The organism is Hominisplanchenecus murintestinalis (assembly GCF_943193015.1).
Lineage (GTDB): Bacteria > Bacillota > Clostridia > Lachnospirales > Lachnospiraceae > Hominisplanchenecus_A > Hominisplanchenecus_A murintestinalis.
Genome location: NZ_CALPCM010000020.1, coordinates 1 through 50,955 on the forward strand (window position 1 = coordinate 1; position 50,955 = coordinate 50,955).

A 50,955-nucleotide genomic window follows, 5' to 3' on the forward strand; every position below is an offset into this window, starting at 1 on the left:
GCATGAGATAAAAAGGCTATGTAAAACTAGTTTCATAAAGAAAATCAGAAAAGTGCCAACGAACACTTGACACAAACAACCTCACTGAATAATTTGCAATCCCTCCGCATTTGTAGTAAATTAGAAGAGAACACGTACACATTTTAATGATTAAGCGAGGGGATAAAATGAATTTCAAAAAATGGATTTCTCTGTGCTGTATGGCATTCAGCCTGACCTTGGCTGTACCCATAGCAGCCTCGGCCACAGGAACTCCTGAGGCAGAGACAGAACCGGCTGCGCCGGTGCAGACAAACGGATGGTCCGAAGACCATACCTACTACCTGCAGGACGGCAAAAAGATTACCGGCGTACATCAGCTTTCTGACGGCTACTACTATTTTTTTGACGGAAGCGGCACCTTATTAACGGGGAGACAAGGTTATGTGCGATACAATAAAGCTGCATATTTCGTTAAACCGGACGGCACTCTGCTGAGGAACTCTTGGGGAAAAGCAGACGGAAATTACTATTATGCCGGGGATTCGGCAAAGCTTCACACGAATACTGCAGCCCGCATCGGCGGTAAAATTTATTGTTTCAATACGAAAAGTGTAAAACTGACGAACGGCCTTAAGAAAATAAAAGGGAATACGTATCTTCTGGCCGCTTCCGGCGCTGCAAAGACCGGAATCCAGTTGTACAATGGAAAGCGGTATTTTTTCAACACCTCCAACGGAAGGATGATGAAAAACCGTAAGATAAAATATAATGGAAAGCTCTTTTTTGCCACTACAAAAGGTCCTCTTGTCACCGGATGGAAACAGGTAGGCGACAAAACCTATTATGCTGATTCCAAGGGACGGCTCAAAACCGGATGGCAGACCTACCAGGGCAAACGGTATTATTTTAATCAGCGAACAGGCGCCCTACGCAGCGGATGGGTCAATATTGACGGCCGCTATTACTATTACACGCCTTCCGGCTCTGTAAAGACCGGGTGGTTTAAAGTCGGGAAAAATACATACTACGGAACCCCTTCAGGCCCGCTCAAAGGCGCGCGCCTGATTGAATTCCAGCGTATCGGCGGAAAGCGCTACCTGTTTAATACCAGAGGCGTACTCCTGACCGGGTGGCAGAACCGCAACGGCCACAGATATTACATGGATTCCAAAGGAGTAGTGACTACCGGATGGAGAAAGATAAAAAGTCAATGGTATTTCTTCGAAAGCTCCGGCGCCATGAAAACCGGATGGCTGGTTCACAACGGAAACTTTTATTACATGAATCCAAAAACGGGAGCCATGACAACCGGAAGAAAGACAATCGGCGGACAGACTTACACATTTGCTTCCAGCGGTATTTATACCCAGCGGACTCTCTCCGGAAGCTGGGTTGTAAAAGTAAACCGGGCAGCAAATGTTATAACCGTTTACAAGGGCAATATCCCTGTAAAAGCATTCCTTTGCTCTACCGGCATGGACAATGCAACGCCCCTTGGAACCTTTTCTATCCGTGATAAACTTTGGAGACATGAACTGAACGGTCCTACGTGGGGATATTTCTGTTCCCATATTACAGACGACATCCTGTTCCACTCGATACCTGCACCTACAACGGAACGAACAGCCGTACCGTCTTACAAGTTCAACATGCTTGGACAGCAAGCCTCACAAGGATGTATCCGTCTGGCTATGGGAGATGCAAAGTGGTTGTACGATACCGTTCCTGTAGGAAGTACCGTAGTCGTATACGATGACGCTTCTTATCCCGGGCCATTAGGAAGACCTGCTAATTTTAAAATGAACGAAGACCCTGTTTATTATTACGATCCTACGGATCCTATCGCTTACCCAAGCTACTCTACTTCTAAGTAAACTTATACAAATAGAGGCTGTGAAGGATCCCTTTAATAAAAAAGAACGCTTTCAGGAATAAAACCCGGAAACGTTCTTTTTTTTCGTATAAATCTGCTTATCCTTATTTTGAATGCTTTGTTAGCCATTTATGGATTCATCCTGAGCTCCGCTGCGCACACCAGCGAACCCCGTATCTCTGCCGCTCATCCGGATTCATATCTGACCACTCCAGGAATGTCAAGTCGCTCTGCTCCATCTTCTGCCCGCACACCGTACATGGCACTTCTTTTCTGCGCGAAACAATCCGCACGGCCTGGCACCCCGGACACACGTATACTAAAATCATTTTCAAACACCTCTTATCTACTCGCCCAGACCGTTTTCAATCGCCGCGATAATCGTTTTAAGCGCCTCCTCTTCATCTTCACCCTCACAGGTAAATTCCACTTCATCCCCGCATTTCACGCATGCGCTCAGCACGCTCAGCACGCTCTTTGCATTCGCATATGTATCATGGAACTGAAAGTGGATAGAGCATTTAAAATTAATCGCTTCTTTACATAAGAGCCCCGCAGGCCTCAGATGAAGCCCCGTCAGATTTTTAACAACAACCTTTTGTTTTACCATCTTCTAATTCCCCCCTGTCCTTTCTGTCTATCTCCGACTATTCTCCCTGCTTTTCCGCCTGTTCTGAGGCAGACTCTGTCTTTACTAAATCAACGGCAATTTTTGCCTGAGCAGATAACACACATCCCTCCGGCAGAATGACTTCCAAAGGCACCTGATAATTTCCCGGTGTCTGGTATTTACTTGATGACAAATCCAAAATAACCTGAACATCTTCTGGCTTAATGACTTCCTGATCTGACTGCGGCTGGATTTCCAGGGAAATATAATCTGCCGGCGTTAGTTTATAACTCATATTCTCCGACCGTCCCCTCACTGCAATATCCGATACCGGAACCCGGATTGTCGTCGTGCCTATCTTCTCCATCTGTACGGTAACTACAATAATATCTGAAAGATCCTTCTCCTGAATCAAGGTGCTTCCAAAATTCTCCTCCAGGTATTCTTTTAAATTAATCTCTTTGCTGAATGTTTCTGAAGCCCCTTCTACAGAAACCTGATTGGAAATCGTCAAACGGTATCCCAGCTGATCCAAAACGTCTTTGCTTGCAGCCAGCCCAATTGTTTCCGGAGCTGTAGTGACTTTCACCACCTGGTATCCCTCTGCAGGCGTTCCACTCGTCTCTATACTGGGTACAATTCCCCGTCTCACCTTCCAAATTACCGCGCGCACTTTCATCTGCTCTTCTTCAAACACTTTTCCATCCTGGGTTTTTATCGTCAAACGTTCCATCTGGCTCGGAGTAAACTGTGTTTCATTTTTATCATAAATCGTAATAGGCGCCGTAACCGTCTTGCTCTTCGTAAGCCCCCGCACTTCAACGGCAACCTCCACTTTTCCAATCTTTTTCATATCTGATTCCGGACCTGCAATTGCGACAGAATTTCCGTCAACCGGCTCCAGTCCTCCTACCTGATATCCATTCGCCGGCGCCCCTTCTGCTTTTGTAGATACCACAAACATCGCATCCTTCACATCCTCCAGCTCCACTTTAAGGGAGTGCAGATCACACCACATGTCTTTCATGGTAAGCGTCGGCACTGTCGTGCAGCTGATGTCCAGCGGAATAGTGTTCAGCTCTCCTACAATATTTTCAAAATCTGCCGTAACCGTAAAACTGTCTGAGGAAAGCCTTTCCAGGATAGAACGCCTCGCTTTTACATATACGGTGACCGAATCCGTTTCCTGCCCTGTCCGATTGTCCTCCCGCGCCCGGTAGACTTTTTTCACTTTTTCCATAAAAACATCTGCATTCTTAATTGTAATCGGCACATTACGGAATGTCTCTGTCTTAATCGGATCATCTCCGTTTATTACCATGAGCCAAATCAGAAATGACACCAGAACCGCCATAATCTTAAGCCAGAAATTACTCACTATCTTTTTCTTCATTCTTCGTCTTGCCTTTCCAAAGCCTGAACTTTTTCATGTCAACTGTCTTATTCTGGAAGCTTACCAGCCTTGCTTTGAGTTCCTCGCCGCTCACTCCTCTGGAAAGCTCGCCGCGGTAAGCATAAGAAATCTGTCCCGTTTCCTCCGATATAATAATCGTCAGGGAATCCGTGACTTCGCTGACTCCTATCCCCGCCCTATGCCTGGTTCCCAGTTCTTTGCTAAGTACCATGTTATCAGATAACGGAAGATAACAGGTTGCAGATACAATCCGGTTTTCCCTGACCAGAACCGCCCCGTCATGAAGCGGCGTATTATGTTCAAAAATATTAATCAAAAGCTGGCTGGTGACATGCGCGTCAACGGAAATCCCTGTCCTTTCATACTCTGTCAGGCTCACATTTTGTTCCAATACGATTAACGCCCCCGTCTTTGCCTTTCCCATCTCCACAGATGCCTTTACCAGTTCGTTCACTGTCTTGTCGCTCATACGCTCACTGACATTCCTGGACGAATCAAACGGAACAATATTCGGCAGCACCCGCTTCTCTCCCAGCTGCTCCATCGCACGCCGCAGTTCCGGCTGAAAGATAATAACCGCCGCCATCAAGGCCAAATCTGTTCCCTTTGCTACCAAAAACTTAATCGTATCCATTTGAAGTGCATACGCAACCGCCACAAAGAATCCCAATACCAAAATCCCTTTCAGCAGCGTCCACGCTCTTGTCTCACGAATCCAGAGCATAACCCTGTAAACTAAAATAGACAAAAGGATAATTTCTACCACATCCGTAATCCGGATAGAAAGCGTCGGAAGCGTCATCCATGGAAGATATTCTGAAAAGAACTGTTTAATTGTCTCCACGTTCCTCACGCCCTTTCTTAACTTTCGGGACTGCCTTTACATAATAATAATAGTCCCCGTCTTCAAACTGTACATTTACCACTTTAGAATAATCTACCCGGAACACAAAAAATTTCACAATGAAAGCAATCAGCACTGCAAAAGCTGTTCCGATAAGCAGACCTAAAGCCTCGCCCATCCTGTCAAATACAAGACACCCTGTCAGTTCCACAAGCAGAAAAGTCAGCGTTCCTATAACGATTGCCATTGTCCAGGAATATTTCACTGCCATCCTTCGAATCAAATATACGACCAGCAGTACTGCTACCATGGAAATCAGAGCCAATACAAGCCTGTCATCCTTTATAATACTCTCAAGCAAAGTTTTTATATTTTTAATCAATTCCTGCGACTCCTCTGCCAGGGAAGTCTTACCTGATGCAGCGGCTTCCGTCGCTCCTGCGACAGACCCCAGCATGTAGTAAGAAATTATCCCAAAGCACATGGCTGCTGCGGCCGCAGGCGTTGAAATCAAGCCGAATACTAAAGGAACCGTACACGGTATCCCAAGTTCAAGAGCCAGCATCGTCAGTACAAATGCATACCCTTCCCGCGGAGTCACACTAAAATATACCAGCAGGAAAATTACCAGGATTCCCCCTCCTACGATGAATGCAGGAAGGGACAAGCCATAAAGATGTATCAAAATCAGCGATGCCCCCACCAGGACAATCCCGTTAATTGGAAGAAAAGAACAAAAAAGCGCCAGAATCAACACCACGAATATACTGTTAAGCTTCTCAAAATACCCCAGCCGCCCATTGATAAACCAAAAGGACAGAAGCGCCGTCAGAAATTTCCATCCGGATACTATATATGCGTCATATTTCCCATAAAAATCTTTTACGCTCTCCCTAAAGTCCAACAATGTTTCCATGGTACGTGCCTCCCTGTTTTCCGTTCCTTTTCTTCATCCCCCGTCCCGCACGGCCTGAGGTTTCATGGTCGTACTCCAAAACCAGGCGTTCCAGCATATTCCGATAGGTCTGCTGTTTTTTCTCCGCCTTATAATATTCTACCGCCGAAATCACGTAAGTCAATGTTAAAAACAAAATAAGAACAATCCCGTAAGCAATAAGCAATCCTGCCGCCAGTCCCTGAATATCCATGGTATTCAGTTTTTTCATAATCGCTTCTTCATTGTATACTGCCCAAAGCGCCGCGCCCAGCAGGTATGCTGCGGTAATCCGGAACAAGTTTTTCAAAAGGCGGATGCCTATAAAATCCCCCCGGTAGTACTCTCCCGCATTCTGCAGCAGCTTACGGTTTCTCTGTTCAAAATCTGCCAGTTTTGTCATCATCCTGATTCGCTTTTCACTCATTTAACCGTCATCCTTTCCGATGCAGAGGCTTACGAAATAAACCTCTTTGGCACCTTGTTCCAGAAGCCTTCCCGCAATCTCGTCTACCGTGCTCCCTGTCGTGTAAATATCGTCTACCAAAACTATTTTCTTTAATTTTACATCATATTGGCTTATTTTAAAAGCCCCTTTCAGATTATTTTGTCTTTCCCTGTACAGCAGCTCTTTCTGAGGCTTTGTCTTACGAACCCGCTGAACGATATCCGGCCGCACTGGAATTCCCAGCGCCCTGCCAATCTCCCTTGCCAGCAGCTCCGCCTGGTTAAATCCCCGCCGCCTCAGCTTTGAACGGTGAAGCGGAACCGGAATAAGAGCCTGCGCTCCCCATTCCAGAATCTTTTTTCCCAAAATTTCTGCCATATAGGCTCCGTAAAAATCAATATATTCTCTTTTGTTATGAAACTTCATCCGGCATACCGATTCTTTGATTTCACCTGTATATAAAAGCGCTGCCCTGCCCCGGGTATACAAATGCCGCCGCGTCCGACAGTCCTCACAATATTCCTGCGCCGGGTCAGCTATGGGTTTTCCACATTTTTTGCAAATTGGCTCCCGGATGGGCAAAAGTTTTTTTCTACATCCCGGACAGATCAACGCGCCATGCGCTTTCACGATTTCGTGGCACACCGGACAGTGCCGCGGATACAGAATTTCTAACATTTTTTGTAATTGCCGATTCATAATTCCGATTGCTCTCTCCCGATACGATTCTGCAATCCCTCTGTTTCTGCTAAGACAATTCTTTAATGCGGTTTTGAAGCGATGTATAGCGTTTCTGTTCAAATGTATTATCTATCATCTGATAAAATGTCCCTTCATCTCCCACTAGTGTCACACAGGATTTTGCCCTGGTTACTGCCGTATAAAGCAGATTCCGGTTCATCAGCATCCTTGGTCCGGGAAGCAGCGGAATCACCACTGCCGGATATTCGCTCCCCTGGGATTTATGGATGGTAACGGCATAAGCCAATTCCAGCTCGTCGAGCTGCTTAAACGGATAGTCGACAAACCTTCCCTCATCAAACTCCACCGTCATCATTTCCGCATATGTATTAATCTCACGGACAATTCCCATATCTCCGTTAAAAATTCCTGTCCCTTTTTCTACTGCAATCCCATACTTTCCACGTATTTCCCACTCTATCTGATAATTATTTTTAATCTGCATAACCTTATCCCCCTCGCGGAAAAGGCCGCCGCCATACTCTTTCTCCCTCTTGTCCTGAGATGGGGCATTCAGATATTCCTGAAGGATTGTATTCAGCCGTTCCACACCTAAAAGCCCTTTTCGCATAGGCGTGAGCACCTGGATTTCATTCTGGGAAGCATGGACATATTTGGGCATTTTCTGCTGCACCAGAGTAATTACAATGCTGATGATCACATTGGCATCCTGTCGTTTCAGAAAAAAGAAATCCCGGCTTTTGTTATCAGCTACTACATGCTCACCCTTATTAATTTTATGGGCATTAACAATAATGTCGCTCTCCGTCGCCTGACGGAAAATCTTCGTCAAACGCACCACCGGAAACTGACCGGAATCAATGATATCTTTCAATACGCTTCCCGGTCCCACGGAAGGAAGCTGGTTCACATCTCCTACCATAATCAGTCTGGTGCCCACCGGAACTGCCATCAGAAGCGCGTGGGCAAGATAAATATCTACCATGGACATTTCATCAATAATAATCACGTCAGCTTCCAGAGGATTTTCAGCATTTCTTCCAAACTGTCCCCGGCTTTCATCGTCCGTTCCCCCGCTGACTTCAAGCAGCCGATGGATGGTCTGCGCCTCATAACCGGTGGCTTCTGTCATCCTCTTAGCCGCCCGGCCCGTGGGGGCGGCAAGGCGCAATTCCAGCCCTTCGGATTCAAAATAATCTATCAGTGCATTAATCGTCGTTGTCTTTCCTGTTCCCGGGCCTCCTGTAATCACAAGCAAGCCGTGCCCTGCCGCCGCTGCCACGGCCTGCCTTTGCATTTCGTCCAGCTCTGTCTCTCTTTCTTTCTCAATTTTAGCCACTTTTGCAAGCACTGCTGTTTCTGAAATTTCACAGGAAATATTTAAATCATGCAGCATCTTTGCCGCATTCAGCTCCAAATAATATGCCGCCGTACTATAAATGCAGATACTTTCCCCATCCTCTTTAACAATCAGCTTCCTGTCCACTGCCAAATCCATGACATGCTTCTCCACGCTCTCCCGGCTCACCCCCAGAAGAACCACCGTGCGCTCCTGAAGCATTTCCTGCGGAAGATAAATATGGCCTTCCCCAGACGCCTGTTGCAGCACATAGAGAATCCCGCTACGAATCCGGAAATCCGAATCCGTATGAATACCTACCCTCCCCGCAATCTCATCGGCAATGCGGAACCCAATCCCTCCGATATCCTCTGCCATCTGGTAAGGATTTTCTTTAACGATCCGGTACAGCTCCGGCCCATATGTATTATAGATTTTTACGCCCATGCTGTTTGAAATGCCATACTGCTGCAGGAAAATCATAGCTTTGCGCATATCCCGCTTCTCTTCTGCCTGTTCTGCTATCTCTCTGGCTTTCCGTTCACTGATTCCCTTGATTTCTGCAAGCCTCTCCGGTTCCTCCTCAATAATGCGGAACGTATCTGCCTTAAATTTCTTTACAATCCGCGCCGCTAACGAAGCGCCAATTCCTTTGATTGCCCCTGAGCCTAAATACCTCTCAATAGACACCACATCCTCCGGCTCTTTGATTTCATAAGAAACAATCTGAAACTGCCTGCCATATGTGCTGTGCTCCTTATACTGCCCTTCCGCTTCTATAGCCTCTCCATTCCCTATATAATGCAGGCTGCCTACGCAAGTAATTTCCTCTTCCCCGCAGATCAGCGCCAGCACCGTATAACCATTTTCGCTGTTCCGGTAAATGATATGATCCACATACCCCTGTATCCTCTCCATTTATCCTCCTACTGCATCCCCGGATTCCAAAAGAAAAAGGCTGTTTTCCCACAGCCCTCTCCTTTTCTTCCATTCCCTGCACGGCGCTTTTCAATCTTCCAGCTTTTTATTTCCTGCCGTCAGTTCCACGAACTTTCCGGTTCCCACTGCTACGGCAGTCATTGGTTCTTCTGCCGTTATAGTATTGATTCCCGTCTTAGATTCAATCAGCTCTTCCAGGCCGTTCAGAAGCGCGCCGCCGCCTGTTAATACGATTCCCCTGTCCACTACGTCCGCTGCCAGTTCCGGCGGCGTACGCTCCAGCACACTGTGTACTGCCTCTACAATTTGGGTCGTTGCCTCTTTCAAAGCGTCACGAATTTCCTCAGATGTGACTTTCACGGTTTTGGGCAGTCCCGTGACTAAGTCACGTCCTCTGACCTCCATAACCTTCTGCTCCGGGCGCTCAATGGCTGTCCCAATGCTAATCTTGATATCCTCTGCTGTTCTTTCCCCAATCAGAAGATTATGCTTCTTCCTTAAATAACGGATGATGGCATCGTCAAAATCATCTCCCGCTACCTTAATGGATGTGCTCACTACGATACCGTCCAGAGAAACTACCGCTACATCGCAGGTTCCCCCGCCAATATCTACAATCATGTTTCCGCACGGTCTTGAAATATCAATCCCGGCGCCGATAGCTGCCGCCAGCGGCTCTTCAATGATAGATACCTCTCTGGCGCCTGCCTGATAAGTGGCGTCTTCTACAGCTTTCTTTTCCACTTCTGTTATGCTGCTTGGAACACATACGCTAATTCTCGGTTTTCGGAAAGAAAGACGACCGATGGCTTTTTGGATAAAATATTTTAGCATCTGCTCCGTTACTGTGTAATCAGAAATGACGCCTTTACGCAGCGGCCGGATAGCTACAACGTTTCCCGGGGTACGCCCAAGCATCAGCCGGGCCTCTTCCCCAATCGCTTTAATTTTATTCGTGTCTCTGTCAAATGCCACGACGGAAGGCTCTTTTAAGACTACTCCTTTCCCCTTGACATATACTAAAATACTGGCAGTTCCCAGGTCAATTCCAATGTCCGTTGAAGTCATATGAATACTCCTTTCTCTCTGACGCTATTATTATATACAGCCCGTCTTTAATTGAAAAGGGCTTTTTCAACTTTTCTTTCAGCCGAAAAATTGTTTTCGATTTTCCTAACACTTTTTTTCTTATTTTAACAATTATTTTATGTTTCAAACATAGTTTCTACACATTTTTGTTTTATATTATAACCATATTAGCAATGAGCTAATATATTTTCATAACTCACACTTCGCAGCTCCCACAAGTTGCGAAGTACTCCCTCAAAATATTTTAATTTTTCTCTTTCCTTTAGAATAAGAAGCCGGAAGGCTTCTTATTCTTTTTCTTACAATATTATAAAAATAAACCAAAACTCCTTATTTTATCCTGACAGTTCTTACCGCGCTATACGCAGACCTGACTTTCTTTCCTTTTACCTTTTTATAGGCCCGCACTTTATAATATAGTGTTTTTTTCGGCAGCCGGGTATTTTTCCAGATAAGCTTTTTCGTATCGGCAATCTTGCGGTATCCCTTTTTCTTTTTCACAGAACGGTAAATTTCATATCCGTCCGCGCCTTTCACCTTTTTGTATTTTATGATAACGTATTTTCTTTTCTTCTGTATCTTAATCTTAGGCTTTGCAAGCGAAACCTTTACCGGCGTAACAGGATTTCTTCCTGTTTCCCCCGGAGCCTTTGTACCCGGCTCAATTTTATTTGTCTCGGATTCTTTTGTCTCCGGCTCTTCTCTCTCAGGCTCCTTTGTTTCCGTTTCCTTTGTTTCCGGCTCTTGGGTTTCTGAATCTTTCGTCTCCGTTTCCGGCTCTTTCGTTTCAGTCTCCTGTGTCTCCGTTTCCGGCTCTTTCGTTTCAGTCTCCTGTGTCTCAGTCTCCTGCGGCTCTGTCGTTTCTGAATCCTGTGTTTCCGGTTCGGTTTCCGTTCCTTCTGTATTTGTTTCGCTTTCGTCTGTTTCTGTAGAACCCTGTTCTTTTTCCCACTGTGCATACAGCAAAACCCGGCCATTCTGCTCAGTCGTCAGGTTCTGCACGCTTTCTTCATCGGAAAATATCCTTCCTATGCCGTCCGTGTTTGTACTCCATCCCCGGAAAATGTATCCTGTCCTTGTATAAACGTTTGCAGAAAGTCCGGCAGGCTCCCCGTATACAAACTGCTGCTCTGGCATAGGATTCCCGCTGCCTCCATTCGCCAGAAAACCTACTGTATACGTATTGCTTTCAAAACATGCATAATACTGCTCGCCATACACCCCGTTAATCGGCTGGGGAATAAAATGCTCCTGCGTACTTACCTCATTGTCTTCAATATCCACCCATCTCACAAAATGATATCCCGGGTTTGCCAATGCGGTCGCCCCTGCCGGGCTTTCTGTTTCCGGGTCAAAAGTATCCCATATTATGCTCACGTCTCCCTTTCTTTCATCATCCGAGAAATATCCAATCGTAATCCCTGTTGGAGTCTCTGCATCTTTTACCGTTTTCCAGCTGCCATCTTCCTGACGGAGCAGCCGGAAACCGCTCTGCGTCGGATAAGGAACAAAAGAAAATGTTCCGCGTACCTGAGCTGGCGCTTCAATATAGGTATGGTTCTCTAAAGCAATTCCAGAATACCCGTTTCCTCCCCCGCTCGTTTCAAATACTGTTCTCCCTGACACGTTTCCTTCAATTTTTAACACGCCGTTCTTATCCAACACCAGTTTTCCGCCGCCGATAAAGTCATGGGCTTTTATATTTCCTGCCGTTGATAAATCCAACGTACCCCCTTCTTCAACCGCCATGTTTACCTTTCCTGCATACGCGGCAGTCAATGCCTGTGGCTTCAGGGTTCCTTCTTTTACTGTCAACGCCGTTATGTTTAAAAGCATCAGATTGTCTTCCATATACTTTGTACTGAAGGTAACTCCGACGCTTCCCTCTGCTCCGGTGCCATCTACTTTGTTAACAAATACCCTATCAAGGCTGAAAGCCACATTTCCTGTCACCGGATAGGCGGCTGCATCTGCTTCGGGGGACGGCGGTTCTGTAAAGTCAAACCAGTTATCCCGGTCAAATACTGCTTCATGCGCGCCGCAGCCGTATAAATCCCCCAGCTTCGTGCTGCTTATATCCTGAACGGTGATGGACACATTACTGTCAAATCTTCCATTGATGCTCCCCGCATATACATTTCCGAACTCGCTTTGCTTACCCTGAATAAGCACTTCTCCAAAATCCCCCGGCTCAGGTCCCAGCCGCACTCCTGCCGTATTATACAAACTGCCCGCCGCCACATCAAGAAGCCTGTGTCCCGCTTCCCTGGATACATCAATCAGGGAAAGCCGATACCCATTAGCAAAAATCTGGGCATGGTAAGGATCAGCAGCCGCAAGTTTAATATTGCGAAATGTAACATCTGCTCCCAGCACAATGCCTGCCGCCCTGCTGTACAGTTTGGCTCGCTCAGCTCCCGGTTCCGGCTCAATCACCACTTCCTTATCAATCACCAGAGGCATATCATTGCCCTGGGAATTTACAACTGCATTATTGGATGCCAGTATATAAATCTTTCCTCCGTCTGCCACATTCGCCAGTGCATCCTCAAAGCGGTTATATGGGTTGTCTTTCGTCCCATCCCCTGAAGTATCCATCAACGATTTACTCATAGATGTATAAACAATTTCTTTTTCCTGTGTCCCGGCAGCGCTGACTGTTATATATGCCGCTGAAAATAATACCGTCAGCACTGCGCCCATCCATCCTGCTCTTTTCCACTTTTTCATATTTTCCCTCACCATTTTGGAAGTCCGGCAAATCCGGCCTGTAATTCTTCATCTGTTGGAATATAGTCTCCCATCTCACCGTTATGGAACTTTTCATAGGCAACCATATCAAAGTATCCTGTTCCTGTAAGCCCAAAAAGAATCGTCTTTTCTTCCCCTGTTTCTTTGCATTTGAGCGCTTCATCAATCGCTGCACGGATGGCATGACTGCTCTCCGGCGCCGGCAGGATGCCTTCCACTCTGGCAAACTGTTCCGCTGCCTCAAATACAGACGTCTGCTCCACTGAGCGCGCCTCCATATACCCGTCATGATATAACTGTGAAAGGACAGAATTCATTCCGTGATACCGCAGTCCCCCCGCATGATTTGAAGACGGAATAAATCCGCTTCCGAGCGTATACATCTTAGACAGCGGGCACACCATTCCTGTGTCGCAGAAATCATAAGCAAACACACCTCTTGTCATACTCGGGCACGATGCAGGCTCTACGGCAATAAACCGGTAATCCGCCTCACCCCGCAGCTTTTCTCCCATAAAAGGCGAAATCAGGCCGCCCAGATTGGACCCTCCTCCTGCACACCCGATAATAATGTCAGGCTTAACCCCATACTTATCCAACGCAAGTTTCGCCTCCACGCCGATAATTGACTGGTGAAGAAGAACCTGGTTCAGCACACTCCCCAGCACATAGCGGTAGCCTTCCATATGAGTAGCTGCTTCCACAGCCTCTGAAATAGCACATCCAAGACTCCCGGTAGTTCCCGGATGAGCGGCCAGGATTTGGCGCCCTACTTCTGTCATTTCAGAAGGAGACGGCGTAACCGACGCCCCATATGTGCGCATCACTTCCCTGCGGAAAGGCTTCTGCTCATAAGAACACTTTACCATATACACCTTGCAGTCCAAATCCAGATATGCACATGCCATAGACAGTGCGGTTCCCCACTGTCCCGCCCCCGTCTCTGTTGTCACGCCTTTCAGCCCCTGCTCCTTTGCATAATATGCCTGTGCAATTGCCGAATTCAGTTTATGGCTTCCGCTGGTGTTATTTCCCTCAAATTTGTAGTATATCTTCGCCGGCGTCTGCAGCTTCTCCTCCAGGCAATATGCGCGCACCAGGGGCGCCGGACGGTACATTTTATAAAAACCCAGGATTTTTTCCGGAATATCGATATAACGGCTGTCATCATCCAGCTCCTGCTTTACCAGCTCTTTGCAAAATACTGTTTCCAGTTCTTCTGCTTTCATTGGCTCATGGGTTTCCGGATTCAAAAGAGGCGCCGGTTTATTCTTCATATCCGCCCGCACATTATACCACTGCTTCGGCATCTCATTTTCTTCTAAATAAATTTTATAAGGGATTTTCTTCTCACTCATCCTTCTGTTCTCCTTTATGCTTTTCAGGCAAAATGAAATTTCTTCCCGCCTGCTTACACACTATTTTATGGGGGGAGAACCTAATTGTCAACGGTTTTTCGCCCGCCCGGGCTGCCTGCACTCAGCCGGTGGCATTCCCTCTCGTAAAGATATACCTGATCTGAAAGCACATCCTCTGGAAGCACCTGTGTCCTGTTTATCTCAAACACCATATCTTCCAGCTCCTCCCGGGCTGCCTGCACATTTAAAGGCACAATAATGCATTCATGGACACTGCTGGGGAGAATATAGAAATCATCCTCTAATTCTTCAGCAATTCCGGCAAGCACACTATCATAAAGAATATATACCGCCCCAAACGAATGCGCCGCATTCGACAGAACATACATTGGAAGCTCCTCTTTATCCTCCGCTATCTGCCCCATCTCCCCAAAACTCTCCTCTAAAATTTCCCTCATCTCCCTGAACTCATGCGGGTAAATCCTGGGGGTATTCCGTCTGGCTATTTCATAAAGCCGTTCCCGCGTGATCCCCCACATGTCTAAGTGGCTGTTAAATATGAGAATCGTCCCGCTCCCGATCTCCTCATCCTCAAGCGCATAATAAAATACAAGCGCCAAATCCAGACAGCAAATGTGGGGAATTCTCTGCAGCAGTTCTTCATTTCTATTATAATTCACCAATTTGCATGCCACCCGAGGCGCTACCTTTTCAAAATCTTTATAAAAATCAGAATCCGCCGAAGCGCTTACCCTGCTTTTTTCATATACTTTCAGAATGTCTTCCGTAACCTCTTCCAGCGTCACGCCCTTTTGATATACCACATAGTAATCCTTTAAATAAATCACGGGGGAAATCTTTTTCCCTTCTTCCATAATAGTAATACCCTCCAGGGCCACTCCGTTGTTTTTTACAATAAGGCGCCGCTCTGCGCGCACCTCATCCCCCAGTTTTTCTGCCAGCCTTGCCTGTACTTGACAAATAAATTCTTCGTACTTCAAATAAGTCCCTTCCTTTCGTAAATATTAACAACATGCATCTCATTTGGAATTTTGGTGCGAACGCACTTGAAAAACCAGAACATTCCTTAATGACTTTTTATGCATCTCATTATATATCAATCCCATTTCCATGTCAAGTGACATTTTTGAAAAGAAATACACGCACGGAGCTTGAATTATAAATGGACTTTGCCTTCTCAATATGATACAATAATGAGCATGTGAAACACCTGCCAAAAGCCGCATATCTCTGCGCTTTTGGCAGGAAAATGACAGATGAAAGGATTCACGCATTATGAGTACTGTAGAAAACTCTATAAAACGTTCTCGTTTTTCCGGCATTTTGGCGCATCCCACCTCTTTTCCGTCTCCGTACGGCATCGGCGATATGGGCCAGGGTGCTTATGATTTTATTGATTTCCTGGAGAAATCGGGCCAGAGTTTGTGGCAGGTACTTCCTTTAGGACCTACCGGCTTTGGTGATTCGCCCTATCAGGGATTTTCGGCATTTGCCGGACAGCCGCTCATTATCAGCCCGGAAAATATGAAGGAACTGAACCTTCTCACCGATGAAGATTTCTGCGGCATGCCTGTCTGGGACGCCCAGAAAACAGACTACGGAGCTGTTTTGGAATTTAAAACAAAACTGTTCCACAAGGCTTATGAAAGATTTGTTCACACTCCAGATAAACTGCTCCTGGAAGAATTTGAGGATTTTTGCCTTCTCCAGAAATTCTGGCTGGACGATTACGCGCTGTTTATGGCCGGTAAAGACGCCCACGAAGGCCGCTGCTGGCTGGACTGGGAGGATGATCTGAAAAATCCGGATGAAAAATCACGAAAAAAATGGGAAACACAGCTGGCTGATGATATAAAATATTATAAATTTCTCCAGTTCCTGTTCTTCCGTCAATGGAATGCCCTGAAAGAATATGCAAACAGGCACGGCATAGAAATTGTCGGCGATATCCCCATCTTTGTATCGCTGGACAGCGTAGACGTATGGGCACACAAAGATTTATTCCAGCTGGACACCAAAGGGCATCCCTCCTGTGTGGCAGGCGTACCCCCTGACTATTTCAGCGCTACCGGACAGCTCTGGGGAAATCCCCTGTATGACTGGAAAGCACACAAAAAGCAGGATTATGCCTGGTGGATCGCACGCGTAAAGCATCAGATTGGACTGACGGACTATTTGCGCATCGACCATTTCCGGGGCTTTGAAGCTTACTGGGCCGTACCTGCCGGCGAAGAAACTGCAGTAAACGGTAAATGGGTCAAAGGCCCGAACGAAGCGCTGTTTCTGGCCATTCAGAAGGAACTGGGTGACGAGCTTCCTATTTTTGCAGAGGATTTAGGCGTCATTACTCCTGAAGTTGAATGGCTGCGCGACATGTTCCATTTCCCCGGAATGCGTATTCTACAGTTTGGGTTCGAGTGCCTGGAAGATGGCAGCTATCTGCCCCACAACTTTACAACTACCAACTGTATCTGCTACACCGGAACCCATGACAACGACACCACCACCGGATGGTACCGCACCATTTCTGAGGAATGCCGTGACAAAATCCGAAGATACGGAAACACAGACGGAGGGCGGATCAGCCTTGACTTCATCCGTTTTTGTCTGGGGAGCATAGCAAAATACGCGATTTTTCCTATCCAGGATTTACTTGAGATGGGAAGCGAAACCCGTATGAATACGCCCGGTATGCCCTCTGACAATTGGGGGTTCCGTTACGAAGCAAAAGAACTTACTCCGGAACGCGCTTCCTGGCTTTTGCAGACCACAAAGCTTTTCGGGCGTTGATATGCCTGTTCTTTACAGACCGTTCGGTATACACATCTCGTAAACTATGCTCCGCTCTGCGGAGCATAAACCTTTAGAAAAGAGTGCTTTTATGATTCGATTATTTTTAATTTTAATCTTGGTTGTATGCTTTTTGATTCTATCTATTCCTGTCCTGTTTGCAGAATGGGTGATCGGAAAGATATCTCCCCACGCCCGGGATATTTCTTCGCTCCGTATTATCCAATTTGTATTCAAACTGGTTATGCGGATTACCGGAAGTAAAGTTACCGTCCTCGGTGAAGAAAATATTCCCAGGGACACGGCTGTTCTCTATATTGCAAACCACAGAAGCCTTTTTGATACCGTGCTGACCTATTCCCGCTGCCCCGGGCTGACCGGATATGTTTCAAAGGACAGCATGGCAAAAGTCCCTTTACTTTCCATATGGATGAAACGGCTTTACTGTCTGTTCCTGAACAGAACAGATATCCGTGAGGGAATGAAGACGATACTCGCAGGCATAGAGCAGATGAAAAACGGAATTTCCATGTGCATTTTCCCGGAAGGCACCAGAAACAAAGAGCCTGACGCGCCAATGCTCCCGTTCAAAGAGGGCAGTTTTAAAATGGCTGAAAAAAGCGGATGCCCTATTATTCCCATAGCCCTGACAAACACTGCCGATATCCTGGAAAATCATTTTCCCCGGATAAAGCCTGCAAACGTGATTTTAGAATACGGAAAGCCGATTTATATCAAAGAACTGGATAAAGAAAACCGGAAATTTTTGGGCGCTTATACCCAAAAAATTATCCAGGATATGCTTGATTCCCAGCAGAATATGCTATAATTTTTATTTCCAGGAACCAGACTCCGAACGAGTCTGGTTTTAATTTAAACATACTTTTATCATATTTCTATTTTAAAATCTTAATAGTTATTTAGGCTTTCCGGACAATACAAACAAGGGAGTAGAGAGAACATGGACAATACAAACAAGCGGATTTTTATTGTTGAAGATGACCCGAAACTGCGGCGCACGCTGGAGGACTTCTTACACGCTAACGGCTATGACACTTTAAGCGCACAGGATGGACAGGAAGCCCTGGACACTTACTTTTCAAACAACCACAAAATTGATTTGATTCTTCTGGATGGAATGCTGCCTTCTGTAGACGGTTATGACGTGCTTAAATCAATCCGTGAATACTCTGAGGTTCCTATCATTATGCTGACTGCCCGGGAATCAGAAGAAGATCAGCTCATGGGGCTCGAAAACGGAGCTGACAATTACATCACCAAGCCCTTCCTTCTGCGTGTCCTGAAAGCGCATATCGAAGCGCTTCTGAAGCGGGCAAATATTGCCTCATCTGACGAAATCCTGCGCGGCGCCCTGCGCATCGAACCGGAGTTTCGCAAAGCTTACATAAACGGGGAACTTTTAAATACCACGCCAAAAGAGTTTGATCTGCTCCTGCATTTTATCCAAAATGAAAACGTGGTACTTTCCAGGGAGTCTATCCTTGATGCCGTATGGGGCTTTGATTATGACGGAGGCATCCGCACCGTAGATACCGTAGTAAAACAGCTCCGCCGCAAAATGACAGAACAATATCCCTATATTCAATCTATCTATGGCATAGGCTACCGTTTTGAGGTGACAAGCCATGAATAAATTGCGAATCCAGGCTGTAATTTCCATCTGCCTCCTCCTCATTCTTGTGCTGGGCGGCTCGTCCATGTTCTATTTTCTGTTTGCCACAGACTATTATATCGGAAAAAAGCAGACACTGATGGACGCTGCTTTCAGCAATCTTCAGAAACTTAACCTGAGGCAGATTTCCTATGATGACGATCCCTCCATTAACTCCCTGGAGGCAGAAAGCTTTTCCATCATCATCTGTGATGAAAGCTTTAACCAGATTTATTCTTCAAAGCTGGGAACCCCTGACAATTTGATTGCCGATACCATGAAACCCGCAAAAGAGCGGTTTACAGAAGATGCACGCGCCGTGTACTATGACGATGTTTCCCGAAGGCCAATTGCTCTGTACGGTTTAATCCGGCAGGATCATCAGGTATATTATATCTACATTTATGAATATACTACCGGGCTTCGCCGCAGTATCCGGTACATGAACAACTTTCTGGCAGACGTACTCATCCTGACTATCGTGGCAGGCAGCGGGTTTGCCTGGATTATCTGCTCAAAAATCGTAAAGCCTATTCAGAATATCAGCACAGTGGCTGAGAAAATGAGCGAGAATGACTTTTCCGTGCGGGCATCTGAATCGATCCCTACCTACGAACTGAAACATCTGGCGCGCAATATTAACCATATGGCCGACAAAATCCAGAAAGATATGAGTGATTTGAACAATTATAATTATCTGCTCCTGCGCCAAAACCAGAATATGGCTGAACTTGAGGATATGAGGAAGGAAATCGTCCGCAAGGTTACCCATGAGCTGAAAACCCCGCTGGCGATTATCTCCAGCCAGGTAGAAATGCTGCAATATGAATATGACAATTCCAAAAAGGACTATTACTTTTCCTCCATTATGGAAGAAATCGAGAAAATGAGCGGATTAATCAGCAACGTACTTCACAGCGCCTTAATTGAGGAAGCGCTCCCCAGTACGCTGATGGCCCGCGATAATGTCTCCCTTCTATTGGAAACACTGGTGCCAAAATATGAAATCTGGATGCGCACCTCCAAAATCGCTTTTAAAACACTGATTCAAGAGGATTGCTATGCCGTTTTTGACGCCTCTCAGCTTGAACAGGCAATCAATAACTATATTATGAATGCTTATCGGCACACCCTCCCTCAAAGCCAGATTATCCTTACTCTGCGCCAGGATGAGGAGAGCATCTACTGCTCTGTGTACAACGAAGGGGAAGCTATTCCAAAGGAAGAGCAGTCCCGCATCTGGAAAAGCTTCTACCAGGGAAAAAACAAGGACGAAAAAAACAGCGCAAAACCAAATGAAATCGGCCTTGGGCTGTATATTGTAAAAGATATCATTAATCTTCATAAAGGCACCTGCGGCGTATTTAACTGCCGCAAAGGCGTGGAATTCTGGTTCCGCCTGCCCAAAGCATAGCCCAAAACAGCACGGAACCATATTTCTATCACATTCATCCTGTATATTACAAAATTGTAAAGTGTATGTTATGTTTTTGAAACATTTAGGAGGTGATAGCTATATAAACTCTCTGTGCTCCTGACAGGCTTCGGCTTATATTCCAAAAATCTTAGCCAATCTCTCCTTTGCCGAAGCCCTGTCGGAAGCCGCAGGCAGTACCTGCCGTCAAAGTTCTGACAACAATTCTACTACTTTTTCAAAATGCATCCCATGAGATGCCTTCACCAATATCGTATCATCCCCCTGAACCAGACGCGGCAGCACTTCCATCAGCCGCTCCAGATTTGGCACATGAACTACGGTTTCACATCCGCCTGTATGAATTGCCTCTTCCGCCATATAGCGGCTCAGCTCACCTGTACAGATCAGCAGGTTTATTTCTTTTTCCCCCGCATAAGCGCCTACCTCCCCATGAAGCAGCGCCTCATTTTCTCCCAGCTCAAACATATCCCCCAGAACTGCCACTGTCCGCCGATCTGCATCTTTGAGTACATCCAGAGAAGCTTTCATAGAAACCGGGTTCGCATTGTAGCAGTCATCAATAATAAGCATATCACCTTTCTCAATCATATGAAAACGCCCGCCCAAAGTCTGAAGCTTTTCAATCCCCCTTTTCACTTGCCCTGTGGTAAGACCCATAGAAACTCCCACCGCTGTGGCTGCCAGGGCATTCAACACCATATGGGATCCCGGAATCGGTATCTGGACGTCAAAGCTCTCCTCACCTGCATGGATACGGCAACGGATGCCTTTCAATCCCCTTGGCTCTATCTCGTCAGCATAGATCTCACGGCCGCTTTCCACGCCGAAAAATAAGGGATTTACACCTTTCACTTCCTGCACTGCAGACAGTTTGTCATCATCTCCGTTCAGGACAATCCTGCCTTCCGGCTGCATAAAATCAAAAATCTCTGATTTTGCGCGGAGTACGCCATCCCTGTCCTTTAAATATTCCAGATGGCACTGGCCAATATTCGTTATCACGCAGACATCCGGCCGCGCAATCTTACTCAGGCGGTGCATCTCGCCAAAATCACTGATACCCATTTCCAGAACGGCAATCTGATGTTCCTCACGCAGACGAAACACAGTAAGCGGCAGCCCCAGCTCATTATTAAAGTTCCCCAGAGTCTTAAGCACCCGGTATTTTTCAGATAAAACAGAAGCTATCACTTCTTTCGTGCTGGTCTTTCCCACACTTCCCGTAATCCCCACCACCTGAATATCAAGCTGTTTTCTGTAAAACTCCGCCATATCCTTTATCGCCTGCAGCGATGACTTCACCTGAATCCAGGAGCCGGACGGATGCTCCGGCTCCCGCTCGCATACTACGCAGGCAGCCCCTTTTTCAAACACCGACGGGATAAAATCATGTCCGTCCACACGTTCTCCTTTTACGGCGACAAACAGGCAGCCCTCCGCTGCCTGCCTGCTATCCGTGGTGATGCTCTCTATTTCACGAATCCCTGTTTCCTTTGTTCCGTGATAAATACCGCCGCAGACTTCTGCTATCCGGCACGGAGTCATATTTTTCATCATTTATCCACCCTCTTAAATAAATTTCTTTTCCTTTGACACCTGAATCAATGTTTCACAAAGCTTTGCAAAACCTATTCCCATTGCTGCGGCTTCCTGCGGTAACAGGCTGGTAGGCGTCATCCCCGGCAATGTATTTGCTTCCAGGCAGAACATCTTCCCGTCCTCATCCATCAAAAAGTCTATGCGTCCATAACTCTCCAGACGCAGCGCCTCATATGCCCTGACTGCATATTCCTGCATTTTCTCTGTCTGCTCTTCTGACAGACAGGCCGGACAGGTTTCTATCGTGCTCCCGGGTTCATATTTGTTCTTATAATCATAAAATCCCTCAAGAGGGGCGATTTCAATAATTGGATAGGGCTTTCCGTCCACAACGCCTACCGAAAATTCCCGTCCTCTGATATACGTTTCCAGTACCACCTGGGGCTCATATGTAAACGCTTCCTCCAGGGCATCTGCAAAAGCTGCCTCATCCTCTGTGATGTAAACCCCTACGCTGGAACCACCGCAGCAGGTCTTTACCACGCACGGGAAAGCCATGCCGTACTCCTCTGCCGTTTTCCGTGGTTCACTCCGATGTATCAGAACACTTTCCGGGGTCGGAATCCCGTTTTCGCGGAAAATCTGCTTCGAAAGCCCTTTATCCATCGCAAGCGCGCTTCCCAGATAACCGCTCCCCGTGTAATGGATGCCAAACAAATCAAATGCCGCCTGTACCTTTCCATTCTCACCGTTTTCGCCATGCAAAGCCATAAACACCATATCTGCCTCTTTACACAACGCAAGCACCCGGGGACCAAAAAACTCCCGCCCTGCAGAAACAGATGCCTCCACCCGGCTGTCAAAACTCCTTATGTAAGCGGCAGCAGCCACTATATCATATTCTTCTGTAAATGCCTCGTCAACATCCGCACCCTCCAGGCCAAAATACACATCCAGCAGGATAGCCCTGTGCCCTTTTGCCCGCAGCGCCTCACAGACTTTTGTGCCTGACACGACAGAAATTTCCCGCTCTGTGCTGATGCCGCCCGCCAAAACCACTATTTTCATAAGCCCCTCCTTCTATAAATCCACCGTCGGTATATCGTCCTCCTGAGACTGTTCCTCCTCTTTTTCCGATTCGGACTGCTGCTGATCGGTGACGTCCTCTCCCTTGTCATTAATTACTCTTGTTTCCGCAGGCTGCGGAATATTGCTGACTCCTGCTCCCTGGTTTGAAGCCCCGCCATAGCAGATGACCGGGTCGCCCACAGAGATATTATTGAAAATAATTTTTGCCTGCTCCCAGGGCGTATTGATACATCCGTGAGAACCGTCCGTCTTGTAGATATTTCCTCCATAAGTATTCCTCCACTTGGAGTCATGGATTCCTACGCCCTCAGAGAAAGGCATCCAAAAGTCTACGGGCGTCTTATAATCTTCCCCTTTCAGAACTGCTTTTTCCTCTTTATTATATATACAAAAAATCCCCTCGGGAGAACCATACTTCTTACTGGTATTTCCCGTTACAATCGGCGTATCTACCAAGAGCCGCCCATCCTTGTAAAACCACATACGCTGGTTTGTGTAATCAATCTCCACATACGTATCGCCAATATCGTTTCCGCCACTGCCATAAGTTCTGGCGGATTCCAGATAAAGCGGCGTCCTCTCCGCGGACTCTCCGCTTTTCAGTATCTCCAGAAGCTCCTCCACTTCTCCCGCTTCATCAATCTTCCATCCATATGTCTCATGTTTCACAGACACCGTCTCGCCCAGGCTGGTTGTAAACTCCATCTCATTTCCAAATGTATCATACTTATCCGACAAATCCGACATCCAGTCCGCGACCTTATTCCAGTTAAACTCCGCATTCAAATCATCATCCAGCGTCATCCAGTCACGAATTGTACTGTAATCCAAAACCTCCTCTGTATCTCCTACATGGTAGGTGACAGACATATTAAAATACTGATTTAACTTCTTTACGCGTTTACGGAGCTTTTTATTCTTATGTGTTACCTTCGGTTTTACATAGCAGTCCTCTACATCCAAATCTACCGCCGTCTCCCCGGCATCCACTGCCTTTTTCACTGCCTCATAGACCTTATCGGCATCCAGTTTCGTTCCCTGTACCTCCGGCTCAATCTCATATCCCGAAGATGTTTCCTTAATCTCTGCCTCCTTTGGCTCCTCCATATTCTCCGGTTTCAGGCATTCCAGACTGTCCAGGGCAGTCTTCAGCATTTTTTCGTTATATGTCGTTTTTGCCGTCATCGTATAATCCGACGGATTGAAACATGCCGAAAGCCAGACAAAGGAATTCTGTGTATCCTTTAACTCCTGCACCGCCCCGTCAGAAACATAAGAAAAATCCATCAGCCCGCCGTCAATATTCTCCCCCTGACCGTTGCGCAGCTTCAGAGACACCGTATAATCTGAGACATCCGCAGCAATCAGTTCCTCCGCTTCCTCCACGGTTTTCCCGGATACATCCATTCCGTTAATCACAGACCCCGGAAAAAAGCGGTTGTTAAAATAAACACAGATTCCCAAATACACGGCAATCATTGTCAAAACCACTACGCTAAATACAAATAAAACTGTTTTCGTACCTCTGCTCATACCCCTTATCCTTTGCTGTTCTAGTGCTATATTTATACTTTACCCTACTTTCACATTTTAACACGTATTAGGGAAATGTAAATAAACGATTTGTAAATTCGTCTCATAGCAGTTTATCTTTCTCTGTGATTTTCTTCCGGATTCTCTGGAGCGCATTGTCAATGGCTTTCGCAGGCTTCCCCAGCGCCTCTCCAATCTCTTTATAATTCATGCCTTCCAGATATGCTTCCAGCACCTGCGTCTCAAACCCGCTCAGACGCTTCTTCATTTCCCTGTGCATCTGCTCCCTGTCCTCTCTGCCGATAACCAGTTCTTCGGGATTTATCTCTCTGGAATCAGGCAGTACATCTCTTAGAGGCACTTCATGCTCGCGTGAACTTATCGTACCGGAATACAGAGAAATATAGGAATTCAATGGAATATGTTTCTTTCTGGCAGAAGCTTCTACCGCCGTATACATCTGGCGTGAAATACACAAATCAGCAAAGCCTCCAAAGGAGGCTTCTTTTTCTGCATTATAGTCGCGCACTGCCTTAAAAAGCCCTATCATCCCTTCCTGAATCAAATCGTCTCCATCGCCGCCTATGAGATAAAGCGCCCTGGCTTTCCTGCGCACCAGATTCTTATATTTTTCCATCAGATAATCCATGATTTCCGGTTCTCCCCGTTTCATCATAGCTATCAATTCTTCGTCTGAATACCCTTCGTATCCTCCCATATGCTCTCCTGTTTTTCAAGGTTTCCCGGTTATGCTCCCATTCTCTGGCGCACGATTTCCCAGGCAAGCACTCCTGCTGCGACAGACGCATTTAGCGAGTCAATATCGCCTTTCATGGGAATCGAAGCGATAAAGTCGCACTTCTCCTTCACCAGCCTGCTTACCCCATTCCCCTCATTTCCGATTACCATCCCAATCGGTCCTTTCAGGTTTTGGCGGTACATCACTTCTCCGGACATGTCTGCACACACAAACCAGATTCCCTTTTTCTTCAGCTCTTCTATCGTCTGTCCCAGGTTTGTCACCTTCGCCACCGGCGTATAGTTCAACGCCCCGGCCGACGTCTTTGCCACCGTAGCAGTCAGCCCGGCCGCGCGCCTTTTCGGGATAACCACCCCATGCGCGCCTGCCAGGTTTGCAGTACGGATAATTGCCCCCAGGTTATGGGGGTCTTCAATATTATCCAGCAGGAAAATAAACGGCGGCTCTCCTTTTTTTTCTGCCAGAGCCAGAATATCCTCCACCTGGGCATATTCATAAGCCGCCGCAAAAGCAATCACCCCCTGATGCTTCCCTGTTTCGGAAATCTGATCCAAACGCTCTTTTGCCACATAATTGATAATCGTATCGTGCTTTTTCGCTTCCCTGGTAATCGAGAGAACGGGCCCGTCCTGGCACCCGTCCAGAACAAACAGCTTGTCAATCGGTTTCCCGGCACGAAATGCTTCCAGCACTGCATTTCTTCCCTCTATCGTTAATTCTTCGTACCTCATTCCTGTTCTCCTTTATCCAGTCCTGTTTTCACTAAATCAATCAGACGGCTCATATCCTCTTTTAAATACAGATAGCCCATAAGCGCCTCGAATCCCGTTGCCTTCCGATAATCCAGCATCGTAGCGTTCTTCGCCATTGTATAGGATTTGGCATTGCGTCCTCTTTTATAGATAGCATGTTCTTCCTCTGTCAGCATGGGAAGCAGGCGTTCTATCATCTCTGCCTGCGCCGACGCCTTCACCAGCGCGCTGGCTCTCTTGTGCATTTTTTCCGGACGGCTGTTGCCCTGTTTGACAATCAGCGTCCTGATTATCAAATCATAGATAGCATCCCCGATATAAGCCAGAGTCAGCGGCGAATACGTGCGCAAATCCACATCCCGCAGCCCGAACGCGTCCCGCAGGTATTCCGTCATGAATGTTACGCCCTCTTCCATTTCACACCTTCCCTGGTATCTTCCAGGATAATACCCTGTGCCAGCAGCGTATCGCGGATTTCATCTGCCCGGGCAAAATCTTTTGCTTTCCTTGCAGCCTGGCGTTCTTCTATCAGCTTTTCTACATCCTCCGCCAAAATCTCTTTTTCTTTCTCCAGAATCAGCCCTAAAATATCTGCAAGCTTTAAAAGTTCTCTATATACTGCTTCCACGTATGCTTTCGTACTCTGCTGTGTTACATTCGCATTCGCAAAACGCACCAGCTCAAAAACCGCCGAAATCGCGTCTGCAGTGTTAAAGTCATCATCCATCGCCGCGTCAAACTTCTCTGCAAAACTGCCTGCTTCCTGCAGCCCCGCCTTCTCTTCGGCCGCCAGCTCTTCTCCCTGTGCACCCGCAAGCAAATCGCGCAGATGTTCCGCCGCATTCATGATACGCTCCAGCCCGTTTTTGGACGCCTCCATCAGCTCCTTGCTGAAATTCAGCGGGCTTCTATAGTGGGCGCTCAGCATAAAGAACCGCAGCACCTGAAGATCATACTGCTCGCTGATGTCCCGCACGGTAAAGAAGTTCCCAAGCGATTTTGACATCTTCCTATTATCAATATTCAAAAATGCATTGTGCAGCCAGTATTTCGCAAACGGCACGCCATTGCAGCACTCGCTCTGGGCAATCTCATTTTCATGATGAGGAAATACTAAGTCTTCGCCTCCCGCATGGATATCAATCTCCGCCCCCAGATACTTTTTCGCCATAACAGAACACTCAATATGCCAGCCCGGACGCCCGTCGCTCCAGGGCGATTTCCAGAAAGGCTCGCCCTCCTTTTTCGGCTTCCAGAGCACAAAATCAAGCGCATCCTCTTTCTGGTTTTCCCCCGATACCAGCAAGGTACGGTTTCCTGAACGCAAATCATCCAGATTCTTATGTGAAAGCTTTCCATATTCCGCAAACTTCCTGGTGCGGAAATAAACTGTCCCGTCCACATCATAAGCGTAACCCTTTTCAATCAGAGTCGAAATCATGTCCAGCATCCCGTCAATCTCCCGGGTAGCCAGCGGATGCGTCGTTGCCGGCCTCACATTCATACCCTCCATGTCTTTTTTACATTCTGCAATATAACGGGTAGAAATCTCCTCAGCTGTCACTCCTTCTTCTATAGATTTTGCGATAATCTTATCGTCTACATCCGTAAAGTTCGAGACATAGTTCACTTCATACCCTTTATGCTCCATATAACGGCGCACCGTATCAAATACAATCATCGGACGGGCATTCCCAATGTGTATCAGATTATAAACCGTTGGCCCACACACATACATCGTAACTTTCCCGGGCTGCAGCGGCACAAAATCCTCCTTCTGTTTTGTCAATGTATTATATACTTTCATATCCTTGTCCTTTCTTCCTCAATGTTCCTTTAAGTCTATGCAATTCCTGACATTTTGTCAACTATAATAAGCAGCAATTCTGTGTTGCTGCCCTTATCCGTTTTGCATAGCCAACTGGCTGCGCTGCCATCGATATACAGAGTACGCATCGAACTTTCTATTGACTTTTCTCTATATTTCCTGTAATATTTATATTGATGTAATATTTTTGTAATGTTTTAGTAACTGTTCGCCCCCGACCGGGCGGCAGCACAATATCAAGGAGTATATATGAAAAAAAGGGGAATCATCGCCCTCTTCCTTGCAGGCGCCCTCACCACCTCCCTTCCCGGGATGGATGTCGGCGCTGCATGGAAAAGTGACGCAAACGGCAGGTATTTTACCCAAAAGGCCAGTCCCGGCTATGCCGTCGGCTGGAAGAAGATTGGAAAATACCACTATTATTTCAATACAGACAAGTACGCCGCTGTCGGCTGGAAACTGATAAAGAATGACTGGTATTATTTTAACGCCAAAGGCAGGATGCTTTCCGGTATCTGGATTGACGGCTCTTACTTGGGCGCCGACGGGAAAATGGTTAAAAACACCGTCATTGACGGGATCCGGATTGATGAAAACGGAAACCGTATAACTGACAATCCGACAGAAAGCACTACAGCAGGCACTACATCGTCAAAAGCGTTAAAGAATACCTGGGTTTTAAGGGACGGAAATAAGTATTATTATGATTACCGCGGAAAACTTGCTGCGGGGTTTTTTACTATCAAGGACGCTACGTACTATTTTGATCCCGACACAGGTATCCTCCAATCAGGGGTAGTCAAAGTCGGCAAAAAATATTATTACTTTGATCCCGATACAGGCGTCCAGAAAACAGGATACATCGTGCTAAAGGACGGTACGGGATATTATTTCAGCCCTAAAACAAAAGCTGCCTATAAAGGCTGGCACAAAATAGGAAAAAAGTATTATTATTTCAATTCTAAAGGCGTCCTGCAGCGCAACAAATGGATTAGCAAAAAATATTATGTGGATCACCTGGGACGAAGATGCAAGGGCTGGCTCACGTTAAACAACAAAACATACTATCTGAATCCCAAAACCGGAATCCGCACAAAGGGGCTTACGCGCATCGGAAACGATACTTATTATTTTAAGACAAACGGCGTCATGCTTCAGAATCAGTGGAAAAAGAACCGCTTTTTCCAGGCTGACGGAAAAATGGCTGTCAAGACATGGGTGAATAACCAGTATGTAAACGCGAACGGACGTATCACAAAGACAAAAAGCGCAGGCTTTTTCACTGAAAAAAAGAAAACTTATTACATACGGGCAAACCTTACGATGGCAAAAAACTGCTGGGAACTCATAAACAACAAGTGGTACTTCTTCAAATCTAACGGCGTTCTTTTAAAAAATGCCTGGAAAGACAACTACTATGTAGATGCAGACGGTGTCCGCGTTCTCGACCGCTTTTATACCATCAATAAGGTGACCTATCTTTTCCTGCCGGACGGAACTCTGGCGAAAGGATTTGCTGATTACAAAGAAAACCGTTATTATCTTGACCCTGTAAGCGGCGCGATGAAGACCGGGTTCCAACTCATAAATGGGCTGAATTATTATTTCGATCCGTCAAACGGAGTTATGGCCAGAAATACCGTATTGACGATTAATGACTCCGTTTACTCTTTTGACGCCAACGGAGCCGCTACCCTGGATGCCAGCGGTTATGCTATGGGACGCTCCATAGCGGAATACGCACAGAAGTTTATCGGCTATCCTTACTCATACGGCGGCGCTACCGATTTGACAAAAGGCGTAGACTGCTCCGGATTTGTGAAGCTGGTATTCCAGCATTTTGGCATCAAGCTGCCCCGTACCTCCCAGGCACAGGCGCTTGGCCACAATTCCAAAGAGCCCGGCGGACCGTTTGCCCAGGTTAAATATGTGTCAGAAAAGGAACTGTTGCCCGGGGACGTCATTGGCTATTATTACACTGCCCCTACCCATGTAGCCATCTACATTGGAAACGGCAAGGTTGTCCATGCTTCAAACAGCCAGCCTTATCCTAAGGGCGGCATAAAGATATCTGATTACGATTTAGGAAATCCTAAAAATATCACAAGAATCATGCGTTACTGGTAAAATAAAGCAGGAGAGGAACAATCAGTCCTCTCCTGTTTTCGTCTCTATAAAACCTTTTCAATTTTACCCATTTATCACATCGCTCATATCATAAAGCCCCGGCGCTTTGCCTGCCAGGAATTTTGCCGCCTGGATGGCTCCCTTGCCAAATACAGCCTTTGAATACGCTGTGTGGCTAAAGGTCACCACCTCGTCTGTCCCTGCGAAAATCACATCATGCTCTCCTACGATATTTCCGCCGCGCACTGCGGAAATACCAATTTCTTTCGCACCTCTCGCTTTTCTCTCCTGGCTTCGGTCATATTTGTAAACATACGCATTGTCAAGCGCCTCGTTTAAGCTGTCCGCCATCGCGAGCGCTGTGCCGCTGGGGGCGTCTACTTTATACTTGTGATGCTTCTCTACAATTTCCATATCAAACCCTGCCGGCGCAAATACCTTTGCCGCTTCTTTCAAAAGCTTCAGAAGCGTATTAACGCCCAGCGACATATTTGCCGAACGCAGAACCGCCACCTTCTCTGAGGTATCTTTTACCTTCTGAATCTGCTCTTCTGAAAGCCCTGTAGTGCATACGACTACAGGAAGCTTTCTCTCCACGCAGTAGTCCAGCAATGCCTCTTCTGCTTTCGGCGATGCGAAATCAATGACGGCGTCCGCCTCTACATGACATGCGCGGATATCTGTAAAGACCGGATAATCATTCTGTCTATTATCACAGATATCAATCCCGGCCACGATTTCTGCTTCGGGATCCTCTTTTACAAGCCCGGAAATCATCTGCCCCATATGGCCGTTACAGCCGTGCATTATGATTTTTATCATCTCGTACTCCTCCTCAGCTTTACGCTAATTCAATTCCAAAGTCCTTTAATGCCTGTGCCAGCTTTGGTACGTTTTTCTCCTCCATATCAGTCAGCGGCCCACGCAGGGTTCCCGCATTTTTCCCCATCAGGTTCAGCGCTGCTTTCACCGGAATAGGATTTACTTCACAGAACAACGCATCTGCCAGAGGCAGCGCTTTCAGCTGCAGCTCACGGCTCTCTTTCACCTTGCCATCCAGGTAAAGCTGTACGATATCATGCGTCTGCTTCGGCGCGACATTAGAAAGTACAGAAATCACACCGATACCGCCCAGAGAAAGAATCGGGACAATCTGGTCGTCATTACCCGAATAAATATCAATGCATCCGTCTGCAAGCTGTGCCAGCTTCGCAATCTGTGAAATATTCCCGCTTGCTTCTTTAATCGCTACGATGTTTTCCACATTTTTCGCCAGCTCTACGGCCGTCTCCGGCTGAATGTTGCATCCTGTCCGGCTGGGCACATTATACAGGATAATCGGCAGCCTCACCGCATTTGCCACTGTTGTAAAGTGCTGAACCAGCCCTTTCTGCGTCGCCTTATTATAATACGGAGTTACCAGCAAAAGCCCGTCTGCCCCGAATTTCTCTGCCTCCTGCGAGAGATAGACTGCGGTTTCCGTGCAGTTAGAACCCGTTCCCGCAACCACCGGAATTCTCTTCGCCACTTTGTCAACCGCAAACTTGATAACCTCCAAATGCTCCTCATGGCTCAATGTAGAAGACTCTCCCGTCGTTCCGCAAATGATAAGGGCATCTGTGGAATTCGCAATCTGTTCCTCTATCAGTGTTCCCAAAACCTCGTAATTTACATCTCCATTTTCTTTCATCGGCGTGACAATCGCAACGCCTGCACCTGTAAAGATAGCCATTTGTTTTCCTCCTTTTTCTCAAATCTCACTTCCGGTATGAATACACAGCCCCTGCCCCGCAGGAACTTTCCTGTAAGGCAAAAAGAGCAGGCCGCCGGGCCTGCTCTAAAGAATCTTTCCGTATATCCGTTTCTTCTTCAGAGAGCTCCCCATCAGACAGTGATGAGAGTCATGCAGCTCTTCACTGCATGCCCAAGAGTACAGCTTTCAGGTACTGCACCTTTCGGCGTCCTCCCCTTTCTCCCATGTTCCCCTGTGCCTGAACACATCCGATGAGCTACTCTTGAAGCACGCGACCTCTACTCTAAAATATGAATTTATTCCACAACTGTTCCGTATGCGTCAACTAATAGTTATGTTCTCTTAACTATAGCATTAATGAAAATCCTTGTCAACGTCAGATTTCATCTCCTGTTTCGCGATTTCCAGAGCCAGCTCTTCGAGCTGCTGCTCCTCTACTGTTCCCGGAGCTCCTGTCATCAGGCAGGATGCGTCTTTCACCTTCGGGAAGGCGATAACTTCACGGATACTGTCCTCCCCTGCCATCAGCATAACCAGCCTATCCAGACCGTATGCCAGTCCTGCATGGGGCGGAACGCCATATTTAAATGCGCTCAGCAGGAAGCCAAACTGGTCTTCTGCTCTTTCCTTCGAAAATCCCAGCACTTCAAACATCTTGGACTGAATATCATCCTGGTGGATTCTCACGCTTCCGCCGCCGATTTCATTGCCGTTCAGGGTGATATCGTAAGCCTTTGCGCGGACAGCGCCCGGATCCGTATCAATTTTATCCAAATCTTCTTCCATAGGCATGGTAAACGGATGATGCATCGCCACATACCTGTCCTCTTCCTCAGAGTATTCCAACAGTGGGAATTCCGTAATCCACAGGAATTTATATTCATCCTTTTTCAGCAGCCCCAGGCTCTTCGCGATTTCCAGACGAAGCGCCCCCAGCACGTTCCACACAATTTTATTTTTGTCAGCTGCAAAGAGAAGTAAATCTCCCGGTTTTCCTTCCAGCGCCTTCACAATCGCCGCCAATTCTTCCTCTGTCATGAATTTTGCAAACGAAGACTTGTATGAGCCGTCATCATTAATGGCCAGATATGCCAGTCCTTTTGCACCGTACCCTTTCGCAAACTCTACCAGAGCGTCAATCTTCTTTCTCGGCATCTTTCCCTGTCCGCCGGCATTGATTCCCCTGACACTGCCGCCGTTCTCCAGCGCACCTGTAAATACACCGAAACCGCAGCTCTTTACCAGCTCAGAAATATCCTTCAACTCCATGCCAAAACGCGTATCAGGCTTATCTGACCCAAATCTGTCCATCGCTTCTTTCCAGGTCATCCTTGGAATCGGAAGCGGCACTTCCACGCCCACGGCATCCCTGAAAATCTTAGCCAGAAGCCTTTCATTTACATCAATCACATCGTCAATATCTACGAACGAAAGCTCCAGGTCAATCTGCGTAAACTCCGGCTGTCTGTCCGCCCGCAAGTCCTCATCGCGGAAACACTTCGCAATCTGAAAATACCTGTCATATCCCGAACACATCAAAAGCTGTTTAAACAGCTGCGGTGACTGTGGAAGCGCATAAAAATGCCCCGTATGGATACGGCTCGGCACCAAATAGTCCCTCGCCCCTTCCGGCGTACTTTTTATCAGAATCGGAGTCTCTATCTCCAGAAAGCCTTCGTCCGCCAGAAACTGCCGCGCAGAATTTGCTACCAGGCTGCGCAGCATCAGGTTCCGCTGCAGGTTCGGACGGCGTAAGTCAAGAAAACGGTATTTCAGCCTCAGCTCATCTTTTGTCTTGATATCCTCCTCAATCGGAAACGGCGGCGTCTCAGACTCTGAAAGAATCCGAAGCTGCTCCGCACGGATTTCAATTTCCCCGGTAGCCAGGTTTTCATTTACAGCCCCCTCCCGCATCTCCACACGGCCTGCGACTGCGATTACAAACTCGCTTCTCAGCTTTCCGGCTTTCTCAAACCCGTCTGCCCCAACGTCTTTTTCATCAAATACAATCTGCAGAAGCCCGGAACGGTCGCGCAAATCCACAAAAATCAGGCTGCCCAGATTTCTTCTCTTCTGCACCCATCCCATCACTGTTACCTGGCTCCCCACATTTGCCGTTCCAAGTTCCGTACACCTGTGAGATCTTTTCAATCCCTTCATTGATTCTGCCATTCTCTGTCTCTCCTCTTTCACTCATATTTCAGCAGCCGTGCGCTGCTGTTCTTTAACGGTTAAAATATTCTTTAATCTCGGTATATCCTTCCGCCGTCAGCTGTTCCTTCTGGAATTTCTTATTTTTCTTCATCACCGCTACAGTAACCTGCTTTCCCTGGCTGCGCTCGGCTTCCGCCTCTTTAAAAATCTTCAAAAGACCTTCCTTCGGCATATTTTTCTCCATAAGGAACGCCGTCTTTCCTTTCTTCGCCGGAATCTGGTAATCTTTCTCCAGAAGAAGCATTACGATACGCTCAAAACCAATCGAAAATCCACATGCACAAGTCTGGTTTCCTGTAAATTTCCCAATCATCTCATCGTAACGGCCGCCGCCCCCTACAGAGCCGCCAAACCCGTCAATGCTAATTTCAAAAATCGGACCTGTATAATAAGACATGCCCCTTACCAGCGTAGGATCAAACACAATCTTGAAGTCCGCCGTTTTCACCGCCTCCACACTCTCAATAATTGTCTCCATATCTTCCGCCGTCTTTTCATCCAGCACGCCTGCCAGCTTTTCTTTTAAATACCTCACGCCTGCCAGATTATTCGTAACTCCCTCAAACAGCTCCAGGTATCTATCAACGCATTCCTTTCCAAAACCTTCCTTTTCCAGTTCAGCCGCCACGCCCTCCATGCCGATTTTATCCATCTTATCCAGGATAATAAATACCAAATCATAACTCTCTTCCGGAAATCCGCTGTATTTTGCCATAGCCTTTAAAATTTTCCTATCGTTGATACGAATTGTAAAACCTTCGAAATCCAATTTTCCTACCAAAGTAGATGTCGCTAAAATCAGTTCAATCTCCGCTAAAATCGTCGGCTCTCCCAAAATATCAATATCACACTGCATAAATTGGCGGAAACGCCCCCTCTGAGGTCTGTCTGCCCGCCACACATTCCCCATCTGCAGAGCCTTGAACGGCGAAGGCAGATCATTGGCATTGTTTGCATAATACCTGGAAAGAGGAACCGTCAAATCATAGCGCAGCCCGCTGTCCACCAGGTCGCCTTCCGTCTCGGCAGTGTCAAGCTTCAGCTTCTCCCCGCGTTTCAGAATTTTAAAAATCAGTTTCTCATTTTCCCCTCCCTGTTTGCTGGAAAGGTTTTCGATGTGCTCCACGCACGGCGTCTCTATAGATGAAAACCCAAATGCCCCATACGTTTCTTTAATCAACTGGATAACATAATCCCGGATTTCCATTTCCCTGGGGGAGATATCTTTCATGCCGGTCACCGGCTTCTTCTTCAGGCTCATACTCTGTCCTCCTCTAATTCAATCAGCCATTCTTTCATCAGTAAATCCTCGATTCCTTCTTCATGGACAACTGTCAGGAATTCAAGGAACACCCTCATATCAAAATTTTTAACTTCTTCTATCATCAGTTCCACTGCCGTATGAATCGGAAACGCCCTCCGATACGGCCGATCTGCAATCAGCGCCGCAAATACATCACACACCCGCAAGATTCTGGCCCCAATGGGAATATCTTCTCCCGACCGATTGGACGGGTAGCCCGTCCCGTCATAATTTTCATGATGATATAAAATGCTCTGTAAAATAAAATCTGAATATCCCTCATCCACCAGCATCGCATATCCAAGGCTTGCATGGCTGCGCACATACCGCATTTCTTCAATTTTCAGCGTATCTTCCCGCTGGTAAATGTAGAACGATACTTCCAGCTTCCCGATATCATGCAGTACCCCGGCAATCGCCATTTCATGGCATTGATCTTCGGGAAGCCCCAGAGATTTCGCCACACGCCAGGCGAGGTTGCTGACGCAGATTCCGTGGGAAATCTCTTCAAGCATATGCTTCTCTAATGTATTTCCATTATTTTCCATACTTCACAAATCCCTGTCTTTTGCGCTCTATCATCTCATCAATACGTTCTATATAATTGTTTATGTCTTTTACATTTTCAATCCTGTCGATGCGGTCAGAAGCCCGCACCACTTTCGTAGACGCCCCGGCTCCCAGCGCAAGAATAGACTGCTTCTCCTCCATAATCAGGATATTGTAAATCCCGGCTTTGCCGGTTTTCGCATAACCTACATTTTCAAAATTCCCCGCCATATTTTTTTGGCGGTAAAGATAGTAAGGCGACATTCCCGCGTTTCCCGCATACACTGAAGTCAGATCCATAATTTCCTGGTTATTTGTAAATGTCATTTCTTTATACTGGTCTTTAAACATATTCAGCCTTGCCGCCCGCTTCACTGCCAGTGAATGTACCGTAATGCTGTCCGGCATAAGCTTTGTCACTTCCTTCATGGTATACTCTACCTCCGGAAGCTCCTCCCCCGGAAGCCCTACGATTAAATCCATATTGATATTGTCAAAGCCCAGTTCTCTTGCCAGATAAAATGCCGCTTCCGTTTCTCCCACTGTATGCCGCCGTCCGATAATCTCAAGCGTTTTTTGATTCATGGTCTGGGGGTTAATCGAAATCCGGCTCACGCCATGCTCCTGCAGCACGCGCAGCTTGTCCCTGCTAATGCTGTCCGGCCGCCCCGCCTCCACCGTAAATTCCTGAAGGTGGGACAAATCAAAATGGCGCTCAATCTCTGTCAGCAGACGCTCCAGCTGCGCCGGTTCCAAGGTCGTAGGCGTGCCGCCCCCAATATAGAGTGTATCCAGAATCCGTCCCCGGTAAGCCTCTGCCCCAAAGGCAATTTCCCGGCATAAAGCATCCAGATATGTATCCACCCTATCCTTCCACACTGAAATAGGGCTGGAACTAAACGAACAATACAGGCAAATACTGGGACAGAACGGAATTCCGATATACAAGCTGTACCCATCCGCATAATGAATATTTTCCAGAATGTGCTTCTCCCGGTTGGCAATCATGATGGCCAGCGCCGTCTTTTCGCTGCTGGTAAAATACGTTTTCCGCATATAATCTGCAATTTCCGTATTCTTCCACCCTGCCTCCAGAAGCGCCATAGGAATCTTTGTAGGGCGTATCCCCGTCAAATTTCCCCAGGGAAGTTTCTGCCCCGTATATTCCGAAAGCATTTCATAAAGCAGCGATTTCAGGCAGTTCTTTGTCTTCTTCCTATCCGCATAGCCATCCACTGCGGAATCCCTCTCTATCAGAACCTTTTGCTGTCCGTCCTCAAAACAAATCCCAATCCTATCCTCTCCATAGTCTATCAGAATAAAAAAATCAGCTGCACCACTGCTTTCTTCAGGCTGTGCCGTTTCTTCCAAAACCTTTACAGATACATCTACTCCCGGATAAAATGCGCGTACCAGAGAATAAATATCATATTCAAAATCACGTTTATTCAGCTTTACAACTATCATACGAACGGATTATTCTCCTTTTCATGTGCAATCGTAGTTTCACACCCATGCCCCGGGTATACGATGGTGTTCTCTGGCAATATCGCAAACAGCCCCCTGACAGAATTCACCAGCACAGACATGCTTCCCGTAGGAAAATCTGTGCGTCCTACCCCTTCGCAAAACAGGGTATCACCGGAAAAAAGCGCTGCTTCATCAGGAAAATAATAGCACACGCCGCCTTTCGTATGCCCCGGCGTGTGAAGTACCTGTATCCGGAACCCAGCCATCATAAATTCCTCTTTATCGGTATACAGCTTATCCGGCTGCACGGTAAATGGCTCTCCAAACTGCCCGGACAGATTCTTTTCCGTATCACGCAGCACATCTGCCTCCCCGCTGCCTGCCCCAATCAAAATCCCATACGTATCCGCCAGTTCCCGCGCCGCCCCGATATGGTCGAAATGTCCGTGCGTCAGCAAAATACCTGCTAAACGTACTCCCAGCGCCTCAATATCCGCTTTTATCCTATCTGCCGCATCCGCCGGGTCAATCAGTATCGCTTCTTTCGTATCTGTATGCACTATCAAATAAACATTTGTCCCTACCATCCCCAGCACACGCTTCTTAACCTGCATTCCGTCTCACCCTCCCTCTATTGCAAAGCCTGATATTTCCTGTCCTCTTCTTAGTATATGCTGCTGCGGAAAGAGGCATCATCCAGTCGTTCTCTCAATGTCAATGACACTCTCTACCTGTCTGACTTTCCCTATCAGGTGATTCAGCTCCTCTCTGCTTGGCACATCAAATGTGAGGCTAATCGTCGCTGTCCCCTGCTTGCTGGTGGTGCTGTTCGCGCTGCTCACATCTATTTTCCGTTCTGTGAAAATCTTCATGATATCTACCAAAAGCCCGGTTCGGTTATAGCCATACACTTTAATTTCCGCAGTATACAGCTCTCCTGTCTTTCCTGCCGGAGACGCCTGCCACTCCGCGTCAATCAGCCTCACCCTGTCGGCGTCCGCCAGATTTATCACATTGACGCAGTCCGTCCTGTGGATAGACACGCCTCTGCCCCGGGTCACGAAACCGACAATCTCATCCCCCGGAATCGGAGAACAGCACTTCGAAAAGCGCACGGCAACATCGTGGATTCCCTTCACCACAATACCGCTCTTTGATTTGGCGACACGTATCCTGTCTTTCGAATCCACGGCTTCCAGGATTTCCTCGTCTGTAATCTCCTTCTTGTGCTCTTTCTCATACTCTTCCAGCAGCCGGTTCACCACCTGGCCCTCTTTCAGCCCGCCATGACCAATAGCCGCCAATGTGGAGTCCCAATCGCGGAATCCGTATTTGCGCATGATTTTTTCAAGATAAGCAGGTTTCATCAGGCTGCTCAGCACAATATTCTTCGTCTTACAATAAGCTGCCAGCAGTTCTTTTCCTTTGATGATATTATCCTCTTTCCGCTCATGCTTAAACCACTGGTTAATTTTATTCTTTGCCTGCGTGCTCTTTACAATGTTCAGCCAATCGCGGCTTGGTCCTTTAGAATTTTGTGATGTAAGGATTTCAATCCTGTCCCCGTTCTGGAGCACATAGTCAATCGTCACCAGCTTGCCGTTTACCCTCGCCCCAATCATCTTATTTCCCACGGCTGAATGGATGCTGTACGCAAAATCTATAGGCGTAGAACCGTTCGGCAGGTTCTTCACATCGCCGGCCGGGGTAAAGCAGTATACATTCTCCGCAAACAAATCCAAATCGCTCTTTAACAAACTTAGAAACTCCCGGTTATCAGACATATCCCGCTGCCACTCCAGAATCTGCCGCAGCCAGCTCAGCTTCTCTTCTTCCTGCTGTGCCACCGGTTTCTTTCCGTCAGAGCTCTCTTTATATTTCCAATGCGCCGCAATACCATACTCTGCGGTGCGGTGCATATCAAATGTCCGTATCTGTATCTCAAAAGGCTGTCCGTTCGGCCCGATCAGCGTCGTGTGAAGCGACTGGTACATGTTCTGCTTCGGCATCGCAATATAATCTTTAAACCGCCCTGGAATCGGCTTATACATCTCATGGATAACCCCCAGCGCGGCATAGCAGTCCTTCACACTGTCCACCACGATACGCACGGCAAACAAATCATAAATCTGCTCCAGCGTCTTATCCTGGTTTACCATTTTCTTATAGATGCTAAAGAAATGCTTCACCCTTCCATAAATCTGCGCCTTGATTTCCGCCTCTTCAATATGGCTGCTGACTTCGCCCACGATTCCCTGGACGTATTCTTCCCTCGCACTCTTTCTGAGAGAAATCTTCTCCACCAAATCATAATATACTTCCGGCTCCAGATATTTCAGGGACAAATCATCCAGCTCAACCTTAATCTTCGAAATTCCGAGACGCTGCGCAATCGGGGCATAGATATCCATCGTCTCCTGCGCCTTTTCCTTCTGCTTTTCCGGTCTCATGTATTTCAGTGTACGCATATTGTGCAGCCTGTCGGCAAGCTTAATCAGAATCACACGGATATCTTTTGCCATAGCCAGAAACATTTTCCGCAGATTCTCCGCCTGCTCCTCTACCTTATCTGAAGAATAACTCAGCTGTCCCAGCTTCGTAACCCCATCAACCAAAAGGGCGACCTCCGCGCTGAACTCCTGGACAATTTCTTCTGACGTCATAACCGTGTCTTCTACCACATCATGCAGAAGCCCCGCCACAATCGTCTCCTTATCCATCTCCAAATCCGCCAAAATAATCGCCACGCAGAGCGGGTGGATAATGTACGGCTCCCCCGACTTCCTGCACTGCCCCTCATGGGCGTCATGGGCAATCTTATATGCCTTTTGAATCATAGAAATGTCCGCTGACGGATGATACTTTTTGACACTGTTAATCAATTCCTGATACAGCACCGCAGGACTCGTAAAATCATCCATATTCTTTAGGCTTGCGTCTGCTTTCCTGATTTCTTCTTTTTTCTCACTAATTGTCCTTGTTCCCATAGGCATACTCATCACCATCTTTCCCATCTGCCATCATCACATTACTGTCTGGTCTCAACCTTTTCACTTTCCAGTTTCATAGCAACAAGTATAACATTCGAAGAGATTGATTGCAATAGCTTATCTTTCAAGCACTGCGCAAAACCCGGCGCCTGTAGGCTGTAAAACACCTTCCCCCTAGTCAACACCCCCACGGCAATCGCAAAATATGCAGGCATGCCCACTTGGCTCGTTGCTCACGGGAATAAAAACAAGCAGCCCATTCTGTATGGAATGGAACTGCCTGGCATAATTAATTTCATTTTCTAATGGTTAAACTCCTCCGTTTCTATCACCCGTTTCACACAATATATAGCAAAAAACCCTGTATCTCTATATATCAACAAGATACAAGGTTCTGCATGCGGGAGATGGGACTTGAACCCACACGTCGTTGCCAACACTAGATCCTTAGTCTAGCCTGTCTGCCAATTCCAGCACTCCCGCATTTCCTGATTGGAAATGTTCTGTTTTCTACAACGATGATAATTATACCACCCGTTTTCGGATTCGTCAATACACTTTTTAACTTTTTCTTTGACGGAACGCCTCATACATCAGCACTGCGGATGCCACGGCTGCATTCAGCGATTCTACCTCTCCGCACATTGGAATCCTGATGTATCCATCTGCCTGTGCTGCCAGTCTTTCGCTCAGCCCGCTGCCTTCATTTCCTATCAAAAAACCGCAGCTCCCGCGATAATCTACCGCGTCATAATCTGCGCTTCCTTTTAAATGCGCCGCATAGACAGAAATTCCCTTCTGCTTTAAATTCCTCATTACCTGATCCATATCTTCCGCGTAACAGAAAGGCATACGGTACACAGACCCCATTGTGGAGCGGATTGTTTTTGGATTATAGATATCTACGGTATCTGCGCTCATAACAATCCCCGTTACCCCCGCCCCTTCTCCGGTTCGGAGGATGGTTCCCAGGTTCCCAGGATCCTGGATATTCTCCAGCACCAGCACCAGAGGTTTTTCTCCTCCCACCACCTGCTCCAGAGTATAATGCTGCCTGCGGATAACAGCCAGAATTCCCTGCGGCGTTTTTGTGTCGGATATGTTCTGAAAAACGCGGTCATCCACCACTTCTACATTCCTGCCGCCCAAAAGCTCCCCTGCTTCTGCTTTTTCTGAAAAGCTTTTGGAAATATATACTTTTTCTATAAACTCCCGGGGCGCTTCCCGGTACATCTTCATCCCTTCCACTACAAACACATCCTGCTCCCTGCGGGCTCTTCCTTTTTTCTGAAGCCGGACTAAGTTCTTCATCTGCATATTTGACGCACTTGTAATCATGATATTACTTTACCTTCTTCAAATCATCATTGTTTCCTACAATCAGGATGATCTGGTGCTCTGCCAGAGGCTCATCCGGGTCAAGATTCGCATTAATCCTGTCGCCTTCGTGGGCGGCGATAACATTGATGCCATATCTTCCCCTGACGTCCAGTTCCCGCAGGCTTTTCCCTATCCATGACTCCGGAACCTCCAGTTCTGCCATGCTGTATGTGACAGAGAGTTCAAATGTATCCATAAACTTTCCGAATACCATATTCCGCGCCACACGGGAACCCATCTCGCGCTCCGGCAGAATTGTCTGATCCGCCCCTACCTTTTTCAGCACTTCTGCGTGGGTCTCAGACCTTGCCTTTGCCAGAACATACGGGATTCCTGCCTCCTTCGAAAAAATCGTAGCCATAATGCTGGCTTCCATATCGCCGGAGACAGCCACTACCGCACCATCCATATTTCCAACGCCAAGGCTCTGGTAAATGCCTTTATCCTTGACATTCGCCCTCACTGCCAGAGTTACGTCATTTGCAATATCCTCCACAATACTTCCGTCAATGTCTACCGCCAATACCTCGCAGCCATTTTTTGCCAGGGCAACCGCCACGCTGTAGCCAAATTTCCCCAAACCGTACACAACAAACGATTTTGATGCCATGTGATCTTTCTTCCTTCCCGCAGGCTATACGCTGAGCGCCTTGCTTACTTTATACTCATACTCATCCAGGTGCTTCTGCATAGCCAATGCTTCATCAATATCGAAATCCGTATATTTCCCGCCCTTATAAGCAACGACACGGTTCGTTTTCCCGGCCGCCAGCAAATCTACCGCATAGGAACCCATGATAGAAGCATAAACGCGGTCGCGGCACGTCGGGCTGCCGCCGCGCTGCATGTGGCCTAAAATCGTCGCCCTGGTTTCCACGCCGGTAGCCGCCTCAATACGGCGCGCCATGCTCACCGAGTGGCCGATCCCTTCGGCATTGATGATAATATGATGCTTCTTTCCGCGTTTCCTATTATTAATCAGGTTATTAATCAGCTTCTGCTCGTCATAATCATAATTCTCCGGCAGCAGAACATCCTCCGCGCCGTTCGCTATGCCGCACCAGAGCGCAATATACCCCGCATTCCGCCCCATAACCTCAATAATACTGCACCGCTCATGAGACGACGCCGTATCACGTACTTTATCGATTGCATCCATAGCAGTATTAACCGCCGTATCAAAACCAATCGTATAGTCCGTACATGCGATATCCAGGTCAATAGTTCCCGGTACGCCTATGGTATTGATTCCCAATCCCGCCAGCTTCTGCGCCCCTGCAAAAGAACCGTCGCCGCCAATAACCACCATGCCGTCTATACCGTGCTTTCTGCACACTTCCGCCCCCAGACGCTGTCCTTCTTCCTCTCGGAATTCCGCACAGCGCGCCGTGTAAAGAATCGTACCGCCCCGTGAAATCGTATCCGACACGTCGCGGGCTGTCATGTCAATAATTTCTTCATTCAGCAGTCCATTGTACCCTTTTCGGATGCCCTTTACTTTCAGCCCCAGGGAAACTGCCCGGCGAACCACCGCACGGATCGCCGCGTTCATTCCCGGCGCGTCTCCTCCGCTCGTCAATACTCCGATTGTCTTAATCTCTTTTGCCATTTTTCTACCTCCGTAACATGCAGCACAAAGGCGGCAAAACCGCCGGCACGGGCTGCGTGGTCAAACCATACCTTTTTATTAATTCTAAGTGTAATTCATTTTGCCCTGTTTTTCAATAGACTTTTCCACAACTTTCACATTCGCCTCCCCAAAACGCTCCCTCAGGCTATGCAAAAGCTCATCGCTGACCGTAATGCCCCAATTCTCCGAAAGACGCTTCACCTGCCGGGGATTTCTTACATAAATCACAACCCTGTCCTTTCCCTCTTCCTCACGGATAAAGCTATAAAGGTCGGACTCCTGCTTCTCAAAGCTCCCCATATCTGCAAACTGTACCCACAGCTCCCTGGGGATATCTGAAAAGCTCCAGATTTTGTCACAGATTAGTTTGCTGTCTTTCTCCTCCTCGCCGGAAACCCTTCCCCGCACAAATACTTTGCTGTCCTCTTCCAAAAGATTTCGAAACCGATCATAAACCTTCGGGAAAATCACGATTTCCACAGTCCCCACTAAATCTTCCAGAGTTATAAACGCCATAGTCTGGTTCGTCCGGGTATATTTTACTGTCTTGGCAGCAATCATGCCGCCGAGAACCTCATAAGCGCCGTCCTCTGCCTTCACTGCCCCTGTCTCCTCATCCTGCATAAAATCCGAGGTGACTGCCGAGATATTCTTCCTCCACAAAGCTTCATAATCATCCAGCGGATGGCCGCTTACATAAATTCCGAGCACTTCCTTCTCAAATGCCAGCAGCTGTTCCTTGTCATATTCGCCCACATTCGGAAGATGGATTTCATACGCCGATTTTTCCTCTTCAGACACCAAATCAAACAATGAAAGCTGCCCTGCCATCGCATGTTTTTTCTCCTGGTTCACACTGTCCAGAATTCTGACATAAACCATCATAAATTGCTTTCTCGTACCGCCCAGGCTGTCCAACGCCCCCGACTTAATAAAACTCTCAATGGTTCGCTTATTTACCTCTTTTCCGGAAAGGCGCTCAATAAAATCCTGCAGGGATTTATATTCCCCCCGCGTCTCACGCTCTGACACGATGGCGTCAATCACCGGCTTCCCTACACTCTTAATCGCAGACAGCCCATAGCGGATATTCTGCCCATCTACTGAAAAGCCGCCCTCTCCCCGGTTGATATCCGGGGGCAAAATCTGTATTCCCATCTGACGGCAGGAATAAATATATTCCGACACCTTGCGGGTATTGTCAATCACCGACGTCATCAGCGCAGCCATAAATTCTACCGGATAGTAATATTTCAAATATGCTGTCTGATAGGCCACCACAGCATAAGCCGCCGCATGGGACTTATTAAACGCATATTTTGCAAAGTCAATCATTTCATCATATATTTTATTCGCTATTTCTTCCTTTATCCCGTTTTTGATACAACCCGGTACGCCCTCTTCTTCATTTCCGTATACAAAATTCTGGCGCTCCTTCTGCATCACCGCCGCCTTTTTCTTCGACATCGCACGGCGCAGCAAATCGCTCCTCCCCAAAGTATAACCGCCCAGCACGCGCACGATCTGCATAACCTGTTCCTGATACACAATACAGCCGTAGGTGGACTCGAGAATCGGAACCAATTCCGGGCAGTCATAGGTAATTGTCTCCGGGTTGTTCTTTCCGCGGATATACTGAGGAATGAAATCCATAGGTCCGGGACGGTACAGGGAAATTCCCGCGATAACATCCTCCAGGCTCTGCGGCTTTAGCTCTTTCATGAAATTCTTCATCCCCGCGCTCTCCAGCTGGAAGATACCGTCCGTCCGTCCTGTCCCCAGGGAATCCAGTACTTTCTTATCGTTGTAATCGATGGTATCCATATCGATTACTTTCCCGTTGCTTTTCTCCGCCATGCGGACTGCATTCTGGATAACCGTCAGGGTACGCAGACCCAGGAAGTCCATTTTCAAAAGCCCCAGCTCTTCCAGCGTCGTCATGGTGAACTGGGTCGTAATCGAACCGTCGCTGGCTCTTGAGAGCGGCACATATTCATCCACTGCCTTCTGGCTGATAACAACTCCCGCCGCATGCATGGACGTATGCCTGGGCAGCCCTTCCAGCCTCCGGGACATATCGATTAGTGTGTGTACCTGCTCATCTTCTTCATAGAGCTTATGCAGCTCGCTGTTCACTTTCAAAGCCTTGTCAATCGTGATATTCAGCTCCTGCGGAATCATCTTCGCGATAGAATCTACCATTGCATAAGGCAAATCCATCACCCGTCCCACGTCACGGATCACGCCGCGGGCTGCCAGCGTACCAAACGTAACAATCTGTACCACACGATCTTTCCCATATTTGCGCACCACATAATCAATCACTTCCTGCCGTCTTTCAAAACAGAAATCCACGTCGATATCAGGCATCGACACCCTCTCAGGATTCAAGAACCGCTCAAACAGCAGGTCATAGCGGATAGGGTCAAGCTGCGTGATTCCAAGCGTATACGCTACCAGGCTTCCCGCCGCAGACCCTCTCCCCGGCCCTACAATAATATCATTGTCCCGCGCATATTTGATAAAATCCCACACAATCAGGAAATAATCTACATACCCCATCTCTTTGATGGTATTCAGTTCATAGTCCAACCGCTCCTTCAAAGCCTCTGTAACGGCCGGATACAACGCTTCCAGCCCTTCAAAACAGAGCTTATTTAAATATTCCCAGGAGGTATATCCGCCTGGCACATCGTATTTCGGAAGCTTCGTCACGCCAAACTCAATCTCCACATGGCAGCGCTGCGCAATCTTGTGCGTATTCTCCAGCGCCTCCAGCGCATAAGGAAAAAGCTGCGCCATTTCCTCGGGAGATTTTACATAATACTGGCCGCCCTCATAGCGCATCCTGTCCTGATCCGCCAGCTTCTTCTGTGTCTGCAGGCACAGAAGAATGTCATGGGCGCTCTCATCCCGGGCATACGTATAGTGTACGTCATTCGTCGCCACCAGCTCGATTTCCAGCTCCCGGCTCATGCGCAGAAGCTGCTGGTTCACCGTCTTCTGCTCCGGAATCCCATGATCCTGAAGCTCCAGAAAATAATTCCCTTTCCCGAAAACCCCTTCATATCTCAGTGCAGCGCGCTTCGCCTCTTCATACATTCCACGTACCAGATACCGTTGCACTTCTCCTGCAAGGCAGGCGCTCAGCGCAATAATTCCTTCATGGTATTCCTGCAGTACCTCCATATCCACCCGCGGTTTATAATAAAAACCTTCTACAAAGCCTTTTGACACGATTTTCATTAAATTTCCATAACCAACATTATTTTCAGCCAAAAGTACCAGATGGTGATATCTGTCCTCCCCACCTGAGGCTTCCTTGTCAAAACGGGAATTTGGCGCCACGTAAACTTCGCACCCCAACACCGGATGAATCCCGGCCGCTTTTGCCTCTCGGTAGAAGTCAATGACGCCAAACATCACGCCATGGTCTGTAATCGCCGCACTGTCCATGCCCAGCTCCTTGACCCTGGCTACATATTCCTTTATCTTATTCGAACCGTCCAGCAAACTGTATTCTGTATGGACGTGCAGATGTGTAAAATTCACTCCGTACCCCTTTCTGTCACAGCGGCAGGCCTGTCTCCTGCAAAATCATATATGCCACTCCCACCGCAGCCGCAGCCGCAAACGCCGGCGTCACAAAGCTTCTTTTCACTCCCTCCGGCAGTTCATGCCGCTTAAAACACCACCGCATATGCGCCTCACGCTTACAGTGCTTTGCCATCCAAATCATCACGCCCGCCGCCAGCGCCGTAGAAAACAGCGCCAGGATTCCCATTCCCAGCATAACTCCCAGCAAGGACTCCTGCGTAATCTCTGCCTGTTCTACAGCCGTTCCTCCGCTGCCCGCAAACTCCAACAGCGTTTCCTGCAGATGCATCAATACTACGCTCCATCCATTTATTACAAAATGCGCTGTCATGGACGCATAAATACTCCCGGTAATCTCAACCAGCATACAAAATGCAAGCCCCAGCACTGCCGCATAGAAAAACTGGTTTAAATTCCTGTGGGCAAGCCCGAACACCACCGCGCTCGCTAAAGTCCCAAGAATAACGCCCTTTTCCCTGTAGGCATGGTAAAAAATCCCACGGTAAATCAATTCCTCCACCACTGCCGGAATAACCGCCATCACCATAAGATTCACCCACAGTGGATTACCCATGAGCAGAGCGCCCGTTTCACTTACATAATTCGTCGCGAACAGCATTGAAAATGCATTGATAAATGTTATCAGCGGAAGCAGCAAAAATGCTGCCAGCGCCGACATCAGTACCGTAGAGATACGGATTGTCTGAAAAGGTATCCACTCTTTCGGCCGGATGCGCTTAAAAACCATATACAAAATCACCGGAAACATGAAAATAAATTCTCCCGCCACATTCAGCTGCGTCACGCTCAGGTGAATTAACAGCCTTCCCAGAAGATATGGCGCGGCAATCATCCATAGAGTCATACCGAAAAATAATCGATTTATACTTTTTGTCTTATCCATACCGGTCACCACGCTATAATTTTTTAATCCTGTTTTCCATGATCTGAATACGCCCCTGTTTATACAAACGTCCCACCGCGCGTTTAAAAGCCGCCTTGCTGATGCCGAATTCGCGTTTAATAATCTCCGGAGATACTTTCTCCCCAAAAGGCAGAACGCCCTCATATTCCTCGATGACTTTCATAACCAGTTCTGCATCCTTATCCATCTGGACTTCCACCCGCTCGTTTGGGCTGAGATCCAACTTTCCATCCGGCTTCACTGCCGTAACCCGCACCTGTATCGTATCGCCTATCCGGTAACTCCCCGCTGCTTCCCGCTTTGGAATCAACCCAGAATAGCGGTTATCCACCGCCACAAACACGCCAAAGTTCCCTTCCGTCTCATAAATCGTCCCGGTCACACGATCATCCTTCTGATATGGGGAATCTGTCTCCAGATATTCATATACATTCATGGTCGCACAGAATCTGCGGCTTTTATCCAGATAAACCGCCGCCAGCACCTTCTCTCCCTGGGCAACCCGCCTGCTCTGCTCCTTAAAGGGCAGAAGCAAATCCTTCTCCAGCCCCCAGTCCAGGAATGCGCCGATATTCGACACCTCTTTAACCTCCATCACTGCAACACCCCCCAGCTCTGCATAAGGCTCCCTGCGGGTAGCAATCATCCGGTCTTTCGAATCAAGATAAAGAAATACCTCTATCCTGTCTCCGATTTCTGTTTCATCCGGCACCTCTTTCACCGGGAGCAGCACGCGCTCCTCCGCATCCTTCCCCTCTGCCAGATACACTCCAAACTTCATCCGTTTCACCACGGTCAATTCCTGTCTTTTCCCTAACTGCAACATCTCGTCTCCTATTCATCATTCATCTTCTTGCCTGTGTACAATTGTATTGCATTTGATGGGAGATTTCAATAGATTTCGGGTACAAACTTCCTACATTTCATCGGTTTCAGTCAAAAAACTCCTTATTTCACCGCAAGCTCTTCATTCGCCAGCCGCACAACATCCCCTGTACAAATTATAGCTTCTTCCGATTCTCCTAATCTCTTTCCATTGACAAATGTGCCGTTTAATGAACCTTTATCTCTTATAAAGTAGCTTTCCTTCTTTCTCAAAATCACCGCATGTTCTCTGCTGACGGCTGCATTTCCTTCAATGCGAATCCCTGCCGCCTCCCCTTTTCCAATTACAGTTCTTTCCTTATCAGTAAAAAATTCTTCCCCTGTCTTTTTGCGTGCCAGGCATATGGCAGAAATTTGCGATGTTTCTATTTCCGTTAAGACTTCCGTATCTTTCTGCTCTATCTGTGTGTCCTGATAGTCCTCCCGCTTTTGAGCCTGTCCAGAAGAAATTTCTCTCCTGCTTTGTAAAACCTCTTGTCCATCCCCATGCATCTGCCTCCGTGGCGTCGTGGGATTTTGTACTTGTAAATTTCTTTTTTTCTCATCAATGCGATTCCTGATAAGTAATTGAAGCAGCCAAATAAACAGTACTATAAGGATAATTCCAAGAACAATTACTACAATTTTGCTTTTGTCCGTTTTCAATGCCAGATGATTCTTTGCCGCCTGAAGTGAAGCACAGCCTTCCTCCATTTCTTCCAGTGTCAAGAATCCTGTTTCTTTCATGTCTTTCACCTGAGCCAGCGCCGTCTCCAGTTTCTCCTGTGAATCCTGTTTATATATACCGCTTTCATATATTTTTACGGATTCTTTATATAAATTCTCCAATTCTTCTTTTTTCTTATCTTTCAGGTAACTGTCATAATAAATCGAAAAATTATCCAGCACCTCTACAATCTCATTTACTGCCGTAGCCGCATACTGCCCTTCCTGCGGTTTTGAAAGCACAGAATTTGGGATACCGATAACATACCCTTCCTCATCCAATAGAACTCCGCCAATACAATCGTCTGGCAGTTCTGCTGCGTATCGGAACGAGTATTCTTTGTCCAAATTTACATCCTTTATCTGTATTTCTCCTATATATTCCTCTACATCGCTATCCATAAACTGCTGCCCTTTGATTTCCTGACGGAAAGACAGCACAGAAACTTTCTCCCCAGCTTTCCATTCAAAATCTTCCCTTAGACGCAGCGGCTGTTTTTCATTGATGATATTTTCTATATTCAATATCGCAAAATCTTTTGCCTTGCTGCTTGCTAAAATGGAAGTCTCCATCGCCACATCGCCTTTTACAATAATCCTTACAACATCTTCTGCCGGAACTGTATCTAACTGGATTTCATGTTTTTCACAAAAAAGCCTTTTCTCCTTTTTGGTAATCCTCGCAACACGGTTTCCGGTTATGATATACATTTTCCCCTCCCGGCCGCCGATTAGAAATCCACTCCCAGATTTTACTTTTCGAAAAATGCCTTTTTCATCCTTAAAACCTGCCTGAATCTCTACGATCCCTTTTTTTGCCTCTTCAAGACCAGTAAGGCCTTCCGCTAATACATGCCGCGGAATCAAAAAACAGATTCCTACCAGCCACAACAGACATCCTATTTTTTGAATCTGTAACCTTATTCCCATATTTTTTCTCCTATTTCATAAACAGAAAAGCACCGTTTTTCCCGGTGCTTTTCTGTGCTCCTGAAATCTTATACAATAACATCTCCTGACAGGGCAGATGCCGCTGCTTTATTATCAGCCTCTGCCTTTTCATACTGTGCCGCCATATTATTTAAATCTGTCACATGTTCATTTACCATTTTAATCATTCGGTTAATATCATTCTGCAGCTGTTTAAATTTTTTTGTATAAGCATTTGCCGCATCCCCGCTCCAAACGCTTCCCGTTAAGCTGTTTACCAGATTCATCATTTGATTTGTCGTACTCTTCAATGCGTTTCCCGTCTGTTGAAATGAACCTGCCGTACTTCTTAATTTCGCTGTATTAACTTTAATTGTACCTTCCATACTTATTTACCCTCCGCTTTAATATTTTCTCTGCGTTGCTGTGGAAACATTTTTCTTCTCTGCATTCTGATATGCCGCCACAATCTGTTCGAGACTTGTTACATATTTCTCAATTGCATTATAAAAGTTATTCATCTGCGTGATATCTTTATTAAATGCATTATGGAACTCTGTCTTAGCCTCCCCTTCCCACATCGAATTTAAAGAGCTTTCTGTTGATTTAAGCTGCTCGACTTTGCTTTTAAAAGTCTTATTCAGATTTCTTAGCTCACCCGCTTTCGATTTTACGGTTCCGGTATTCACAGTAATGTTGTTTGCCATTTTCTACTCCTCCCTATTTAGTCAAGTCTTTTTTCCTTATTTTTCAAGGATTTTTTAGTTACATATCTCAGATGAATGAGCCAGG

At 47.1% G+C, this 50,955-nt stretch carries 42 protein-coding genes, 1 tRNA gene and 1 riboswitch; of the genes, 6 read left to right on the forward strand and 37 right to left on the reverse strand.

Going from position 1 to position 50,955, the window contains the following annotated elements; all coding sequences use genetic code 11:
* The first annotated feature begins 167 nt into the window (after positions 1 to 167).
* Complete coding sequence (locus NFR99_RS08650; RefSeq protein WP_168354747.1) at positions 168 to 1,856, forward strand: L,D-transpeptidase family protein; 1,689 nt, start codon at positions 168 to 170, stop codon at positions 1,854 to 1,856.
* A 136-nt stretch (positions 1,857 to 1,992) separates the two neighbouring features.
* On the opposite strand, the gene NFR99_RS08655 is transcribed toward NFR99_RS08650, so the two are convergent.
* From NFR99_RS08655 to NFR99_RS08710, 12 genes are all read right to left on the reverse strand, one after another.
* Positions 1,993 to 2,184 (reverse strand): DNA-directed RNA polymerase subunit M, encoded by a 192-nt coding sequence (locus NFR99_RS08655; RefSeq protein WP_120484668.1) that lies wholly within the window; start codon positions 2,182 to 2,184, stop codon positions 1,993 to 1,995.
* Between the two features lie 17 nt (positions 2,185 to 2,201).
* Positions 2,202 to 2,465, reverse strand: a complete 264-nt coding sequence (locus tag NFR99_RS08660; RefSeq protein WP_120484667.1) for an HPr family phosphocarrier protein — start codon at positions 2,463 to 2,465, stop codon at positions 2,202 to 2,204.
* Positions 2,466 to 2,502: 37 nt separating this feature from the next.
* The gene (locus tag NFR99_RS08665) at positions 2,503 to 3,858 is read right to left on the reverse strand and encodes a CdaR family protein (RefSeq protein WP_251353432.1); all 1,356 of its coding nucleotides are present in this window, start codon (positions 3,856 to 3,858) and stop codon (positions 2,503 to 2,505) included.
* On the reverse strand, positions 3,836 to 4,723 hold the full coding sequence (cdaA, locus tag NFR99_RS08670; RefSeq protein WP_243126712.1) for a diadenylate cyclase CdaA: 888 nt from the start codon (positions 4,721 to 4,723) through the stop codon (positions 3,836 to 3,838). Before cdaA ends, NFR99_RS08665 begins: the two co-directional genes overlap by 23 nt.
* On the reverse strand, positions 4,710 to 5,639 hold the full coding sequence (locus NFR99_RS08675; protein WP_120484665.1) for a hypothetical protein: 930 nt from the start codon (positions 5,637 to 5,639) through the stop codon (positions 4,710 to 4,712). The genes cdaA and NFR99_RS08675 overlap by 14 nt, the downstream gene beginning before the upstream one ends.
* The gene (locus NFR99_RS08680) at positions 5,617 to 6,084 is read right to left on the reverse strand and encodes a hypothetical protein (RefSeq protein ID WP_120484664.1); all 468 of its coding nucleotides are present in this window, start codon (positions 6,082 to 6,084) and stop codon (positions 5,617 to 5,619) included. The genes NFR99_RS08675 and NFR99_RS08680 overlap by 23 nt, the downstream gene beginning before the upstream one ends.
* On the reverse strand, positions 6,085 to 6,804 hold the full coding sequence (locus NFR99_RS08685; protein WP_135975412.1) for a ComF family protein: 720 nt from the start codon (positions 6,802 to 6,804) through the stop codon (positions 6,085 to 6,087). It lies immediately after the preceding gene.
* 49 nt (positions 6,805 to 6,853) lie between these two features.
* On the reverse strand, positions 6,854 to 9,064 hold the full coding sequence (gene recD2 / locus NFR99_RS08690; RefSeq protein WP_135975414.1) for an SF1B family DNA helicase RecD2: 2,211 nt from the start codon (positions 9,062 to 9,064) through the stop codon (positions 6,854 to 6,856).
* A 90-nt stretch (positions 9,065 to 9,154) separates the two neighbouring features.
* Entirely contained in the window at positions 9,155 to 10,153 is a 999-nt protein-coding gene (gene mreB / locus NFR99_RS08695; protein ID WP_120484661.1) for a rod shape-determining protein, read from the reverse strand.
* Positions 10,154 to 10,504: 351 nt separating this feature from the next.
* Positions 10,505 to 12,904: an InlB B-repeat-containing protein gene (locus tag NFR99_RS08700; RefSeq protein ID WP_251353433.1), complete on the reverse strand. Its 2,400-nt coding sequence runs from the start codon at positions 12,902 to 12,904 to the stop codon at positions 10,505 to 10,507.
* An 8-nt stretch (positions 12,905 to 12,912) separates the two neighbouring features.
* Positions 12,913 to 14,283, reverse strand: coding sequence for a TrpB-like pyridoxal phosphate-dependent enzyme (locus NFR99_RS08705; RefSeq protein ID WP_120484658.1), 1,371 nt, complete (start codon positions 14,281 to 14,283; stop codon positions 12,913 to 12,915).
* Positions 14,284 to 14,363: 80 nt separating this feature from the next.
* Positions 14,364 to 15,284, reverse strand: coding sequence for a DUF5688 family protein (locus NFR99_RS08710; protein WP_135975418.1), 921 nt, complete (start codon positions 15,282 to 15,284; stop codon positions 14,364 to 14,366).
* 295 nt (positions 15,285 to 15,579) lie between these two features.
* On the opposite strand from NFR99_RS08710, the gene malQ reads away from it, so the two are divergent.
* The 4 genes from malQ (at position 15,580) to NFR99_RS08730 (ending at position 20,180) form a co-directional block, all read left to right on the forward strand.
* The gene (gene malQ / locus NFR99_RS08715; RefSeq protein ID WP_251353434.1) at positions 15,580 to 17,094 is read left to right on the forward strand and encodes a 4-alpha-glucanotransferase; all 1,515 of its coding nucleotides are present in this window, start codon (positions 15,580 to 15,582) and stop codon (positions 17,092 to 17,094) included.
* Between the two features lie 91 nt (positions 17,095 to 17,185).
* A complete protein-coding gene (locus NFR99_RS08720) occupies positions 17,186 to 17,923 on the forward strand; it encodes a lysophospholipid acyltransferase family protein (protein WP_120484655.1) in 738 nt (245 codons plus the stop codon).
* 132 nt (positions 17,924 to 18,055) lie between these two features.
* Positions 18,056 to 18,748 (forward strand): response regulator transcription factor, encoded by a 693-nt coding sequence (locus NFR99_RS08725; protein ID WP_251353435.1) that lies wholly within the window; start codon positions 18,056 to 18,058, stop codon positions 18,746 to 18,748.
* Positions 18,741 to 20,180 carry a sensor histidine kinase gene (locus NFR99_RS08730; RefSeq protein ID WP_120484653.1) on the forward strand — a complete coding sequence of 480 codons (1,440 nt, stop codon included), beginning with the start codon at positions 18,741 to 18,743 and terminating at the stop codon, positions 20,178 to 20,180. Before NFR99_RS08725 ends, NFR99_RS08730 begins: the two co-directional genes overlap by 8 nt.
* Before the next feature lie 207 nt (positions 20,181 to 20,387).
* Here NFR99_RS08730 and NFR99_RS08735 read toward each other — a convergent pair whose 3' ends face one another.
* The 7 genes from NFR99_RS08735 to cysS all read right to left on the reverse strand — a co-directional run bounded on the left by NFR99_RS08735 (position 20,388) and on the right by cysS (position 27,684).
* On the reverse strand, positions 20,388 to 21,758 hold the full coding sequence (locus NFR99_RS08735) for a UDP-N-acetylmuramoyl-tripeptide--D-alanyl-D-alanine ligase (RefSeq protein WP_120484682.1): 1,371 nt from the start codon (positions 21,756 to 21,758) through the stop codon (positions 20,388 to 20,390).
* 15 nt (positions 21,759 to 21,773) lie between these two features.
* On the reverse strand, positions 21,774 to 22,811 hold the full coding sequence (locus NFR99_RS08740; protein ID WP_251353436.1) for a D-alanine--D-alanine ligase family protein: 1,038 nt from the start codon (positions 22,809 to 22,811) through the stop codon (positions 21,774 to 21,776).
* A 12-nt stretch (positions 22,812 to 22,823) separates the two neighbouring features.
* Complete coding sequence (locus tag NFR99_RS08745; RefSeq protein ID WP_120484651.1) at positions 22,824 to 24,365, reverse strand: L,D-transpeptidase family protein; 1,542 nt, start codon at positions 24,363 to 24,365, stop codon at positions 22,824 to 22,826.
* A gap of 103 nt (positions 24,366 to 24,468) precedes the next feature.
* Positions 24,469 to 25,083 (reverse strand): RNA polymerase sporulation sigma factor SigH, encoded by a 615-nt coding sequence (gene sigH / locus NFR99_RS08750; RefSeq protein ID WP_120484650.1) that lies wholly within the window; start codon positions 25,081 to 25,083, stop codon positions 24,469 to 24,471.
* 29 nt (positions 25,084 to 25,112) lie between these two features.
* The gene (rlmB, locus tag NFR99_RS08755; protein WP_251353437.1) at positions 25,113 to 25,856 is read right to left on the reverse strand and encodes a 23S rRNA (guanosine(2251)-2'-O)-methyltransferase RlmB; all 744 of its coding nucleotides are present in this window, start codon (positions 25,854 to 25,856) and stop codon (positions 25,113 to 25,115) included.
* A complete protein-coding gene (locus tag NFR99_RS08760) occupies positions 25,853 to 26,293 on the reverse strand; it encodes a Mini-ribonuclease 3 (protein WP_251353438.1) in 441 nt (146 codons plus the stop codon). The genes rlmB and NFR99_RS08760 overlap by 4 nt, the downstream gene beginning before the upstream one ends.
* Entirely contained in the window at positions 26,278 to 27,684 is a 1,407-nt protein-coding gene (gene cysS / locus NFR99_RS08765; protein WP_251353439.1) for a cysteine--tRNA ligase, read from the reverse strand. Before cysS ends, NFR99_RS08760 begins: the two co-directional genes overlap by 16 nt.
* A gap of 270 nt (positions 27,685 to 27,954) precedes the next feature.
* On the opposite strand from cysS, the gene NFR99_RS08770 reads away from it, so the two are divergent.
* Complete coding sequence (locus NFR99_RS08770; protein WP_251353440.1) at positions 27,955 to 29,832, forward strand: NlpC/P60 family protein; 1,878 nt, start codon at positions 27,955 to 27,957, stop codon at positions 29,830 to 29,832.
* A gap of 63 nt (positions 29,833 to 29,895) precedes the next feature.
* Here NFR99_RS08770 and dapB read toward each other — a convergent pair whose 3' ends face one another.
* From dapB to NFR99_RS08860, 18 genes are all read right to left on the reverse strand, one after another.
* The gene (gene dapB, locus NFR99_RS08775; protein ID WP_251353441.1) at positions 29,896 to 30,654 is read right to left on the reverse strand and encodes a 4-hydroxy-tetrahydrodipicolinate reductase; all 759 of its coding nucleotides are present in this window, start codon (positions 30,652 to 30,654) and stop codon (positions 29,896 to 29,898) included.
* Positions 30,655 to 30,673: 19 nt separating this feature from the next.
* Positions 30,674 to 31,564 carry a 4-hydroxy-tetrahydrodipicolinate synthase gene (gene dapA / locus NFR99_RS08780; RefSeq protein ID WP_135975434.1) on the reverse strand — a complete coding sequence of 297 codons (891 nt, stop codon included), beginning with the start codon at positions 31,562 to 31,564 and terminating at the stop codon, positions 30,674 to 30,676.
* 134 nt (positions 31,565 to 31,698) lie between these two features.
* A riboswitch (Lysine riboswitch) is annotated at positions 31,699 to 31,874 on the reverse strand.
* Between the two features lie 65 nt (positions 31,875 to 31,939).
* Positions 31,940 to 33,757 (reverse strand): aspartate--tRNA ligase, encoded by a 1,818-nt coding sequence (aspS, locus tag NFR99_RS08785; RefSeq protein WP_251353442.1) that lies wholly within the window; start codon positions 33,755 to 33,757, stop codon positions 31,940 to 31,942.
* Between the two features lie 52 nt (positions 33,758 to 33,809).
* Positions 33,810 to 35,060, reverse strand: coding sequence for a histidine--tRNA ligase (gene hisS, locus NFR99_RS08790; protein WP_120484642.1), 1,251 nt, complete (start codon positions 35,058 to 35,060; stop codon positions 33,810 to 33,812).
* On the reverse strand, positions 35,057 to 35,650 hold the full coding sequence (locus NFR99_RS08795) for an HD-GYP domain-containing protein (RefSeq protein WP_251353443.1): 594 nt from the start codon (positions 35,648 to 35,650) through the stop codon (positions 35,057 to 35,059). The genes hisS and NFR99_RS08795 overlap by 4 nt, the downstream gene beginning before the upstream one ends.
* On the reverse strand, positions 35,640 to 37,118 hold the full coding sequence (gene hemZ, locus NFR99_RS08800; RefSeq protein WP_251353444.1) for a coproporphyrinogen dehydrogenase HemZ: 1,479 nt from the start codon (positions 37,116 to 37,118) through the stop codon (positions 35,640 to 35,642). The genes NFR99_RS08795 and hemZ overlap by 11 nt, the downstream gene beginning before the upstream one ends.
* A complete protein-coding gene (locus NFR99_RS08805) occupies positions 37,115 to 37,735 on the reverse strand; it encodes an MBL fold metallo-hydrolase (RefSeq protein ID WP_135975438.1) in 621 nt (206 codons plus the stop codon). Before NFR99_RS08805 ends, hemZ begins: the two co-directional genes overlap by 4 nt.
* A 78-nt stretch (positions 37,736 to 37,813) precedes the next feature.
* The gene (locus NFR99_RS08810; protein WP_416388335.1) at positions 37,814 to 40,126 is read right to left on the reverse strand and encodes a RelA/SpoT family protein; all 2,313 of its coding nucleotides are present in this window, start codon (positions 40,124 to 40,126) and stop codon (positions 37,814 to 37,816) included.
* A gap of 384 nt (positions 40,127 to 40,510) precedes the next feature.
* Positions 40,511 to 40,594, reverse strand: a tRNA-Leu gene (locus NFR99_RS08815).
* A 78-nt stretch (positions 40,595 to 40,672) separates the two neighbouring features.
* Complete coding sequence (locus tag NFR99_RS08820; protein WP_120484638.1) at positions 40,673 to 41,449, reverse strand: TrmH family RNA methyltransferase; 777 nt, start codon at positions 41,447 to 41,449, stop codon at positions 40,673 to 40,675.
* A 4-nt stretch (positions 41,450 to 41,453) separates the two neighbouring features.
* Positions 41,454 to 42,101: a potassium channel family protein gene (locus NFR99_RS08825; protein WP_120484637.1), complete on the reverse strand. Its 648-nt coding sequence runs from the start codon at positions 42,099 to 42,101 to the stop codon at positions 41,454 to 41,456.
* Between the two features lie 24 nt (positions 42,102 to 42,125).
* Positions 42,126 to 43,100, reverse strand: a complete 975-nt coding sequence (gene pfkA / locus NFR99_RS08830) for a 6-phosphofructokinase (protein WP_120484636.1) — start codon at positions 43,098 to 43,100, stop codon at positions 42,126 to 42,128.
* Between the two features lie 84 nt (positions 43,101 to 43,184).
* Complete coding sequence (locus tag NFR99_RS08835; protein ID WP_251353445.1) at positions 43,185 to 46,673, reverse strand: DNA polymerase III subunit alpha; 3,489 nt, start codon at positions 46,671 to 46,673, stop codon at positions 43,185 to 43,187.
* A gap of 16 nt (positions 46,674 to 46,689) precedes the next feature.
* Positions 46,690 to 47,622, reverse strand: a complete 933-nt coding sequence (locus NFR99_RS08840; RefSeq protein WP_135975445.1) for a CPBP family intramembrane glutamic endopeptidase — start codon at positions 47,620 to 47,622, stop codon at positions 46,690 to 46,692.
* A 13-nt stretch (positions 47,623 to 47,635) separates the two neighbouring features.
* Complete coding sequence (locus tag NFR99_RS08845; protein WP_120484633.1) at positions 47,636 to 48,469, reverse strand: CvfB family protein; 834 nt, start codon at positions 48,467 to 48,469, stop codon at positions 47,636 to 47,638.
* Between the two features lie 122 nt (positions 48,470 to 48,591).
* A complete protein-coding gene (locus NFR99_RS08850) occupies positions 48,592 to 50,163 on the reverse strand; it encodes an FHA domain-containing protein (protein ID WP_251353446.1) in 1,572 nt (523 codons plus the stop codon).
* 68 nt (positions 50,164 to 50,231) lie between these two features.
* The gene (locus tag NFR99_RS08855) at positions 50,232 to 50,549 is read right to left on the reverse strand and encodes a WXG100 family type VII secretion target (protein ID WP_135975449.1); all 318 of its coding nucleotides are present in this window, start codon (positions 50,547 to 50,549) and stop codon (positions 50,232 to 50,234) included.
* A gap of 18 nt (positions 50,550 to 50,567) precedes the next feature.
* Entirely contained in the window at positions 50,568 to 50,870 is a 303-nt protein-coding gene (locus NFR99_RS08860) for a WXG100 family type VII secretion target (protein WP_120484630.1), read from the reverse strand.
* Positions 50,871 to 50,955 lie beyond the last annotated feature (85 nt).

What these genes read in the sequence shown, in the direction of transcription:
- NFR99_RS08655 (WP_120484668.1), bottom strand. Translation starts at nt 2,184, where the DNA reads ATGATTTTAGTATACGTGTGTCCGGGGTGCCAGGCCGTGCGGATTGTT.
- NFR99_RS08675 (WP_120484665.1), bottom strand. Translation starts at nt 5,639, where the DNA reads ATGGAAACATTGTTGGACTTTAGGGAGAGCGTAAAAGATTTTTATGGG.
- NFR99_RS08860 (WP_120484630.1), bottom strand. Translation starts at nt 50,870, where the DNA reads ATGGCAAACAACATTACTGTGAATACCGGAACCGTAAAATCGAAAGCG.
- dapA (WP_135975434.1), bottom strand. Translation starts at nt 31,564, where the DNA reads ATGGCTATCTTTACAGGTGCAGGCGTTGCGATTGTCACGCCGATGAAA.
- NFR99_RS08725 (WP_251353435.1), top strand. Translation starts at nt 18,056, where the DNA reads ATGGACAATACAAACAAGCGGATTTTTATTGTTGAAGATGACCCGAAA.
- NFR99_RS08855 (WP_135975449.1), bottom strand. Translation starts at nt 50,549, where the DNA reads ATGGAAGGTACAATTAAAGTTAATACAGCGAAATTAAGAAGTACGGCA.
- NFR99_RS08680 (WP_120484664.1), bottom strand. Translation starts at nt 6,084, where the DNA reads ATGAGTGAAAAGCGAATCAGGATGATGACAAAACTGGCAGATTTTGAA.
- NFR99_RS08850 (WP_251353446.1), bottom strand. Translation starts at nt 50,163, where the DNA reads ATGGGAATAAGGTTACAGATTCAAAAAATAGGATGTCTGTTGTGGCTG.
- rlmB (WP_251353437.1), bottom strand. Translation starts at nt 25,856, where the DNA reads ATGAGGTACGAAGAATTAACGATAGAGGGAAGAAATGCAGTGCTGGAA.
- NFR99_RS08685 (WP_135975412.1), bottom strand. Translation starts at nt 6,804, where the DNA reads ATGAATCGGCAATTACAAAAAATGTTAGAAATTCTGTATCCGCGGCAC.
- NFR99_RS08845 (WP_120484633.1), bottom strand. Translation starts at nt 48,469, where the DNA reads ATGTTGCAGTTAGGGAAAAGACAGGAATTGACCGTGGTGAAACGGATG.
- mreB (WP_120484661.1), bottom strand. Translation starts at nt 10,153, where the DNA reads ATGACTTCAACGGACATTGGAATTGACCTGGGAACTGCCAGTATTTTA.
- dapB (WP_251353441.1), bottom strand. Translation starts at nt 30,654, where the DNA reads ATGATAAAAATCATAATGCACGGCTGTAACGGCCATATGGGGCAGATG.
- cysS (WP_251353439.1), bottom strand. Translation starts at nt 27,684, where the DNA reads ATGAAAGTATATAATACATTGACAAAACAGAAGGAGGATTTTGTGCCG.
- NFR99_RS08795 (WP_251353443.1), bottom strand. Translation starts at nt 35,650, where the DNA reads ATGGAAAATAATGGAAATACATTAGAGAAGCATATGCTTGAAGAGATT.
- recD2 (WP_135975414.1), bottom strand. Translation starts at nt 9,064, where the DNA reads ATGGAGAGGATACAGGGGTATGTGGATCATATCATTTACCGGAACAGC.
- NFR99_RS08760 (WP_251353438.1), bottom strand. Translation starts at nt 26,293, where the DNA reads ATGGAAGAGGGCGTAACATTCATGACGGAATACCTGCGGGACGCGTTC.
- NFR99_RS08805 (WP_135975438.1), bottom strand. Translation starts at nt 37,735, where the DNA reads ATGCAGGTTAAGAAGCGTGTGCTGGGGATGGTAGGGACAAATGTTTAT.
- NFR99_RS08650 (WP_168354747.1), top strand. Translation starts at nt 168, where the DNA reads ATGAATTTCAAAAAATGGATTTCTCTGTGCTGTATGGCATTCAGCCTG.
- hisS (WP_120484642.1), bottom strand. Translation starts at nt 35,060, where the DNA reads ATGAGCCTGAAGAAGAAGCCGGTGACCGGCATGAAAGATATCTCCCCC.
- NFR99_RS08665 (WP_251353432.1), bottom strand. Translation starts at nt 3,858, where the DNA reads ATGAAGAAAAAGATAGTGAGTAATTTCTGGCTTAAGATTATGGCGGTT.
- NFR99_RS08840 (WP_135975445.1), bottom strand. Translation starts at nt 47,622, where the DNA reads ATGGATAAGACAAAAAGTATAAATCGATTATTTTTCGGTATGACTCTA.
- NFR99_RS08730 (WP_120484653.1), top strand. Translation starts at nt 18,741, where the DNA reads ATGAATAAATTGCGAATCCAGGCTGTAATTTCCATCTGCCTCCTCCTC.
- NFR99_RS08660 (WP_120484667.1), bottom strand. Translation starts at nt 2,465, where the DNA reads ATGGTAAAACAAAAGGTTGTTGTTAAAAATCTGACGGGGCTTCATCTG.
- NFR99_RS08745 (WP_120484651.1), bottom strand. Translation starts at nt 24,365, where the DNA reads ATGAGCAGAGGTACGAAAACAGTTTTATTTGTATTTAGCGTAGTGGTT.
- hemZ (WP_251353444.1), bottom strand. Translation starts at nt 37,118, where the DNA reads ATGATAGTTGTAAAGCTGAATAAACGTGATTTTGAATATGATATTTAT.
- pfkA (WP_120484636.1), bottom strand. Translation starts at nt 43,100, where the DNA reads ATGGCAAAAGAGATTAAGACAATCGGAGTATTGACGAGCGGAGGAGAC.
- NFR99_RS08740 (WP_251353436.1), bottom strand. Translation starts at nt 22,811, where the DNA reads ATGAAAATAGTGGTTTTGGCGGGCGGCATCAGCACAGAGCGGGAAATT.
- NFR99_RS08770 (WP_251353440.1), top strand. Translation starts at nt 27,955, where the DNA reads ATGAAAAAAAGGGGAATCATCGCCCTCTTCCTTGCAGGCGCCCTCACC.
- malQ (WP_251353434.1), top strand. Translation starts at nt 15,580, where the DNA reads ATGAGTACTGTAGAAAACTCTATAAAACGTTCTCGTTTTTCCGGCATT.
- NFR99_RS08700 (WP_251353433.1), bottom strand. Translation starts at nt 12,904, where the DNA reads ATGAAAAAGTGGAAAAGAGCAGGATGGATGGGCGCAGTGCTGACGGTA.
- NFR99_RS08810 (WP_416388335.1), bottom strand. Translation starts at nt 40,126, where the DNA reads ATGGTGATGAGTATGCCTATGGGAACAAGGACAATTAGTGAGAAAAAA.
- NFR99_RS08720 (WP_120484655.1), top strand. Translation starts at nt 17,186, where the DNA reads ATGATTCGATTATTTTTAATTTTAATCTTGGTTGTATGCTTTTTGATT.
- NFR99_RS08825 (WP_120484637.1), bottom strand. Translation starts at nt 42,101, where the DNA reads ATGGCATCAAAATCGTTTGTTGTGTACGGTTTGGGGAAATTTGGCTAC.
- aspS (WP_251353442.1), bottom strand. Translation starts at nt 33,757, where the DNA reads ATGGCAGAATCAATGAAGGGATTGAAAAGATCTCACAGGTGTACGGAA.
- NFR99_RS08735 (WP_120484682.1), bottom strand. Translation starts at nt 21,758, where the DNA reads ATGAAAAATATGACTCCGTGCCGGATAGCAGAAGTCTGCGGCGGTATT.
- NFR99_RS08820 (WP_120484638.1), bottom strand. Translation starts at nt 41,449, where the DNA reads ATGATTACAAGTGCGTCAAATATGCAGATGAAGAACTTAGTCCGGCTT.
- NFR99_RS08705 (WP_120484658.1), bottom strand. Translation starts at nt 14,283, where the DNA reads ATGAGTGAGAAGAAAATCCCTTATAAAATTTATTTAGAAGAAAATGAG.
- sigH (WP_120484650.1), bottom strand. Translation starts at nt 25,083, where the DNA reads ATGGGAGGATACGAAGGGTATTCAGACGAAGAATTGATAGCTATGATG.